Here is a 52,018-nt window from a genome sequence, read left to right as displayed (position 1 = left end):
TTCGAGCGGATCGGCTGGCCGGGCGAGTTCCCGTACACCCGGGGGCTCTACCCGACCGGCTACCGCGGGCGGACCTGGACCATCCGGCAGTTCGCCGGCTTCGGCAACGCCCAGCAGACCAACGAGCGCTACAAGATGATCCTCGGCGCCGGCGGCGGCGGGCTCTCCGTCGCCTTCGACATGCCGACCCTGATGGGCCGCGACTCCGACGACCCGCAGTCGCTCGGCGAGGTCGGCCACTGCGGCGTGGCCATCGACTCGGCCGCCGACATGGAGGTCCTCTTCGGCGGCATCGACCTGGCCGGCGTGACCACCTCGATGACCATCTCCGGCCCGGCCGTGCCGGTCTTCTGCATGTACCTGGTCGCCGCCGAGCGGCAGGGCGCCGACCTGTCCAGGCTGGACGGCACGCTCCAGACGGACATCTTCAAGGAGTACATCGCGCAGAAGGAGTGGCTCTTCGACCCGGAGCCGCACCTGCGCCTGATCGGCGACCTGATGGAGTACTGCGCCCGGGAGATCCCGAAGTACAAGCCGCTGTCGGTCTCCGGCTACCACATCCGGGAGGCCGGCGCGACCGCCGCCCAGGAGTTGGCGTACACCCTGGCCGACGGGTTCGGCTACGTCGAGCTGGGGCTCTCCCGCGGGCTGGACGTCAACGTCTTCGCCCCGGGGCTGAGCTTCTTCTTCGACTCCCACGTGGACTTCTTCGAGGAGATCGCCAAGTTCCGGGCGGCCCGCCGGATCTGGGCCCGCTGGCTGCGCGACGTCTACGGCGCCACCAGCGAGAAGGCCCTCTGGCTGAAGTTCCACACCCAGACCGCCGGGGTGTCGCTCACCGCCCAGCAGCCGGTCAACAACGTGGTACGGACCGCGGTGGAGGCCCTCGCGGCGGTGCTCGGCGGCACCAACTCGCTGCACACCAACGCCCTCGACGAGACCCTGGCCCTGCCCACCGACGAGTCGGCCGAGATCGCCCTGCGTACCCAGCAGGTGCTGATGGAGGAGACCGGGGTGACCAACGTGGCCGACCCGCTCGGCGGGTCGTGGTACGTCGAGGCGCTCACCGACCGGATCGAGGCCGAGGCGGAGGAGATCTTCGCCCGGATCAAGCAGCTCGGCGGCGACGGCCCGCACAAGATCGGCCCGATGACCTCGGGCATTCTGCGCGGCATCGAGGACGGCTGGTTCACCGGGCACATCGCCGAGTCGGCCTTCGCCTACCAGCAGGCGCTGGAGAAGGGCGAGAAGAAGATCGTCGGCGTCAACTGCCACACCGGCACGGTCGCCAAGGACCTGGAGATCCTGCGCATCTCGCACGAGGTGGAGCTGGAGCAGCGCCGGGTGCTCGCGGAACGCAAGGCCGCCCGCGACGACACCGCGGTCAAGGCCGCCGTGCAGCGCATGGTCGAGGTCAGCCGGACCGGGGAGAACATGATCCCCGCCATGCTGGACGCGGTCCGCGCCGAGGCGAGCCTCGGCGAGATCTGCGACGCGCTGCGCGCCGAGTGGGGCGTCTATCGCGAGCCCGCCCGCTTCTGAGTGGCCACGCCGGTGCCGGGACTTCCGGCACCGGCGCCCACCTGGCGTGACAGTTGCAACTGTCGCCGTCGCGGTTGATCTGAGTTCAGGCGGACACGTGCGAGACTAGATAACCATGAGCGACCCACGGATCACCTCGTCGATCTTCACCCGCGGCGCGGTCGACCTCAGCGCCCTGCGCAGCGCCGCCCCCAACGCCGCCCCGGCCAAATCCGGTCCCCCCGCCGGCGCGCCCGGCGGCGCGGTCGGTGGGGTCAGCGTCATCGACGTGACCGAGGCGACCTTCCAGTCCGAGGTCCTCGAACGCTCGCTGACCACCCCGGTGATCGTGGACTTCTGGGCCGAGTGGTGCGAGCCGTGCAAGCAGCTGTCCCCAGTGCTGGAACGGCTGGCCGTCGAGGGCGCCGGCGCGTGGCTGCTCGCCAAGGTGGACGTCGACGCCAACCCGCGGATCGCCCAGATGTTCCGGGTGCAGGGCATCCCGATGGTCTACGCGATCGTCGGCGGTCAGCCGATCGACGCCTTCTCCGGGGTGGTGCCGGAGGCCCAGCTGCGCCAGTGGATCCAGGCCGTGCTGAAGGCCGGCGGGGTCAGCGTCGAGGCGCCCGAGGACCCGCGCCTCGCCGAGGCCGACGACGCCCTGATGACCGGCGACCTCGACGCGGCCGAGCGGGCGTACCGGAAGATCCTCGCCGAGTCCCCGGCGGACGCGGCGGCGGAGGCGGGGCTGGCCCAGGTCGGGCTGGCCCGCCGGGTGGCCGGCACCGACCCGCAGGCGGCGCTCATCGCCGCGCAGGCGAACCCCGACGACGTCGACGCCCAGCTGCTGGCCGCGGACATCGAGGTGCTCAGCGGCCTGGCCGAGCAGGCCTACCAGCGCCTGGTCGGCCTGGTCCGCCGCACCGCCGGTGACGACCGGGAGAAGTTACGCCAGCACCTGGTCGGCCTCTTCACCATCGCCGGCCCGGAGGACCCCGCGGTCGCCTCGGCCCGCCGGGCCCTGGCCAGCGCCCTGTTCTGAGCACGTAGCACGCCAGCGCGGGCCGGCGTATCGGCCGGCCCGCCCGACCATCGAGGACGGGAGCCCATGATGCGCCGGATCGCCGTCCTCGACGCGCCGACCAACCTCGGGCTGCGCCCGCCCACGGTCACCTCGGTCCCGGGCTGCGCCAAGGCCCCGGGCGCGCTGCGCGACCACGCCCTGCTCGCCCGGCTGCGGGCCCGCGACGCCGGCTGCCTCACCCCGCCCCGGTACGACCCGGGCGACTGGCGCCCCGGCGACGGGGTCTGCCACGCCCCGGAGATCGCCGCCTACTCGGCGGCGCTGGCCGACCGGATCGGCGCGATCATCGACCGGGGGGAGTTCCCGCTGGTCCTCGGCGGGGACTGCTCCGTGCTGCTCGGCTCGGCGCTGGCCATGCACCGGCTCGGCGAGGCGGTCGGCGGCCGGATCGGGCTGGTCTTCGTCGACGGCCACTCCGACTTCCGGCACCCCGGCAACGCCTCGTACGTGGGCGCGGCGGCAGGGGAGGACCTGGCTCTGGTCACCGGCCGGGGGCAGGCCGACCTGGCCGGCATCGAGGGGCGGCGCCCCTACTTCCGGGACATCGACGTGGTGGTGCTCGGCATCCGGGCGCAGGACGAGTACCGGCTCGACCTGCAGGCCGCCGGCATCACCACCCGGCCGGTGCCGGCGCTGCGGGCCGAGGGCGCCGCCCGTACCGCCCAGTGGGCGCACGAGCAGTTGGCGGACTGCGCCGGCTACTGGGTGCACATCGACGTGGACGTGCTCGACCCGGCGGTGATGCCGGCCGTGGACGCGCCCGACCCGGGCGGGATCGCCTTCGCCGAGCTGGAGATCCTGCTCGCCGGGCTGGTCGACACCCCGCACTGCCTCGGGGTCGAGCTGACCGTCTTCGACCCCGACTATGACCCCGACGGGTCGTACGCCGCCGAGATCGTCAACACCGTGGTGGCCGGGCTCGCGCCGGTCTCCGCGCCCACCGCGACGCCGCCGCGGCTGCTGCCGCCCGGCCCGGTTGCGCCGGCGCCCCGGCCGGGCAACGCCCGTCCCGCCGAGCGCGCCGTCCTGCCGGCCCCGGTGGTCACCCCGGCCCCCGCGGTCGCCGTGGAGCCGCTCGGCCCGCCGCCTGGCGAGCCCGCCGACGGTGACTCCACTGTCCCCCTGGCCGCCGGCGACGGGGCGACGTCCCCCGGGACCGCCGGGCCGGGCCTGTTGCGACGGGCGGGGGCGGAGGAGGGCGACGGTCCCGAGCCGGTCGGTCCGGGGGCGGGCCTGCTGCGGCGGGTGTCGGCGCGGGACGAGACGCCCGAGCCGGTCGGGCTGCCCGCGTCGGCGGGGCCGGGCCTGCTCCGCCGGGTGCCCGTCGCCGAGGACGGCCCGACCGCGTCGACCGGGGACGCCCCGTCGCGACCGGGCGTCGACATCGCCTGACCTCCGCCAGCGCCCGCCCGCGATGCGGGGGCGTGGTCGCGCGTCGTCTCGCGGGCGGCGTTCCGGCGCAGGCACCGCTCCCTGCCGCACCTCTCGATGATCGTGCTCAAGCCTGGATGTAGTGGCATCGGATCGTTGGCGAGGCCACTACATCCAGGATCGGGCGTGATCGTGAGGGGGCCCGGGAACCGCAAGCGAGCGACGCGGGCGGGTCAGCGGGTGGCGAGGGCGCGGAGGAAACGGTCACTGATCGGGACCGCGCTGGACGTGCTGGATCCGCCCTGCTCCACGAAGACCGCGAAGGCGATGTCGCCCTGCCAGCCGACGAACCAGGCGTGCGTGTGCGCCGGGTTGTTGTCGTACTCGGCGGTGCCGGTCTTGCCGTACACCGGCCCGCCGGGGGCCTTGGCCAGAGCACTCGCGGTGCCGTCGGTGACCACCGCGCGCATCATCGTCTTCAGCGCCGCCACCGACTCGGGCTTCAGGGCCGGGCCGGCCGGGGCGGGCTGCTGCGGGGCGGGGTCGAGCAGCAGCTTCGGCTGCTCCCAGTGACCCCGGGCGACGGCGGCGGTGGCGGCGGCCATGGCCAGCGGGCTGACCACGGTGGTGCCCTGGCCGATCGCCGCGGCGGCCTGCTCGGTGAGGCCCCCGTTCGCGGAGACCTTGCCGGTGAAGACGTCCACGCCCAGGTCCCACTTCGCCTCCAGGCCGAGGCTGCGGCCGGTGACGGCGAGCCCGTCCGGGCCGAGCTTCGGGGCCAGCGAGGCGAACGCCGTGTTGCAGGACTTCGCGAAGTCGGTGCTGAACGGGACCGAGCCCAGCTCGAAGTTGTCGGAGTTCTTGAACGACCGGCCGTCCACCGCGAGGGTCTTCGGGCAGTCGACCCGGGCGTCCGGTGTCACCGCGCCGTTGTCCATCAGGGCGAGCGCGCTGACCATCTTGAACGTGGAGCCGGGCGGCGCCTGGGCGGTGAAGGCGAGGTTCTCGCCGGCCGGGCCGGGGCCGTTGGCGGCGGCCAGCACCGCGCCGTCGCTGATCCGTACGGCCACCAGGGCGGAGCGCCGGGTCTCTCCGCGCAGCGCCGCGTCGGCGGCGTTCTGGGTGGCCACGTCGAGGGTCGTCTTCAGCGGCTGGCCCGCCTTGGGCTCGCTGCGGAAGAGTTCGGCGCCGGTGGGGGCGGTGGTGCCCTCGGACCCGGGGCGCTCGGTGATCACGGTCAGCCCGGGGACGCCCCGGAGCCGCTCGTCGTACCCGCCCTGCAGGCCGCCGTGGCCGACCAGGTCACCCGCGACGTAGCGGTCGGGGTGGGCCTTCAGGTCGTCGGCCTGGGCCGCGTCGACGGAGCCGAGCAGGGCCCGGGCGAACTCCCGGGTCGGCGCCAGGTCGAGCTGGTCGGTGGGAAACTTCGTGCCGGGCAGGTCGTAGATCCGGGGCTTGATCTGCCGGTACGCCTCCTCCCGCAGGGTCACCACCTCGACGAGCGCCCCCGGGTCGGCCTCCTTGAGGCGCTTGGGCAGGTCGGCGAGGTCGACCGGCGGGGTGAGCGGGGGCCGGATCGCCTTGAACGCGGCGTCGAGCTGGCGGACGAGCGCCGGGACGTCCTTGACCTCGGCGGGGTGCACGCTGACCCGAACCACCGGTCGGGGCGCGACGATGGCGTTGCCGGCGCCGTCGAGCACCCCGGCCCGGGGCGCGCGCTCGCGGCGCAGCGCGAGCCGGTCGCCCTTCTCCAGCTTCTCGTGCACCACGGCCGGCTCCCAGATCACCTGCCACTGGTCGTCGCCGCCCTGCCGGAGGCGTACCGGGGTCTGGTAGCTCCAGCGGGTCTGGCCCGGCAGCGTCCAGGTGACCTGCACCCGCGCGGCGGCGGTGTCGGCTGTGATCTTCGGCTCACCGACCGGCTTCAGCTCCGGCCGGGTGTCGGCCAGTTCGCCGGAGAGCGCCTTGATCTCCTTGGCCACCTCGGCGGCCGGGACGCGCGCCCCGGTGGGGTCGATGAAGCCCACGGCCTGCAGGTCGCCGGAGCGCCAGCCCTTCAGGAAGGCGGTGAGGCTCTGCTCGGGCCCGTCCGCCCCCGAGCACCCGACCAACGCACCCCCGGCGAGCACGGTGGCGGCCAGTGCCGCGAGGAGGGGGCGGCGACGGGAGAAGCGCCGGCGAACGGGGTACGACGTGGGCATGCAGCAGTCCCTCCGGTACGAAACTGCCCTGCACGCTAGTACGGCGGGCCCTTCGCCACCGCCCCGCCGCCGTGCTGGGGTGGGCGAGATCGCGCTGGGGCAGTGTGATGAACATCGCCAGTCCGGGTACTCCGCGACCAGCCGACCACGTACCCGCAACGGGTGAAAGGACAGAGTCCCGATCCGGACGTCCGGCCAGTGGTCCGCCGACGAACGGGCAGAGCGGCAGGGCCTAGGCTGGGCGGGAGAGTGACCCACAACGCGGTGGGTCGAGGGGAGTGGCACCGATGGACCGGCGTCCGGCGATCAAACCGGGACCCGACCTCCGGCAGGTTGACACCAGCCGGGACGATGACAGCTTCGATTCGGCGACCGACGGGGACGGTTTCGGCCGTCTCGACACAGGAGTGACCGGAATGACCGGTTCGAGCGTCGACACGCTCTACGAGTTGGGCCTGCCCACGCAGGCGCTGACCGAGGAGCCCGACGACGCCGAGCTGGACGAGCCGGTACCCAACGCGGAGCGCCTGGTGGCCCAGGCGGTCGCGCTGGCCGGCGACGACCACGACGCGGCGACCCTGGTCGGCCGCTTCTGGCGGTTCGCGCCGGACGAGGAGCTGATCGGCTTCACCGCCGAGGAGATGCTCGACGCCGCCCGGGCGCACCGGGACCTGGCCCAGCAGCGGGTACCGGGCGAGCTGAAGCTGCGCATCCACGAGCCGGATGCCGACCAGCACCACACCGTGATCGAGATCGTCACGGACGATATGCCCTTTTTGGTGGATTCGGTCACCGCGCTGCTGAACTCGCACCACATCGACGTGCACCTGCTGGTGCACCCGCTGGTCGTGGTCCGCCGCGAGCCGTTGGGCCGGCTCACCGAGGTCTCCGCCGACGTGGAGCCGGACGACGCGATCGCCGGCGACCTGGTGGAAAGCTGGATGCACATCGAGATCGACCCGGTGCGCGACCCGGCCGAGCGGGAGAAGCTCCGCAAGGAGCTGCAGCGGGTGCTCACCGACGTCCGGGAGGCGGTCGAGGACTGGCCCAAGATGCGCCAGCGCGCCCTGGCGCTGGCCGACGAGCTGGCCGCCGCGCGTACCTCGGACAACCGGCCGCCGGTGCCGGAGAAGGACATCACCGACTCGGTGGAGCTGCTGCGCTGGCTGGCGCACGACCACTTCACCTTCCTGGGCTATCGGGAGTACCGCCTCGTCGACACCGACGGCGCGGACGGGGGCCAGGCCCTCGAAGCCGTCCTCGGCACCGGGCTGGGCATCCTGCGCTCCGACTCGCCGGAGGCCCGGGCGCTGTCCTCGATGACCCCCGAGGCGCACGAGAAGGTGCTGGAGAAGCGCCTCCTGATCATCACCAAGGCCAACTCGCGAGCCACCGTGCACCGCTCGGCCTACCTCGACTACATCGGCTTCAAGATCTTCAATGACGCCGGCGAGGTGGTCGGCGAGCGCCGGTTCCTGGGCCTGTTCTCCACCGCCGCCTACCGGACCAGCGTGCAGGAGCTGCCGGTGGTCCGCCGCAAGGTCGCCGAGGTGCTGGACCGCTCCGGGCTGAGCCTGCGCAGCCACTCCGGCAAGGACCTGCTCCAGATCCTGGAGACCTACCCGCGCGACGAGCTGTTCCAGATCAAGACCGACGACCTCTACCACGCGGTGATCGGCGTGCTGCGCATGGCGGGCCGCCGGCAGCTGCGGGTGTTCCTGCGCCGGGACGGGTACGGGCGGTTCATCTCCTGCCTGATCTACCTGCCCCGGGACCGGTTCACCACCCAGAACCGGCTGCGCATGCAGGACATCCTGCTGCGCGAGTTGAACGGCGTCGGGGTCGACTACACCACCCGAGTCACCGAGTCGATGCTGGCCCGGGTGCACTTCATCGTCCGGACCGACCCGGGCAACCCGCCCGGAGAGATCGACGCCGACCTGCTCGCCGAGGAGTTGGCCGACGCCACCCGGCTCTGGGACGACGACTACCGGCTGGTGCTCGAGCGCAAGCTCGGCGACGAGCAGGCCAAGCACCTGTTCAGCCGGTACGCCGACGCGTTCCCGGAGGGCTACAAGGATGGGCACACGCCGTACGAGGCGATGAAGGACCTGGCCAAGCTGGAGCTCCTGGAGGAGCCCGGCCAGCTCGAGATGCACCTGTTCCGCAAGCAGTTCCCGCCGCGGGTGAACGGCGGCGACCGGGGTGTGGACGTCGACGAGACGATGGACGTCCGGTTCAAGGTCTACCGGTACGGCGAGCCGATGATGCTCTCCGCCGTGCTGCCGGTGCTGCACTCGCTCGGCGTCCGGGTGGTCGACGAGCACCCGTACGAGGTGGAACGGGTCGACGGCCGCATCTGGCTGTACGACTTCGGCCTGAAACTGCCCGAGGCGCACCAGGAACTGGCCGAGGTGCGCCCGCACGTGGAGAACGCCTTCGCCGCCGCGTGGCGGGGCGAGGCCGAGGTGGACGGGTTCAACGAGCTGGTGCTCCGGGCCGGGCTCACCTGGCGGCAGGTGGTGGTGCTCCGGGCGTACGCGAAGTACCTGCGGCAGGCCGGCACGGTCTTCTCGCAGGAGTACATGGAGCAGACGTTCATCGCATACCCGAGGATCGCGTCGCTGCTGGTGGAGCTCTTCGAGACCCGGTTCGCCCCGGGCGCGACCACCATGGACGAGCGGCGGCAGCGCAGCGGCGAGCTGGTCACCGCGATCGGCGAGGCGCTGGACGACGTGGTCAGCCTCGACCAGGACCGGATCCTGCGGTCGTACCTGACGTTGATCCAGGCCACCCTGCGGACCAGCTTCTACCAGAAGCCGGTCGGCGGGCGGCCCAAGTCGTACGTCGCGTTCAAGCTGGACCCGCAGGCGATCCCGGACCTGCCGGCGCCGCGGCCGAAGTTCGAGATCTTCGTCTACTCGCCCCGGTTCGAGGCGGTGCACCTGCGGTACGGGCCGGTGGCCCGGGGCGGCCTGCGCTGGTCCGACCGGCGGGAGGACTTCCGCACCGAGGTGCTCGGCCTGGTCAAGGCGCAGATGGTGAAGAACGCCGTGATCGTGCCGGTGGGCGCCAAGGGCGGCTTCGTGCTGAAGCAGAAGCCGGGCGACCGGGACGAGGCGGTGGCCTGCTACAAGGAGTTCGTCTCCGCGATGCTGGACGTCACCGACAACATCGCCAGCGGCCAGATCGTGCCGCCGGAGGACGTGGTCCGGCACGACGGCGATGACCCCTACCTGGTGGTGGCGGCGGACAAGGGCACGGCGACGTTCTCCGACATCGCCAACGAGATCTCCGCCGCGCACAACTTCTGGCTGGGTGACGCCTTCGCCTCCGGCGGTTCGGCGGGCTACGACCACAAGAAGATGGGCATCACCGCCCGGGGCGCCTGGGAGTCGGTGAAGCGGCACTTCCGGGAGCTGGGGCACGACACCCAGACCCAGGACTTCACCGTGGTTGGCGTCGGCGACATGTCCGGCGACGTGTTCGGCAACGGGATGCTGCTCTCCGAGCACATCCGGCTGGTGGCCGCCTTCGACCACCGGCACATCTTCCTGGACCCGGACCCCGACGCGGCCACCTCGTACGCCGAGCGGAAGCGGCTGTTCGAGCTGTCCCGGTCGTCCTGGGAGGACTACAACCGGGAGCTGATCTCGGAAGGCGGCGGGGTGTACCCGCGTACCGCCAAGTCGGTGCCGATATCGCCGCAGGTCCGTGCGGTGCTCGGCCTCGACGAGGACGCGACGCAGCTCAGCCCGCAGGAGCTGATGAAGGCCATCCTGACCGCGCCGGTCGACCTGTTCTGGAACGGCGGCATCGGCACCTACGTGAAGGGGTCGACGCAGACCAACGCCGAGGTCGGGGACAAGTCCAACGACGCCATCCGGGTGGACGGCAAGAGCCTGCGCTGCCGGGTGGCCGGCGAGGGCGGCAACCTGGGCTGGACCCAGCTCGGCCGGATCGAGTACGCGCAGAACGGTGGGCGGATCTACACCGACTTCATCGACAACGCGGCCGGGGTGGACTGCTCCGACCACGAGGTGAACATCAAGATCCTGCTCAACACGGCGGTCGCGGACGGCGAACTGGACCGGCCCGAGCGCGACGAGCTGCTGGCCCAGATGACCGACGAGGTCGCCGAGCTGGTGCTGCGGGACAACTACGAGCAGGCCCGGGCGATCAACAACGCCCAGGCGCAGTCCGCCTCGCTGCTCCCGGTGCACCGTCGGATGATCAACGAGCTGGAGCGCTCCGGGGCGCTGGACCGCGCGCTGGAGGCACTGCCGCCGGACGAGGAACTTGCGGTCCGGAACGAGACCGGGCTGACCGCGCCGGAGTTCGCGGTGCTGCTGGCGTACGTGAAGATCGTGCTGGAGCGGGAGATCGTCGGCGAGGGTCTGGCCGACGAGGAGTGGACGACCGACATCCTGGTCAACTACTTCCCCACCCCGTTGCGCGAGCGGTTCGCCGGCCGGATGGGCCAGCACCGGCTGCGCCGGGACATCGTCACCACCGTGCTGGTCAACGAGGCGATCAACCGGGGCGGCATCTCGTTCGTCTTCCGGACGGTCGAGGAGACGGCCGCGTCGGCGGCGGACGTGCTGCGGGCGTACGTGGTGGTGCGCGAGGTGTTCGGGCTCCGCGACCTGTGGAACGCGATCGAAGCGCTGGACAACAAGGTCTCGCCCGAGTTGCAGACGAGCGTCTTCCTGGACACCCGCCGGCTGCTCGACCGCGCGGTGCGCTGGCTGGTCACCAACCGGCGCTCGCCGATCGACGTGCCCGGGGAGATCGCCCGGCTGCGGGACGGGGTGGCCCGCCTCCTGCCCGACCTGGAGAACCTGTTCTACGGCAGCGAGCGGGAGGCGATCGCCGCCCACATCGACTCGCTGACCGAGAAGGGGCTGCCCCGGGACCTGGCCGCGCAGGCGACCCGGCTGATGTACAGCTTCGGCCTGCTCGACGTGGTGGAGACCGCCCAGTCGACCGGCCGGGACGTGAGCGAGGTGGCCTCGGTCTACTTCGTCCTCTCCGACCGGTTCCGGGTGGACGCCCTGCTGTCGAAGATCTCCCTGCTGCCGCGGGAGGACCGCTGGCAGACGCTGGCCCGGATGGCGCTGCGCTACGACCTGTACGCCGCGCTGGCCGCGCTCACCGCGGAGGTCCTCGGCTCCACCCCGGACAGCGTGCCGCCGGTCGACCGGGTGCAGGAGTGGGAACAGGCGAACGCCACCTCGATCCACCGGGCGCACCGGGCGATGGGGGAGTTCGACGAGTCCCGGGCCGACCTCTCCGCCCTGTCGGTGCTGCTGCGCCAGATCCGTACCCTGGTGCGGACCTCGGCGGCGGCCTGACCCGTATGGACGCCGGCGCGGCCCGGTGGTCGGTCACCCCGACCACCGGGCCGCGCCCGGTTGCACCGCCTCACGAGATCATGGTGGCGAAGGCGATGACATTGTTGAGGTAGCTGCCGGAGCTCTGGTCGAACTGCCCGCCGCAGGTGACCACCCGGAGGCTGGGCTTGTCGCTGGGGCCGTAGACCACCTCGGTGGGGAAGGCGGTCTTCGGGTACGACTTCACCTCGTTGACCGCGAACGTGGCGGTCGAGCCGTCCTGCCGGGCGACGCTGATGGTGTCACCGGCCTTGAGCGCGCCGAGGTTGAAGAAGACCGCCGGTCCGAGCTTGGCCGAGTCGACGTGGCCGACGATGACCGCGTTGCCGACCTCGCCGGGGCTGGCCCCGAGGGAGTACCAGCCCGCCTTCATGGCCTGCTCCAGCGGCGGCACCTGGACGCTGCCGTCCGCGTTCAGGCCGAGGCTCATGATCTCGGCGTTCACCCCGATCCGCGGGATCGAGATGGTCGTCGGAGCCGATCGGGGCAGCCCGGTGGGGGCGAGGCCCGGGACCGGCGTCGCCGCGTCGTCGACGGGCGCCTGGTCGGCGGTCTGCGTACCGCTGCCGGTGGGGCCCGGGATGGCGCGCGACGGGGCCGTGTCGGCGGTGCCGGCCTGGGCGAGCGGCTGGGGTGGGCGGGGCGGCGGCACGGTCCGAACCGACGCCCCGATCAGGCCGGCGCCCACCATGCCCAACAGGACGACGACGGCCGTGCCGGCGGCGCGCCACGGTCTCCCGTGACGGCCGCCGGCTCGTGTCGCCGTCCGGTCAGACGAGGTCATTGGCCCGACGCCGACGCAGCAGGACCATGCCGCCCAGGGCAGCGGCGCCGATCACGCCGACCCCGCTGGCGGCCATGTTGCGGTCCAGGCTGGTGGTGGTCATGCCACCGTCACCACCGTCGACGTGGCCACGCGGGAAGCAGTGGTCCTTGTCCTCGTTCTTGAAGTCGTGGTCCTTGCGGTCGTGGTCCTTGTTGTCCCGGTCCTCGTCCTTGAAGTCCCGGTCCTTGCGGTCGTGGTCCTTGTTGTCCTTGTCGTTCCGGTCCTCGTCCTTGGCCTCGTGGTCCTTGCGGTCGTGGTCCTTGTTGTCCTGCTTGTTCCGGTCCTCGTCCTTGGCTTCCTGGTCCTTGCGGTCCTGGTCCTTGCGGTCCTGGTCCTTGCGGTCCTTGTCCGACTGGTCGTCGACCATGCCGCCGCCCTGGCCGTAGGCCCCCGGCTGCCAGCTGTCGCCGCCCTGCCAGTCCTTGCCCTTCTCGTCCTTGCCCTTTTCGTCCTTGCCGTGCTCGTCCTTGCCCTTCTCATCCTTGAAGTCGTGGTCCTTCCGGTTCTCGTCCTTGCGGTCGAAGTCCTTCCGGTCCTCGTCCTTGAAGTCGTGGTCCTTGCGGTCGTGGTCCTTGTTGTCCCGGTCCTCGTCCTTGAAGTCCCGGTCCTTGCGGTCGTGGTCCTTGTTGTCCTGGTCCTTGCGGTCCTCGTCCTTGAAGTCGTGGTCCTTACGGTCCCAGTCCTTGCGGTCCCAGTTCTTGTTCTCCCAGTCCCCGTGCCCCCCCGGGCAGGTCTCAAGAAGACTGACCTGCGGCTTGGCGCTGGCGTTGTCCACGTACGCGCCGGGTCCGGCCGCGTTCGCCATCGCGGGCGAGAACAGCAGCAGGGACGCACCGCCAAGAGCGGCGCCCGCAACGACCTTCCCGAGCATCTTCTTTCCCATGACCTGCGTCACTCCATCCCTGTTTGTCCTGAGCCCGACGACGGTCGAGCTACGCCCGACGTTAGACCTTTTCGCGACTTATCCGGGGAAAGATTCGTGTTTAAGAGTTTGTCGGCTCTTGGGCCGATACGGGTGCTAGGCGGCACATACCGCATCGCCGAGCCCTTCGGAGGCTTCGAGGTGCTGCGACCCCCCGTGGGTCATACGTGCCGGACATCCCGGCGCGGTGCCGGCCTGCCGCGCTCCACCGACCTGGACCGGTCTGCCGGTAACCGCCCGCGCCGGTGCCGCCTGCCCTGTTCACCCCCGTTCGCCGGCCGGGGGCTTCACTCCAGCTCGCGGAAATGGGGGTGTCCGACACGCGCCGGCACCGCCACATCCCCGACATGGAGTCGATCACCTGCGCGACGAGGCGCTCTGCGGGCACCAGTTCGCGCCGGTCACCGCGGCCACGTCGACGTAGGTGTCCACGTCGTAATGCCCGGGCCGGTGGGCCGGGCGGGAGCCGGACGGACGTGCCCCGCGCCCTGCAACCAGGCCGGCGCGGGCCTCCGTCAACGGCCGAAGGCCGCGCCCGGGGGAGGGCATCGGCGCCTACGGCTGGATCAAGCCCCCCGGGGCGAGTCGAACGGTTTCAGCCGAACGACGAGGGTAAGGGCTTCGACCGGATCAGCGACCCGGGCCCCTGGTCGACACCCGGTCGACCAGGGGCCCGGCCTGTCGGTGGCGGACGTCACCGCGATCATCGCCGGACCGACCCCGGGTACCGCCCGGGTCAGGGGACCGTCTTCTCGATCGCCGCCCGGCCCAACTCGGCCAGGTCGCGGCGGGCCCGCTCGATGTTCTCCGGGGTGAGGTCCTGGCCCCGGGCCAGCACCAGGTCCTCCGGGTCCCACGGCTGCTCTCCACCGGTACGGATGTTGCGCGCGGCCCCCTCGGTGCCGGTGCCGGTCGCTCCGGTCCCGGTGCCGGTCGGCCCGGTGCCGGCCGCGTACGGGTCACCGAGGATGTCCGGCGACCCGGTGTCGGGCACCGCGCCGTCCGGCTCGGTGAAGGTCGGGTTGTCCCGGTCGGCGCCGCCGCCGCTGCGCAGCTGCGGCACCGTGCTGTCGTCGTCCACCGCCGCGGCCACCTCGGGGCTTTCCTCCAGCGGCCGCTCGCCGCGGTCACGATCCGTCATGCTGCTGCCCTCCTGTCCCGTTCCGTGATCCCCCTGGCGTACCCCGCCGGGGCCGGGGCATGCCGCCCGGGCCCGGTCAGCGCTCCTCGTCCCGCTGCGCCGCCTCCGCCCCGGCCGGCCGCAGCCACTGCCGGCCACCATCAGCAGCCCGACATTTCATGCCGGGAGTGATCCGCCACGCAGGGCGGAGCCCGGCCGGGGCGACCGGGGGCTCCGTGGGGTGGCGGCTCAGCGGCCCAGGACGCGGTCCAGGAAGTCCCGGTAGTCGCGGACGGCCACCCGGAGCTGCTCGGTGTCGGTCGAGCCGGACTCCTGCCAGCTGCCGAGCCGGGACTTCTGCGCGCGCAGCGCGGCTGACAGCGCCTCGATCGCCTCCTCCACCAGCGACTGCGCCGCGTCGACCGCGGCCCGCGGGTCGTCCACGAAGCGCAGCTGGACGTCCCGCCAGCGGTCCCGGAAGCCCTGGGCGATCTCCGGGGCGAAGAGCGTGGCGGCGTCCGACGGCACCGCCCCGCGGGTCGGCCGGGTCGCGCCGGCCAGGGCCGCACCGGCCGCGCCGGGGCTGGCGTCCGGGTCGACCATGGCCGGCCCGGCGCTGCCGTAACCGGCCGCGCCGGCCGCCAGCGCGTCGTCCCGCGGCGCCGCGGAGCGCTCGGTCGCCGCGGGTTCGGGGCTGTGCAGCAGGTCGCCGGCCGTCGGGTCGGCCCGCTCGTCGTCGTAGGCGTCGGTCCGTCCCGGCGCCCCGTCGCCCGGCTGGGCGGTGTCTTCGCCACGAGCGTCCCGCTCGTCCTCCGGCCGCCCGCTGGCCATCGCGGAGGCGGCGACCGCGTCGGCCACCGTGGTCGCGCCGAACACCGTGGGCAGCGGTGCCGGGTCGTGGTACTCCGGCCGCCCGTCGACGTCGGCGGCCTCCGCGTCCCGGATCTCCCGGTCGTACGCCCGGGTCCGGTCCGGCTCCGCGTCCCGCCGGTCGTCGGCGCGCTCGCCCACCACCGCCGGGTCGTCGAAGGTGCCCCGGTCGTCCAGCGCGTCCTCGGGTACGTCGACCCGGCCGGCCCGGTCGTGCCGTGGCCCGTCCCGGTCGGCCGGCGCGTTCGACGGCGGGACCGGCACCGGCGTGGACCGGACGCTCTCCGCGTGCTCCTGCCTGACCTGCTGCTCTTCCTGGCGCATGGCGGCGGCCTCCTCAGCGGCTCGGGACGTCGTGCTCGTGGTCGGGGCGGCGTTGCTCGGGCGGCTGTTGCCCGACGGGCTCCTCGCCGAGCAGGTCGGCGAAGAGGGTCCGGTAGTGCACGAGCGCCTGACGGAGTTCCTCGGTGCTCGCCTCGCCGCGCTCGTTGCGCAGCCGGATCTCGTGGGCGTCCCGGTAGTCGGTCAGGGTGCGGGCGTGCTCGACGGAGAGCTGGGCGATCTGCTCGCTGAAGTCCCCGGTCGGGTAGCCACGGTCGGCGATGAGCCGGGTGACCAGTTCGTCGGCGTCGCCGACGGTCTCGCCCGGGGAGTCGACGAAACGGACCTGGAGTTCCTCCCAGGCGGCGGCGTATCTGGCCCGGGCGTCGGGTTCGAGCGGGATGAGCTCCAGTTCGGCGTGGCGGCGCTCCCGCTGGCGCAACTCCCGCTCGGCGGCGCCCCGGCTGTCCTGCTCGGCGACGACCCGGTCGTACTCCGGGCCGAACCGCTGCCGGAGAGCGCGCCGGCGGCCGGCGCGCACGGCGAGCGCGGCCAGCGCCGCGAGCACCACCACCACGATGACTGTGACGACTACCTGCGTGGGCGACATGGCTCCTCCTTCGCCCGCTGGTATTCCCTCCGGACACTGATCGACAATCCCGGTCCGGGGGACTTTTCCTGGGCGATTCCGCGACCGAAACCTCAGGGAACACGGCGCCGGTCCGGGGGCGGAACTTGAGTCGCTCCAGACAACGCGGGCGGGGTGGGGTGACACCGACGAGGAGGAGGACCGCCCGCACGAGGGCGAAACGCGTCCAGACATCCGGCAGGGTCGTCGCGCCAATGGTGTCCACAACGGAACATCTCGGACGGTAGCGACGAGCGAGACGGCCGGTAGTGCATCGGCCCGGGATTACGTATCCTGCCCAAGGCGCCCGGGCCGGGCCCGGCGTCACGGTCGGAGACCTTCCGGCCGGTGCCGGCGCCACCCCTGCGACACCTTCCGGGCGAGGTCTGATGAACACCCGTGACTGGCCGATCCGCGCCAAGCTGACCGCGCTGGTCATCGGTCCGGTGAGCGCGCTGCTGGCGCTCTGGATCTTCGCCGTCACGCTGACCTTCGGGCCCGCCCTCGACCTGCTCGCGGCGCGCACGCTCCTCTACGACCTCGGCCGGCCGGGCGAGGCCGTGGTGGCCGAACTGCAACACGAACGGCGGCTCTCGGTCGTCCAGCTCGCTGGCGACACCACCCTGCCGGCCCTGACCGAGCAGCGGGAGCGCACCGACCGGGCGGTCGCCGAGCTGCGCCGCCGGGTCGACGGGGAGAAGCTGCGTGACGCCGCCGACGAGCTGCTCGACGCCCGGCTGGACCAGCTGGTCTCCGCGCTCGACGCCCTGCCCGCCGGCCGGGGCTTCATCGACGGCCGGAAGGTGGACCGGGCCGGAGCGATCGGCCTCTACAGCGGGATGATCGGTTCGGCCTTCCAGGCGTTCTCCGCGATGGCCACCCTTCCCGACAGCCAGCTCAACCGGCAGGCGCTGGCGCTCACCGCGCTGGGCCGGTCGCGGGAGCTGCTCGGTCAGGCGGACGCGCTGCTCGCCGGCGCGCTCACCGCCGGCGGATACGCCGAGGGCGAGCACGAACAACTGGTCCGCACCATCGACAACCAGCGCTTCCTCGCGGAGACGGCGGTCGCCGACCTGCCGCCGGGAGAGCGTACGGCGTACCAGCGGCTCACCGAGGGGGAGGCGTTCGTCCAGCTGCACGGCCTCCAGGACACCCTGATCCGCGCCCGCGACCTGCCGGCCCAGCTCGACGTGCGCACCTGGGAGTCCAGCCAGGCCGCGGTCTCGCAGGGCCTGCGGGACTTCGAGCTGCGCGGCGCCGACGGGCTGGCCGAACGGTCCGTGCCGCTGGCGGTGGGCATCCTGAGCCGGCTCGCCGCCGCCGGGGTGCTCGGCCTGCTCGCCGTGGTGATCTGCGTACTGGTGGCGCTGCGGGTCGGCCGGTCGCTGGCCGGGCGGCTGACCGGGGTGCGGACCGCCGCGCTGGACATGGCCGAGCACCGGCTGCCGGACGTCGTGGCGCGGCTGCGCCGCGGCGAGGAGGTGGACGTCGCCCGGGAGGCGCCCGAGCTGGACCACGGCGGCGACGAGATCGGCCAGGTGGGGCGGGCCTTCAACGAGGTACGCCGGACCGCCGTGCAGGCCGCCGTCGACGAGGTCACCCTGCGCCGGGGGCTCAACGAGGTGTTCCTCAACATCGCCCGGCGCAGCCAGGGGCTGGTGCACCGGCAGTTGGCGCTGCTGGACCGGCTGGAGCGGCAGACCGAGGACCCGGACGAGCTGGCCGGGCTGTTCCAGGTCGACCACCTCGCCACCCGGCTCCGGCGGCACGCCGAGGACCTGGTCATCCTCGCCGGCGCGGCCCCCGGCCGGGGCTGGCGGAACCCGGTCGCCGCGGTCGACGTGGTGCGCGGCGCCATCTCCGAGGTGGAGCAGTACGACCGGGTCGACATCGGCGAGGTGCAGCCGACCGGGTTGCTCGGCCGGGCCGTCGGCGACGTCATCCACCTGCTCGCCGAGCTGATCGAGAACGCCGCCGCCTTCTCCCCGCCGGGCACCCGGGTCGACGTCACCGGGCGGACCGTGCCGGCCGGGTACGCCATCGAGATCACCGACCACGGGCTCGGCATGTCGGCGCAGGCGCTGGCCGACGCCAACCGCAAGCTGTCCCGCTCTCCGGAGTTCGACCCCGCCGACAGCGCCCGGCTGGGCCACTTCGTGGTCGCCCGGCTGGCCGCCCGGCACGGTGTCCGGGTCGAGCTGCGGCCGGCCACCCCGGCGGGCGTCACCGCGCTGGTGCTCGTCCCGGCCGACCTGGTCACCGAGGAGCCGCCGGTGGGCGCCGGCCCGGGCGCCGGGGCGGCGGATGCCGGCGACCGGCGGATGGCCAAGGTGACCCGGCTGACCGCGCTGCCCCGGCCGCGTACCGCCCGGTCCGGCCGGGAACGCCCCGACTCGGCGGTGGTCCCGCTCTCCGCCGGCCGTACCTCGTCGGTCGAGGCGCCCGCGGACGGCGACGGCCTGCCCCGCCGGGTCCGCCGGCGCGGTCCGGCGACCCGTCCCCGACCCGTCGTCGCGGACACCCCGGCACACCGCCCGCCCGAGGAGGCCCGGCGCGCCATGTCCGCCCTCCAGGCCGGCACCGCCCGGGGCCGCCGGGACGGGGCGGCCCGCGCCGCCGCCGGCCCCACCACGTCCGCCGCCGACCCGACCGCAACAACCGCCCAGCCCACCGGTCCGGCCGCCCGCGCCGGTGTCGAGCCCGCCGGTCCGGCGGCCCGCGCCACCGTCGAGCCCGCCGGTCCGGCCGTGGGCGTCGCTCGGGGGGTCGCCCGCCCGGCCGGCCAACCCCACGACCCCGCCGCCCGGTTCCGGGGCGGCCCGCCCGCCGACGCGGCCCGGGAACGGGCCGCCGAGCCCTCCCCTCCGGAGCCGGCGCCGGCTCCGGAACCTCCGCCCGCGACTGAGAGGGACGCCTAGTGGTGTATACGACGCGGCAGAACGCCGATCTCGACTGGCTGCTCGACGACTTGGTGGAGCGGGTGCCGGCCGCCCGCCAGGCGGTGGTGCTGTCGGCGGACGGGCTCCTGCTCGGCGCCTCGGCCGAGCTGAGCCGCACCGACGCGGAGCACCTCTGCGCCCTCGCCTCCGGCTTCTCCAGCCTGGCCAAGGGGGCGACCCGGCACCTGGCCGGCGGCGCGGTCCGGCAGACCGTGGTGGAGATGGAGTCCGCGTACCTGTTCGTCACGGCGGCCGGGCAGGGGGCCTGCCTGGCGGTGGTGAGCGACGCCGACGCCGACATCGGCCTGGTGGCGTACGAGATGGCGATGCTGGTCATCCGGGTCGGCGAGAACCTGAGCGTCCCGGCGCGCACGGTGGGTGCCGCCGATGCGGACTGAGTCACCGGGGCCGCAGCACGAGTGGCTGGACGGAGCCGCCGGCCCGGTCGTCCGTCCGTACACCCTGACCGGCGGCCGGGTGCGGCCGCCCGGCGACGGCTTCGACCTGGTGGCCTTCGTGCTGGCCGCGCCGGCGGCCGATCCGGTCGGCCTGCCGGGTCTCCAGCCGGAGCACCGGCGTCTGGTCGAGCTGGCCCGGCGTCCGGTGGCCGTGGCCGACCTCGCCGCCGACCTGGACCTCGCCGTCGGCGTGGTCCGCGTGCTGCTCGGCGACCTCCTCGACCGTGGGCTCGTCGCGGTGCACCAGCCGCCGACCGCCGCCCACCTGCCCGACGACAACATCCTCAAGGCGGTGGTCAGTGGACTCCGTGCGCTCTGAACCGGGGGCGGCCGCGCCGCGGGTCCCGTTGGCCCTCAAGATCCTCATCGCCGGTGGCTTCGGCGCCGGGAAGACCACGCTGGTGGGTGCGCTGAGCGAGGTCCGGCCGCTGCAGACCGAGGAGGTCCTGACCGGGGCCGGCGTCGGCACCGACGACGTCTCCGGGGTGGAGGAGAAGTCCACCACCACGGTGGCCATGGACTTCGGCCGGATCACCATCAACGACGACCTTCAGGTCTATCTCTTCGGCACCCCGGGCCAGGACCGCTTCTGGTTCCTCTGGGACGAGCTGGCCTTCGGGGCCCTCGGCGCGGTGGTGCTCGCCGACACCCGACGGCTGGCCGACTGCTTCCCCTCGATCGACTACTTCGAGCAGCGCGGCATCCCGTTCGTGGTGGGGGTGAACTGCTTCGACGGGGCCCGGCGGTTCAGCCTGGAGGCGGTTCGCGACGCGCTGGACCTGGACCCGGACGTGCCGCTGGTGCTCTGCGACGTCCGGGACCGGCAGTCCGGGAAGCTGGTGCTGATCTCGCTGGTCGAGCACGTCGCCCGGCAGCGGGGCGAGCCGGTGCCGGTGGGCTGACCGGTCCTCGACGGGTCGCGGACGTACGGCCGACCGCCGAAACTGGTCCCGGGAAAGACGGCCAACGGGCCGGCCGGCCCGGAGGGCCTCTGGTTGGATCGACGGAGGAATCGGCGGAAGGTGGGACCGGTGACCGCGCAGCACGCGATCGTCCACGTCGGTGGCTACACGGCGGAGATGGGCGGGCGGGCCGAGGGCATCGTCGCGGCCCGGCGGGATCCGGTGTCGGGGGAGCTGACCCCGCTCGGCACGGTGGCGGTGACCTCCTCGCCGTCGTTCCTCGTCCGGCACCCGGCGCGGCCCGTGCTGTACGCGGTGAACGAGCTGTCCGAGGGCCAGGTGAGCGCGTTCCGGGTCGCCCCGGACGGCGACCTCGCCCCGCTCGGCGTCCGCCCGACCGGCGGGGCCGAGCCGTGCCACGTGGCGGTCGCCCCGGACGGGCGGCACCTCTTCGTGGCGAACTACGGCGGCGGCAGCGTGGCGGTGTTCCCGCTCGACCCGGACGGCGTACCGGGGGAGCGCTCCGACCTGGTCCGGCACGAGGGGCACGGCGCCGACCCGCAGCGGCAGGAGGCGGCGCACTGCCACATGGTCTCGCCCGATCCGGACGGAGGACCGCTGCTCGCGGTCGACCTGGGCACCGACTCGGTTTACCGGTACGACCTCGACGCCGCCTCCGGTCGGCTGGTGCCGCGCGCCCCGCGGCTGCGTACGCCGGCCGGCGCGGGCCCCCGGCACCTGGCCCGGCACCCGGACGGCCGGCGCTGCTGGCTGGTCGGCGAGCTGGACGGGACGGTCACCGCGTACGACGTGACGGCCGACGGGATGCACCAGCGGGTCCGGGTGGACGCGAGCGGGCGGGCCGGGCACGTGCAGCCCTCCGAGGTCGCGGTCGGACCGGACGGCCGGTTCCTCTACGTGGCCAACCGCGGGGTGGGGACGGTGGCGGTCTTCGCGCTGGCCGGCGACGCGCCGGAGCTGGTGGCCGAGGTCGACACCGGCGGCGAGTGGCCGCGGCACTTCGCGCTGACCGGCCAGCACCTCTACGTGGCCGACGAGCGCGCCGACATGCTCAGGGTCTTCCGGGTGGACCCGGTCACCGGGGTGCCGGAGCCGGTCGGGGAGCCGGTGCCGGTGGCCAGCCCGACGTGCGTCCGGCCGTGACGGAGCGTGGCCATGCTCACTGTCCGCAGTGGACCGTATCACCTCTGATGACTGACCAGTCACACAAGGTAAAGTTTTGGTGATCAACTGTTTCTGCTGCGTAACTTTCGTCCGAACGGTTGTGGCACTAACCCCACGAGATACGCAAGATGGTCACCGTGTCTGGCCGCCATCGCATGCGTTCGAACCTCCGTGGGACAGGTGCCGCCGCTGCGGTCATCGCCCTGGTCGCCGTCGTAGCCGGGGGGACGTGGTTCGGCTACCGGCAGCTGGCGGGGCCGTCCTGCTCGGGGCGGATCGAGCTGTCCGTCGCGGCCGCCCCGGAGATCGCGCCCGCCGTCAAGGGGGCGGCTGACCAGTGGGTCAAGGACGGGGCGGCGGTCGGCGACACGTGCATCGCGGTGAACGTGACCGCCGCCGAGTCGGTCGACGTGGCCGCCGCGGTGGCCAGCAAGCACGGCGCCACCCTGGCCGGCGTGGGGCAGGCGAGCGGCACCGCGGTGACGCCGGACGTCTGGGTGCCGGACTCGTCCACCTGGCTGCTGCGGCTCAAGTCCGGCGGGGCCACCGCCTTCGCCCCGGCCAACGGCGCGTCGATCGCCCGCAGTCCCGTGGTGGTCGCGATGCCCGAACCGGTGGCCACCCGGATCGGCTGGCCGGACAAGAAGTTCACCTGGGCCGACCTGCTGGCGCAGGTCAACAGCAGCAAGCCGCTGCGCGCCGGCATCGTCGAGCCGACCCAGGACGCGGCCGGTCTGTCCGGCCTGCTCTCGCTGACCGCCGCCGCCAGTTCCGCTGGCAGCGCCGGCTCCCCGCAGGCGCGGGAGGCGATGACCGGGGCGTTGCGGGCGCTGGCCACCAACAGTTCCCGGCTGCGGCAGGATCTCCTCGCGCGCTTCCCGCGCTCGTCCGAACCGACGGCTGTCGCCAACGGCCTCGGCGCGGCCGCGCTGTCCGAAGAGGACGTGATGGCGTACAACGCCACCAAGCCGCCGATCCCGCTGGCCGCCCTCTACCTGGACCCGCCGCCGACCCCCTTGGACTATCCGTTCGCGGTGCTGCCCGGTATCGAGCCGGCGAAGGCGTCCGCCGCCAAGGCGCTCTTCGAGGTCCTGACCACCCGCGGCTTCAAGAGCCGGCTGGCCGCCCAGTCGCTGCGCGCGCCCGACGGCAACTGGGGCGAGGGCTTCAAGGCGCTGCCCGGTGCCCCGAGCCCGGCGGGCGGGAGCACCGCCGCGCCGGCCGGTCAGGGCGCCGCGGGCGGGCTCGACCCGACCGCCATCCAGAAGGCCACCACCACCTGGTCGGCGGTCACGCTCTCCGGCCGCATGCTCTGCGTCATCGACGTGTCGGGCTCGATGAAGGAGAAGGTGGAGACCGCGGGCGGCGCCACCCGGGAGCAGGTCACCGTCGCCGCGGCGACCCAGGGCCTGAACCTCTTCGACGACTCCTGGTCGATCGGGCTGTGGATCTTCTCCACCAACCTGAACGGGGCGCAGGACTACCGGGAGGTGGTCCCGATCAAGCCGCTGTCGAGCAACCGCACCGCGATCCAGCGGGGCCTGGCCACGGTCAAGCCGTCGAGCGGCAACACCGGCCTCTACGACACCCTGCTGGCGGCCTACAAGACCGTCCAGCAGGACTGGGAGCCCGGGAAGGTCAACTCGATCGTGCTGTTCACCGACGGCAAGAACGAGGACGACAACGGCATCTCCCAGAAGGACCTGCTGGCCCAGCTCCGCAAGCTCCGCGACGCGGAGCAGCCGGTGCAGGTGATCATCATCGGCATCGGGAACAAGGTCAGCAAGGCCGAGCTCAAGTCGATCACCGACGTGACCGGTGGTGGCGCCTTCGTCACCGCCGACCCGACCAAGATCGGCGAGATCTTCCTGCAGGCGATCGCGCTGCGCCCGCCGGCGCCGCGCTGACCCGCCGCTGCCGCCGTACCGGGGATCCGGCTCGGCGGAATCCTTCCGGAGGGCTCGTCCCGCCGGAAGGAAACTGACGGTAATCCGTCCGAAGCAATCGGTATCCATAATTGTCGAGGCAAGATGTCCTGGTGCTCCGAGCCGCCGGCCCTCCACCGAGGTCACGCGGTAGAGGATCGTCGTGATCGAAGTGGGGAGGGCCGGTGACCTCGGCGACGCTGCTGACCCCTGCTCGGACGTCGTCGGGGGGCGACCGTCCCGGCCCGACGACGCGGGCCGCGGAACGGGCCTACATCCGGGTCCTGGCGGTGCTCGACACCGGCGTGCTGGCGGCGGCCATCCTCATCGGCTACGTCGCCCGCTTCGGCGACGAGCCGCCGAGCGGCTCGAAGATCCCGTACGTGGTGGTCGCGCCCGCCCTGCTGCTGGTCTGGCTGATCTCGCTGAAGGCGATGCGCTGCTACGACGACCGGGTGCTCGGCTACGGCGCCGACGAGTACCGGCGGGTCAGCGCGGCGAGCCTGCGGCTGGCCGGCGGCATCGCGATCGCGGGGTACATCGCCGACGTCGGCGTGTCCCGGGGCTTCCTGGCCATCTCCTTCGCGGTCGGCACGATCGGCCTGGAGGTGGCCCGGTTCGCCGCGCGTAAGCGGCTGCACCGCGCCCGTGACCGGGGCGCCGGCTGGTCCCGCAAGGTGCTGGTGGTCGGCGACACCGCGCACGTCCTGGAGCTGGTGCACACCCTGCGCCGCGAGCCGTACGCCGGCTACCAGGTGGTCGGCGCCTGCATCCCGGACGCGCTGCTCGCCCCGGTGCCGCAGCGGCTGGGCGACGTGCCGGTGGTCGGCTCGTTCCGGGGCATCCCCGAGGCGGCCACCGCCATCGGCGCGGACACCGTGGCGGTCACCGCCTCCGGCTCGCTCACCGCGACCCGGCTGCGCCGCCTCGGCTGGCAGCTCGAGGGGACCGGGGTCGACCTGGTCGTGGCCCCCGCGCTGACCGACGTCGCCGGCCCGCGCATCCACACCCGGCCGGTCGCCGGCCTGCCGCTGATCCACGTCGAGGCGCCCGAGTTCCGGGGCGCCCGGAAGCTGGTCAAGGGGCTGGTCGACCGTTCGGTGTCGCTGCTGGCGCTGCTCCTGCTGCTGCCGCTGCTGGTGGTGATCGCGCTCGCCATCAAGCTGGACAGCCGGGGGCCGGTGCTGTTCCGCCAGGTCCGGGTCGGCCAGGGCGGCAAGGAGTTCGGCGTCTTCAAGTTCCGCACCATGGTGGTCAACGCCGACGCCCTGCTGGCCGAGCTGGCCGCGCGCAACGAGACCGACGGTCTGATGTTCAAGATGCGTGACGATCCGCGGGTGACCCGGATCGGCAAGCTGCTGCGCAAGTGGTCCCTGGACGAGCTACCCCAGCTGGCGAACGTGCTGCTCGGCCAGATGAGCCTGGTCGGGCCGCGCCCGCCGCTGCCGTCCGAGGTGGCCCGCTACGACGGTGACGTGGCCCGCCGCCTGCTGGTCAAGCCCGGCATGACCGGCCTCTGGCAGGTCAGCGGCCGATCCGACCTGAGCTGGGAGGACGGCATCCGGCTCGACCTCTACTACGTGGAGAACTGGTCGCTCGCCGCCGACCTGACCATCCTCTGGAAGACCTTCGGCGCGGTGATCAACAGCCGCGGCGCGTACTGACCCCCCGTCCCGGCGCGACCCGCCGGGTCGGGGGCACCCGCGTCAGGGCTGGGGGCCCAGCCAGTCGAGGCAGACCACCACCGCGTCGTCGACCAGGTCGCCGGCGACGAACGCCCGCAGGTCGCCGATCAGCGAACGGACCGCGTCCAGCGGTTCCATCGGCCCGGTACGCCGCAGGAAGCGGTCCAACGCGGTCTCGCCGTAGCGGACCTGCCGGGCCGTGGCGTCGACGACCCCGTCGCTGACCACGAAGAGCCGGTCCCCGCGCCGGAGCTGGAACTGCTGCTCCCGGTAGTCCGTGGCCTCGAACATGCCGAGCGGGAACTGCTTCTCCAGGACCTGCTCGGTCACCTCCCCCTCGCGGAGCAGCAGCAGGCGCGGCGAGCCGGCGTCCACCACGGTCATCGTGCCGGCGGCCAGGTCCAGCTCCAGCAGGAGTGCGGAGAGGTGCTGCGCGCCCCGGTGCAGCGCGTAGATCGCCTGGTCGGCCAGGGCGGCCTGGTCGGCCAGGGCCAGCTCGGCGCGGCGGGCGTTGCGCAGCGCGTGGGTGGCCAGCGAGGTGAGCATGGACGCGGCCACCCCCTCGCCCGAGCCGTTGATCACCGAGAGCCAGACCCGGTGCCCGTCGTCCGACCAGTCGAAGCTGTCGCCGCGCACCGCGTACGCGGGCTCCAGTTGGCCGGCCAGGCTGAACGATGGCCGGATGCGGCTGCGACCGGGCAGCAGTTCCCACTGCATCTCGGCCGCCAGGGTCAGCCGCCGGTCGCGCCGGGCGGTGACGTAGACGTCCGTGCTGGAGGTCACGGCGGCCAGCTCGTGGCCGAGCGCGGTGGCCATCGCGTCCAACTCCCGGAGGGCGGTCGGCCCGGCTGGCAGCGGCGACACCCGGAGCACCCCGCGCCGCTCGCCCCGCATCCCGACCGGGAACCAGCCCGTGTCCTCCGACACCACCGGCTCCTGGTGGTCGAAGCAACGCCAGGCCGGGTGACCCGGGCCGGTGATCGGCTCGCCCTCGTGGAGCGGCAGCAGCACCGCGAGCCGGTAGTCGACCTGGTAGAGCTCGGTGCGGACGATCCCGTACGCCCGCTCCAGCTCGGTGGCGAGCCGGTCGATCAGCAGGTCGGCCGGAGCCGCGCCGAGCACCCGGCGCACCCGATCCTCCGGTCGGCTCATCTTTGCTCCTTTGCACAGGTCGTACGCCTGGTGGGGCGGGTAGTCTCGGGCGCACCATGGCCGAAGAACGCGGTCCTTACGGACCTGAAGCGAGTATGGCCGCCGCCCTGGACGAGGCGGCGGGCACCCTGCTGGCTGTCTGGGAGGCGGCCCGGGAGCGGACCACGAGCCGGCTCTCCAGCGCCCAGCTACGCGCGGTCATGGTCGTCGAGCAGTACGACGGGATCAACCTCCGCCGCCTCGCCACGCTGACCGACATGCTGCTCTCCTCGGCCAGCCGGCTCTGCGACCGGCTGGTGGCGGCCGGGATGCTGGAACGGGAGCCGGGCCGGTTCGACCGGCGGGAGATCTCCCTGCACCTGACCCCGGAGGCGACCCGGCTGCTCGCCGAGCTGCGGGCCGACCGGCGGCAGCGGCTGGACCGGATCCTGGCCGGGATGAGCGACGAGGGGCGCGCGGCGCTGCTGCGGGGGATGCAGGAGTTCGACGCGGTGGCCCGGCGCGGTGAGGCCGCCGCGGAGGGGTGGCCGTTGCAGCAGCCCTCGGGCGAGCGGGTCGGCGACCCGCTGGCCGGCCCGGAAGAGCCACGGCCGCCGGTGGCGCGTACCGCCTGAGCGGCCCGCCGGCCTGGCCCGGTCCGGCCGCCGGCCGGCCCGGCGGATACCCGGGCAGGAAGGTCGGGATCAGCCGGAACGGGCCAGCCAGCCGACCGGCCGGTCGATGATCCGACGGACCACCGAGGCGGCCCCGCCGACCGCCGCGGACTGCGCGCCGAGCGCGGCCGGGCGCACCGTGACCGGCGACCACGCCGCGGTGAGCACCCGCCGGGAGATCTCCGCGACCACCGGCGGGGCGAGCCAGGGGGCGAGCGGGGCGTATCCGCCGCCGAGCACCACGGTGTCCAGGTCCAGCAGGTTCACCACGCCCGCCACGGCCACGCCGAGGGCCGTCCCGGCGTCGGCCAGGGCGGTCAGGGTGGCCGGGTCGCTGGCTCGGGCGAGGTCCGCCAGCCGGGCCGCGGCGGTGTCGGCGGGCAGTTCCCGGCCGGAGAGCCCGGCGGCGGCCAGGACGGCCTCCTGGCCCGCGTACCGCTCCAGGCAGCCGCGCCCGCCGCAGCGGCACGGCCGCCCCTCCGGGTGCACCGGGATGTGGCCCAGCTCGCCGCTCCAGCCGCGCGCGCCTCGGTACAGCACCCCGTCGAGCACGATCCCGGCGCCGATGCCGATCTCGCCGGAGATGTGCAGGAAGCTGGCCGAGCAGGGCGGGCCGGCGTGCAGCTCGCCGAGGGCGGCGAGATTGGCCTCGTTGTCGACGACCAGCGGCGGGATCCCGTCGACCGGCTCGACGAGCGGGCGCCCGGCGAGTATCCCGGGCACGTCCACGTCCCGCCAGCCGAGGTTGGGCGCCAGCCGGACCAGGCCGCCGTCGCCGACCAGGCCCGGCACGGCGAGCGCCGCACCGGCCAGGGTCAGCCCGTCGCGTACGGCCGCGGCGCGGGCCTCGGCGGCGAGCGCGGCCAGCCGGTCCAGGGCGTCGGCGGGGGAGACCGGGCGCAGGTCGGCGCGGTGTACCACGTGGTGACGTACCGCGCCGGTCAGGTCGACCACGCAGGCGGCCAGGTAGTCGACGTTGACCTCCAGCCCGAGCCCGGCCGGGCCGTCGGCGGCCAGCACCAGGCCGCGGGCCGGCCGCCCGGCCCCGGTACGCGGCGCCGGCTCCGCCTCGGCGACCAGCCGACCGGCGATCAGGTCGTCGACGACGGCGGAGACGGTGGCCCGGGTCAGCCCGGTCCCGGCGGCGATCTCGGCCCGGGAGGGGGGCCGCTCGGCGGCGGCGATCCGCCGGAGCACCACCGCCAGGTTGAGCTCGCGGAGGCTGCCCTGCCGGACCGCCCCGGCGGTGCTGGCGCTGGTCACCCCTTGACACTGCCACACCACGCCCATTTAATTCAACCACTGAACAAATTGCGGACGACACCACCGGAGGTCTGCCATGGCACCCCGTCCCACCCCCGCCGACAAGTTCTCCTTCGGTCTCTGGACGGTCGGCTGGCAGGCCCGCGACCCGTTCGGCGACGCCACCCGTCCGGCGCTGGACGCGGTCGAGGCGGTGCACAAGCTCGCCGAGCTCGGCGCGTACGGGATCACCTTCCACGACGACGACCTGGTCCCCTTCGGCGCGGACGCGGCCACCCGCGACGCCCACCTCACCCGGTTCCGCAAGGCCCTCGACGAGACCGGCCTGGTCGTGCCCATGGTCACCACCAACCTCTTCACCCACCCGGTCTTCAAGGACGGCGGCTTCACCAGCAACGACCGCGACGTCCGGCGCTACGCGCTGCGCAAGGTGCTGCGCAACGTCGACCTCGCCGCCGAACTGGGCGCCCGCACCTTCGTCATGTGGGGCGGCCGGGAGGGCGCCGAATACGACCTGGCCAAGGACGTCCGCGCCGCGCTGGACCGCTACCGGGAGGCCGTCGACCTGCTCTGCCAGTACGTGATCGACCAGGGCTACGACCTGCGCTTCGCCCTTGAACCCAAGCCGAACGAGCCGCGCGGCGACATCCTGCTCCCCACCGTCGGGCACGCGCTGGCCTTCATCTCCACCCTGGCCCATCCCGAGCGGGTCGGGCTGAACCCGGAGGTCGGGCACGAGCAGATGGCCGGGCTCAACTTCGCCCACGGCATCGCCCAGGCGCTCTGGCAGGGCAAGCTGTTCCACATCGACCTCAACGGCCAGCGGGGCATCAAGTACGACCAGGACCTGGTCTTCGGCCACGGCGACCTGGTCAACGCGTTCGCCCTGGTCGACCTGCTGGAGCACGGCGGCCCGAACGGCGGCCCCGCGTACGACGGGCCACGGCACTTCGACTACAAGCCCTCGCGGACCGAGGACATGACCGGGGTGTGGGCGTCGGCGGAGGCGAACATGCGCACGTACCTCCTGCTCAAGGAGCGGGCGGCGGCGTTCCGGGCCGACCCGGAGGTGGCCGAGGCGCTGGCCGCCAGCAAGGTCGGCGACCTGGCCGCGCCGACGCTGGCCCCGGGGGAGAGCTACGCCGACCTGCTCGCCGACCGGTCCGCGTTCGAGGAGTTCGACCCGGAGGCCGCCGGGGCGCAGGGCTACGGCTTCGTCCGGCTCAACCAGCTCGCCGTCGAGCACCTGCTCGGCGCGCGCTGAGGCGGGCCACCATGCCGCTCGTCGCGGGGATCGACTCGTCCACCCAGTCCTGCAAGATCGTCGTCCGGGACGCGGAGACCGGCACGCTGGTCCGGCAGGGCCGGGCGCCCCACCCGGACGGCACCGAGGTCGACCCGCGGGCCTGGTGGGACGCCCTGCTGGCGGCCGTCGACGCGGCCGGCGGGCTGGCCGACGTTGCCGCCGTGTCGGTCGCCGGCCAGCAGCACGGCATGGTCTGCCTGGACGAGGCGGGCCGGGTGGTCCGGCCCGCCCTGCTCTGGAACGACACCCGATCCGCCGGGGCCGCGCAAGACCTGATCGCCGAGGCGGGCGGCGGCGAGGCCGGCCGGCGGTTCTGGGCCGAGGCGACGGGCAGCGTGCCGGTGGCCAGCTTCACCGCCACCAAGCTGCGCTGGCTGGCCCGGCACGAGCCGGCGCAGGCCGACCGGGTGGCCGCGGTCTGCCTGCCGCACGACTGGCTGACCTGGCGGCTGGCCGGCGCGCCGGGGCTGGACGCGCTGCGCACCGACCGAGGCGACGCCAGCGGCACCGGCTACTGGTCGCCCCGGGCCGGCGAGTACCGCCTCGACCTGCTGGAACGCGCCTTCGGGCGGCAGCTCCGGGTGCCCGCCGTGCTCGGCCCGGCGGACCCGGCCGGACCACTGGATCCGGCGGCGCTCGCCGGGCGGGGCGGCACCGGTGGCGTCCTGCTCGGCCCCGGCACCGGCGACAACGCCGCCGCGGCGCTCGGGGTCGGGGCCGGCCCGGGTGACGTGATCGTCTCGATCGGCACCTCCGGCACGGTCTTCGCGGTGGCCGACGCGCCCGCCGCCGATCCGAGCGGGGCGGTGGCCGGCTTCGCCGACGCCACCGGCCGGTTCCTGCCGCTGGTCTGCACGCTCAACGCGGCCCGGGTGCTCGACGCCGCCGCGACCCTGCTCGGGGTCGGCCTCGACGAGCTGAGCAAGCTGGCCCTGGCCGCCCCGCCCGGCGCGGACGGGCTGGTCCTCGTCCCCTACCTGGAGGGGGAGCGGACCCCGGACCGGCCCGCCGCCACCGGCTCGTTGCACGGCCTCACCCTGGGCAGCTCGACCCCGGCCCACCTGGCCCGGGCGGCCGTGGAGGGGATGCTCTGCGCGCTCGCCGACGGGCTCGACGCGCTGACCGCGCAGGGCGCCACCGCCCGCCGGATCATCCTGGTCGGCGGCGGGGCCCGGTCAGCGGCCGTGCGGCGGATCGCCCCGCAGGTCTTCGGCCGGCCCGTGGTCGTGCCGCCGCCCGGCGAGTACGTCGCCGACGGCGCCGCCCGCCAGGCCGCCTGGGTCGCCCTCGGCGGCGCGGCGCCACCGGCGTGGACCGTCGGCGACACCGAGGAGTACGCGGCCGATGGCGGCTCCAGGTCGCGGCGCGGCGTCAGACGCGCCGAGCTGGAGTCGTCGGAGCCCGTGCCCGCCATCCGGGCGCGCTACGCGCAGGTCCGGGACCTGGTCGCGGACCGCCTCGAAACCGCCCCGGCGTAAAGGGCTGTACGGCTGGGGCGGGCGCTGGCGATGATCCAGGGATGCGTACCGCCCCGGCTGACAGCCAGCTGCCCTCGGTCCTCCAGTACGACGACGCCGACACCCCCTGCGACGTGGTCGACGCGCTGTCGCTGGCGGACTTCGTCACCGGCCGGCACCCCTGGGCGCGGACGGTCCGGCTGTCCCGGCTCCGCCCCGACGCCACGCTGACCCCCGCCGACGCGCGGGTCCTGCGTACCGCCGTCGAGCACCGGCGGCGCTACCGGCTGCTCGACGGCGAGGGCTGGACCGCCCGGGTGGTCACCTGGAACGGGCGGGACGCCGAGGTGACCGTGACCGCCGTGGACGACGAGATCGGGCAGGCGGCCCTGGACCGGATCACCGAGGGGGCCGCCGAGCCCGAGGACCCGGACACCGGCCGGATCGGGTTCTGGCACCACGACCCGCGCCGCGGCGCCCGGCGCGACCTCCGGTCGATCGTCGCTCCGGAGTGGACGACGATCCGGCACAACTACGCGGCGACCGCCCGTACCGCCCTGGACGCGCTGATGGCCGCCACCCCGGAGTCCGTCTCGGGTCGGCTGGTGCTGCTGCACGGCGCGCCCGGCACGGGCAAGACGACCGCCCTGCGGGCGCTGGCCCGGCAGTGGCGCGAGTGGTGCCAGGTCGACGCGGTCCTGGACCCGGAGGTGCTGTTCGGCGACGCGGCCTACCTCTCGGACATCGCCGTGGGCGACGAGGACGAGGAGGGCGGCGCCGGGCGCCGCTGGCGGCTGCTCATCCTGGAGGACTGCGACGAGCTGATCCGGGGCGAGGCCAAGCAGGCCGCCGGGCAGGCGCTGTCCCGGCTGCTCAACCTGACCGACGGGCTGCTCGGGCAGGGCCGGGACGTGCTGGTGGCGATCACCACGAACGAGGATCTGTCCCGGCTGCACCCGGCGGTCGTCCGGCCGGGTCGCTGCCTGGCCCGGATCGAGGTCGGCCCGCTGTCGTACGCCGAGGCGACCGAGTGGCTCGGCAGCTCGGCGGGGATCCCGCCGCAGGGCGCCACCCTGGCGGAGCTGTACGCGCTGCGCGCCGGCGCGGTCCCGGCCGGCGCGGTGCCGGTCGAGATCGGCGGCTACCTCTGACGGCGCCTCGTCAGCGGGGCCCTGTCCCGCCATCCCCACGCGATGCCCCCGTGATAGCCGGCGAGTAGTCCGGCGATAGGCCGGTGCGTGACCCTCCAGGAACCTTGAAGACTGGGAGGGGCGTCGATGTCTGCCGGGAATCCGTTAGCCTCCGTGACCCGCCGTCCACGCCGTACGGTGCTGGTGGCGGTGCTGGCCGTCGTGGGCGGCCTACTGACCGCGCCCGGGGCCGCCGCGGCGCCGGCCGCTCCGTCGGCCCTCGGCGAGGAAGCGGCCCGGGCCGCCGCCGTCGCCACCCGCCAGCGGGTCGAGGCGACCGCCCTGCGGACCGAGAACACCCAGGTCTTCGCGAATCCGAACGGCACCTTCACCATGCGGCAGTCCGTCGTACCGGAGCGGGTGCGGCGCGGCGCGGAGTGGGTGCCGGTGGACACCACGCTGCACGCCAAGGCGGACGGCACGGTGGCGCCGGCCGCGACGACGCTGGACATGGCGTTCTCCGGCGGCGGCAGCGGGCCGCTGGTGCGGCTGCGCCGCGACGGGACGGAACTGGCGTTGGCGTGGCCGGGGCAGCTGCCAGCACCCGTCCTCGCCGGCAACACCGCCACCTACCGGGAGGTGCTGCCCGGGGTCGACCTGCTGCTGCGGGCCGAGGTCGAGAGCCTGTCGCAGCTGCTGGTCGTCAAGTCCGCCCAGGCGGCGGCGAACCCGGCCCTGCACCGGCTGCGGTTCCCGGTGACCCGGTCCGGCCTGTCGGTGCGGACCGGTGCGGGCGGCGGCCTGGCGGCCGTCGACGCGGCGGGGCGGGAGGTGTTCCGGGCCCCGGCGGCGTACATGTGGGACTCGTCGGGGGAGGTGACCGCCGCGGCGGCGCCGGGACAGGCCCGCCCCCGCGCCGCCGACGTGCCCGGCGGCCGGATTCGGTCGATGGGCGTCGCGCTCACCGCCGACGCGCTGGCCCTGGCGCCGGACCGCGACCTGCTGACCGCCCCGGACACCCGCTACCCGGTCTACCTGGACCCGTCCTGGTCGGGCAGCCGGCTCAACTGGACCCAGGTGTGGAGCAACTATCCGAACACCTCCTTCTACAACGGCGCCAACCTCGGCAGCTCGGAGAACGTGGCCCGGGTCGGCTATGACGCCACGGACGGCAAGCTGACCCGGTCGCTCTTCCAGATCGACACCTCCGGCGTACGGGGCAAGCACGTGCTGAAGGCGACGCTGCAGACGTACGAGACGTGGTCGCGCTCGTGCACGACCCGTGAGGTGCAGGCGTGGGAGGTCGGCGGGTTCGGGTCGACGACCACCTGGAACAAGCAGCCGAGCTGGATCACCAAGCTCGACGCGAAGAGCGTGGCCAAGGGGTACTCGTCGAGCTGCCCGGCCGGCGGGGTGGAGTTCAACGTCACCGCGCATGTGCAGAAAGCGGCCAAGAACAGCTGGAGCAGCATCCACGAGGGCCTGCGGGCGTCGTCGACGGCGGAGTCCAACAGGGACACCCTGTCGTGGAAGAAGTTCCGGAACAACCCGACCTTCACCATCGAGTACAACACGGTGCCCGCCGCGCCGACCAACCTGACCACCGACAACTCGACGCTCTGCACCACCGGCTCGGGCCGCCTGGTGCTGGGCACCGCGACCCCGACCCTGCGGGCCACGGTCAGCGACGCGGACAACGCGGTCAAGGCGCGCTTCGAGTGGTGGACCGCGAGCGGCACGGCACCGGTCGGCAGTTGGACGTCGGCGACGGTGGCCGGCAAGACCCCGACCGTGGTGGCCGTGACGGTACCGGGCGGCGCGTTCAGCAACGGCTCGATCGCCAAATGGCGGGTACGGGCCGAGGACGGCACCGACACCAGCACGTGGAGCAGCTTCTGCGAGTTCCAGGTGGACAGCACCCGCCCGCCGATCCCGTCCGTCACCTCGACCGGCTTCCCGGACAACGGCGAGTCGAATGCCGTCATGGGGGCCGGGCTCACGGTCACCCTCGGCCCCAACGGCGGCACCGACGTGTCGTACTACGAGTACACGGTCAACGGTGACGTCACCGCGCTGACCAAGAAGGCGACGCCGTCCGCATCCACCACGCCGGTCAACGTCACCGTCGTACCCGACCGGTTCGTCAACTGGATGCACGCGCGGGCCGTGGACAAGGCGGGCAACCGGTCCGAGGTCGCCACCGTGGTCTTCTACGCCACCGAGCCGTCCGGGCCGGTCGCCGACTGGCCGCTGGACTACACCGGTGACGGCACCGTCGCCGAGGACGTCTCGGGCGGCCTCCACCACGCCACCGTCGCTGGCGGCGCGGCCTGGACCGAGGGGGTCACCGGCGGCGCGCTGAACCTGGACGGGGCCACCGGCTACGCCAGCACCACCGACCTGGTCCCGGACACCACCAGGTCGTTCTCGGTCAGCGCCTGGGTCCGGTTGGACCGGACCACCAAGAACGGCGCGGCGATGTCCCAGCCCGGCAATCGGGGCGCGGCGTTCCTGCTGTACTACTCCGCGACCTACCAGCACTGGGAATTCAAGCGGATGAGCGGGGACGCCGACTCACCCGTCACCACCCAGGCGGTCTCGACCACGAAGCCGGTCGCGGGCGAGTGGTACCACCTGATCGGCGTGTACGACGCCCCCGCCCAGCAGTTGCGGCTCTATGTCAACGGGGTGCTGGAGGGCACGGCCAGCTACACCACGCCGTGGAACAGCAGCGGGCCGGTGCAGTTGGGCCGGTCGAAGTGGAACGGCAACTTCACCGACTACTGGCCCGGGGACCTCGACGCCGAGCGGTTCTACGACCGGGTGCTGCTGCCGGGTGAGATCCAGCAGGTGCCGCGCCTGGCCGGGCGGTGGAAGCTGGACGAGACCTCCGGCACGACCGCCGCGGACTCGGTCGGCGGGCACCCGGCCACCTGGTCGACGACCGGCGTGACCCGGATCGCCGGGGTCAGCGGGAACGCCGTCCAGCTCGCCGACGGGGTGCTGAGCACCACCGCCCCGGCGATCCGGACCGACGGCAGCTACACCGTGACCGCCTGGGTCCGGCCGGACGCGCTGACCAAGAACGGGATCGCGCTCAGCCAGGACGGCGGCAACATCGGGGGCGTCAACCTCGGCTGGTCCTGGGACGCCGCGGCCGGGGTCTACCGCTGGTCGATGCGTACGCCGGTGGGTGATTCGGCCTCCGCCGAGATCTGCGAGGCGGTGGACCAGTTCGACACGCCGACCGTCGGCACCTGGACGTTCCTCGCCGGGGTGTACGACGCGCAGGCGCACGCGCTGCGGCTCTACGTCGACGGCCAGTTCGTCGCCGAGTCGTACTTCGCCGGCACCTGGCAGGCCGGCGGCGCGGTGCGGATCGGCCGGGGCTCGGCCGGCGTGACGTTCCAGCAGTACCTCACCGGTGCGGTGGACGACGCCCGCGCGTACGCGGGACCGCTGAGCGACCAGGCGATCTGGGATCTGTACACCGCGCAGGCCGGGTGACCGGCCGGCCGCACGACACGGGAGGGAATCGGTGATGAGAACGATCGTGACGAGTCGTGCGCGCCGGCGACGGATGCGCCCGATCAGCCGACGGCTGGCGGTGGTGCTGGCCGGCACGGTGGCGTCCGCCCTGGCGGCCGGAGCACTGACCGTGCCGGCGAAACCGGCCGCGGCGGCCCCGCTCAGGTGGAAGCCCGACGTGGCGCGGGAACGGTCGGTGCCCGGCCGGGACTTCGTACCCCCGTCGGCGCGGTCGTCCACCGTGGCGCGGCGGTTCGCGCCCGCGGCGTCCTGGCCGGCTCCTGGCGTCGCCGAGGTGGCGCTGCCGGCGAACCTGGCCGGGCTGTCCGCCGCGGACCGCAAGGACGCGCTGGCCGGCGGCCTGTCGGCGGCGGCCCGGACGCGTCCGGTCCCCGCGGGCAGCCTGCCGGTGCGGGTCGGCGCGGCCGGCGCCGCCCGGCCGGACGGCCTGCGGGTGGAGGTGCTCGGCCAGGACGCCGCGCGCCGGGCTGACCTGCGCGGCCTGCTGCTCACGGTGGCCGCCACCGGGACCGGCGCGGCGGCGGCCGGCACGCCCGGCGCCTCCGTCGAGGTGGACTACTCCGGGTTCCGCGACGCGTACGGCGGCGACTGGGGCTCCCGGCTGCGCCTGGTGCGCCTCCCGGCGTGCGTGTTGACCACCCCGGAGCGCCCGGACTGCCGCGCCGGTACGCCACTGCCGTCCCGTAACGACGTCCGTTCCGGGCGGCTGACCGCCGACACCCCGGTGGGCGCCACGCCCACCGTGCTGGCGGCCACCGCCACCGCGTCCGGCAGCGCCGGGGACTACAAGGCGAGCGCCCTGTCGGCGTCGTCGTCCTGGGAGGCGGGCGGCTCGGCCGGCGACTTCAGCTGGTCGTACCCGATGGAGGAGGTGCCCGCCTTCGGTGGGCCGGAGCCCGACCTCACGCTGGCGTACTCGTCGGGCAGCGTGGACGGGCGCACGGTGTCGACGAACAACCAGTCGTCCTGGGTCGGTGAGGGCTGGGACTTCAGCGAGGGCTTCATCGAGCGGCGGTACGGCTCGTGCTCCGACGACGTCTCGTTCAGCCCGAAGCCGTACGACCTGTGCTGGGAGACCGACAACGCCTTCCTCTCGCTCGGTGGGCGCACCGTGGAGCTGGTGAAGGACGACACCACCGGCGCGTGGCATCCGCGCAACGACGACGGCTCCCGGGTGGAGCGGCTGACCGGCGCCGCGAACGGGGACGACAACGGGGAGTACTGGAAGATCACCTCCCGGGACGGCACTCAGTACTTCTACGGGTTGCACCGGCTGCCGGGCTGGACCACCAACGCCGCGGTGACCGAGTCGGTCTGGACGGCGCCGGTGTTCGGCGACGACAGCGGTGAGCCGTGCCACGCGAGCACTTTCGCATCGTCGTACTGCAACCAGGCGTGGCGGTGGAACCTGGACTACGTCGTGGACTCGAACGGCAACGCGATGTCGTACTGGTACACGAAGGAATCGAACTACTACGGCCGCAATCTGACCGCCACGGCCGGCACGACGTACGTCCGCGGCGGCTACCTGAGCCGGATCGACTACGGGCAGCGGTCGGACACGGTCTACTCGGCGACGGCCCCGATGCAGGTGGTCTTCACCGTGGAGGAGCGGTGCGCCGACGGGGCGACCTGCGGCACCGGGACGATCACCAAGGACACCGCGAAGAACTGGCCGGACGTGCCGTACGACCAGAACTGCGACGCCGGCGCGAGCTGCACCGACCGGTTCGCCCCGACCTTCTGGACCCGCAAGCGGCTGGCGAGCGTGACCACCCGGGTGTCCGGGACCGGGAACGTGAACAGCTGGAAGCTGGGCTACCAGTACCGGGCCCCGGGCGACGGCACGTCGCCGTCGCTCTGGCTGGCCTCCATCACCCGCACCGGCCAGGTCGGCGGCAGCCTGGCGCTGCCGGCGGTGACCTTCGAGGGCGTGCAGCTGGAGAACCGGGTCGACGCGCTGGAGGGCATCCCGCCGCTGTACAAGTGGCGGGTGACCGACGTGTACGACGAGTCCGGCGGGCACCTGCGGGTCAACTACTCGGGCCGGGAGTGCACCCGGGCCGCCGCTCCGACCCCGGACACCAACACCAAGCGCTGCTTCCCGCAGTACTGGGTGCCGGAGGGCGCGCTGCAGCCGCAGCTCGACTGGTTCCACAAGTACGTCGCGGTCCAGGTCCTCGAGGACGACCAGTCCGGCGTGGCCGGGATCGAGCAGACCGACTACGAGTACCTCGGCGGCGGCGCCTGGCACCACGACGACAACGAACTGACCCCGGCGAAGTACCGCACCTGGGGCGAGTGGCGCGGCTTCGCGCGGGTCCGGGTGACCCACGGCGCCCCCGGCGGGGTGCGCTCGCTGCGCGAGACGCTCTACCTGCGCGGGATGGACGGGGACAAGCTGTCCAGCGGCACCCGCAGCGTCTCGGTCGGCGACTCGGAGGGCGGGTCGGTCGCCGACCATCCGAGCCTGGCCGGCCTGGCCCGGGAGAGCATGACCTACGACGGGGTCGGCGGGACCGTGCTGAACGGCGAGATCAACGATCCCTGGATCTCGGCGGCCACCGCCACGCACGGCGCGACCAAGGCGTACCTCACCGGCATCGCGCGCAAGCGCAGCCGGCTCGCGCTGTCGACCGGCGGCTGGCGGCGCACCGAGGTGCAGACCAGCTACGACTCGTACGGGCTGCCGACCGAGGTGAACGACCTCGGCGACACCGCGACGAGCGCCGACGACGAGTGCAACCGCACCACGTACGCCCGGGACACCGCGAAGTGGATGATCGACTACGAGGTGCGGGTCGAGCGGGTCCGGGTGGCCTGCACGGTGACGCCGTCCCGCCCGGCGGATGTCCTCTCCGACACGCGCACCTTCTACGACGGCTCGACCACCTTCGGGACCGCGCCGACCAAGGGCGACGAGACCCTGACCCAGGAGGTGGCGTCGTACTCGAACGGCACGCCGGTCTACGTGCAGGCCTCCCGGGCGACGTACGACAGCTACGGGCGCACCCTGGACACGTTCGACGAGCTGGACCGCAAGACCAGCACGGTCTTCACCCCGGCCACCGGCCCGGTCACCGCGACCACGGTCACCAACCCGCTCGGGCACGCCACCGCCACCACGTTCGAGCCGGCGTGGGGCGTGGAGACCGCGATCGTGGACCCGAACGGCCGGCGGACCGACCTGACCTACGACCCGCTCGGCCGGTCCGCCGCGGTCTGGCTCCCCGACCGGTCCAAGGCGGGCGACGCCACGCCCAACATGAAGTTCTCCTACCTCATCCGGGCCACCGCGCCGAACGTGGTCACCACCGAGACGATCCGCGACGACGACACCTATGACAAGGAGTACGCGTTCTACGACGGCCAGTTGCGGGAACGTCAGACGCAGCAGCCCGCCGCGGGCGGCGGCCGGATCGTCACGGACACCTACTACGACTCCCGCGGCCTGGAGGTGAAGAGCAACGCGGCCTACTGGAACGACGGCACCGCCGGCACCACCCTGCTGACCGTCGACGACAACGCCGTGCCGGCCCAGACCCGGACCGTCTACGACGGCAACGAGCGGGAGACGGCGGAGATCTTCCTCTCCTTCGGCGCGGAGAAGTGGCGCACCACCACCAGCTACGGCGGCGACCGCGTCTCGGTCACCCCGCCGGCGGGCGGCACGGCCACCACGACGATCACCGATCCGGAGGGCCGGACAACTGAGCTGCGCCAGCACTCCGGCGGTACGCCGGGCGGCGGTTACGACGCCACCCGCTACACGTACACCAGGGCCGGTGAGCTGGCCAGCATCACCGACCCGGTGGGCAACGTCTGGCGGTACACCTACGACCTGCGGGGCCGGAAGGTGCAGGAGGAGGACCCGGACAAGGGCACCACGACCTACACCTACGACAACGCCGACCAGGTGCTGACCACCACCGATGCGCGCGGCGCCACCCTGGCCTACACGTACGACGGGCTCGGTCGCAAGACCGCCATGTACGCCGGGTCGACCGCCGGTCCCAAGCTGGCGGACTGGACCTACGACACCCTGACCAACGGGACCGTGGTGAAGGGGCAGGCCGCCTCGTCCACCCGGTACGTCAACGGCAATGCCTACACCACGTCGGTCAACGGCTACGACTCCCGCTACCGCTCGCTGGGCAGCACGGTCACCATCCCGGCGGTGGAGGGCAAGCTGGCCGGCAGCTACCGGGTGAACACCGGGTACACGCCGACCGGCGACCCGCTGTCCGTCTCGTACCCCGCGGCCGGTGGCCTCGCACCGGAGACCCTGCGGTACAGCTACGACGCGGACGGCCGGCTCCAGACGGCGCAGACGGGTCTGTCCACGCTGCTCGTCTCGGCCACCTACAGCCCCTACGACGAGCCGTTGCAGTACACCATGCAGGCGGTGCCGGGCAAGCAGATCGCGCAGACGTTCTTCTACGACGACGCGACCCGCAAGCTCAGCCGGACGGTGGTCGATCGTAACGTGTCGCCGCTGCACCTGGCCGACGTCACCTATACCTACGACGGCGCCGGCAACGTCACCCGGATCGCCGACACCCCCTCCGGCGGCGTGGCCGACACCCAGTGCTTCCGGTACGACGACCTGCGCCGGCTCACCACCGCCTGGACGGCGACCGACAACTGCGCGGCCGCGCCCGGGGTGGACGTTCTCGGCGGGCCCGCACCGTACTGGCAGTCCTGGACCTACGACAAGACCGGCAACCGGCTCAGCGAGACCAACTACGACACCACCACCGGCGCCGGGACCACCAGCACCTCCACCTATCCGGCTGCCGGGTCGGCCCGGCCGCACGCGCTCTCGACCGTGACGACCGGCGGCCGGACGAACAGCTACACCTACGACGCGACCGGCAACACCACCGGGCGTACGGTCGGTGGCTCCGTCCAGACCCTGGTCTGGGACACCGAGGGCGACCTGACTTCGGTCACCGAGGGCGGCAAGGTCACGGAGTTCCTGTACGACGCCGACGGGGACCGGTTGATCCGCCGCGAGCCGGATGCCGTCACCCTCTACCTCGACAACACGGAACTGCGGCTCGCCAGGTCCACGGACGCGGTGACGGCGACCCGGTACTACGACGTCGGTTCGACCACCGCGGTGCGTACCACCACGGGCGGGCTCTCGTTCGAGGCGGAGGACCAGCACGGGACGGCGCAACTGGCCGTCGACGCCGACGACCTGGCCCTGACCCAACGCCGCTACCTGCCCTTCGGCGAGCTGCGCGGCACGGCTCCGGCGAGCTGGCCGGACCAGAAGGGGTACGTGGGGGGCACGGTCGACGCCACCACCGGGCTGACCCATCTCGGTGCCCGCGAGTACGACCCGGACACCGGCCGGTTCATCTCGGTGGACCCGGTCATCGGCACCGACACCCCCCAGCAGATGAACGGGTACGCGTACGCCGACAACACCCCGGTCACGATGAGCGACCCGGACGGGCAGTGGCGGGTGCTGCCCGGCGGCCACTACTGCGACGGCTGCGGCGGCTACAACAACCCGCCGCCCAAGAAGAAGCCGGCGAAGAAGGCCAAGAAGAAGGCGAAGAAGCCCTCCCCCGCGGCGCACCACTACTGCGACGGCTGCGACTACTCCAGGCCGGTTTCGTCATCGTCGTCGTCGCACCACTACTGCGACGGCTGTGACTACATGCGGAAGGCGGCGGAGGCCCGGCGCCTGGCCCGGGAGTACGCCGCCAAGCGCGCCCGGGAGGAGGCTGCCCGCAAGGCGCGCGAGGCGCTGGCGAAGAAGGCCCGCGAGGCCGCGGCCAAGGAGAAGCAGAAGCATCAGCGGTGCAAGCTGACCAGCTTCTGGAGCAGCGCCTGCCGCAAGGCGGCGGGACACGCCGTCACCGGCGCGGCGAAGGCGGTGGGCAACCACTTCAAGAACAACTGGCGGACCTACGCGATGATCGGGGTCGGGATCGGCGCCGCACTCGGGGCGCTGGCCTGCGGGGCTACCGCGATCGCCTGTGTCATGTTGGTCGGTGCGGCGTCCGGGATGGGCTCGTACGCGGCCGGCACGGCGGGCACCAAGGACTTCCGCGTCGGCACGATGCTGCAGCGAGGCGCCGTGGGAGCCTTGCTCGGTGGGTACGGTGCCCGCCTCACCGCGGGTTCCCGCGCCTTCAAGATGGCCCGGGTGGCGAAGGGCATCAAGGGCAGCCCGGGGCCGCTGGAGCACATCGCCGGGGCCCACCGGTACATCTTCAGGGCCAAGCGGACGTGGTGGCCGTGAGCGGAGTTGGGGCGGAAGGTCTCATGGGCGTACGGCAACGGTTCCGGCTGCTGTTCGGCTCCCGGCGTGGCTGGCTCTTTCTCCTCGGCGTGATCGCGTTCCTCGCCCTGGGAACCGCGCTGCTTCCCGCGAGCTGGTGGCCGGTGCTGCCGCTGGTGGTCCTGCTGGCGGCCATCTGGTTCTCCGCCGGATGGGAGGAGGACCGGTAAGGATGTGTCGAGCGGGGTGACCCGCGCTCACCAGGTCCGCCACCGGAGGTCGTCGCTCCGGTGGCGGACCGCCGTTACCGCTCCGTGACCAAGCACCGACCACGCCAGACGCATTGATCGATATCGTACGGGTAGCGCCTCGCTGGACGGACGGGGCGGCTCCCGCTGACGCGGCTCTTCTGGCGACCGGACGGGCAGGTGCGTGATGTGGACGGTGCCGAACGATCGGGTTCGGGAAGCCCGGCCAGGGCGCGGATCCGGGGCGCGGTGACTTCCGGGGCGGACCCGGTGGACCGCGAGACCGCCGGGGGGCAGCACGGCATCCACACCCCTGACTTCGCCTTCAACGTGCTCGGTTCGCTGGAGGTGCGGGGGCGATCGGGGCTGATCCCACTGCCGGGTGCCCGCCAGCGCGTCGTCCTGGCCGCGCTGCTGCTGCGGCGCAACCGGGTGGTCTCGGTCGACGAGCTGATCGACGGACTGTGGCCGGAGTCGCCTCCGGCGACCGCCCGGGAACAGGTGCTGACGGTCGTGTCGTCGCTACGCCGGCTGCTCGGCGACACCGGCCGGCCGGGCGGGGACCGCCTGCTGGTCACCCGCAGTCCCGGCTATCTGCTGCGGATCGAGGACGAACAGCTCGATCTGGCGCGGGTCGAACAGTTGCTGCGCGACGCGGACCAGGACGGGCTGCCGCTGAAGGTCAGGGCGGCGGCGTTGCGCGCCGCGTTGGCGCTGTGGCGCGGGCCGGAGCTGACCGACGTGCCGTCGCCGTTCGCCGCCTCCGAGGCGCACCGGCTGGCCGAGCTGCGGCTGGCCACCACGGAGAAGCTGGTCGACGCGGAGTTCGCGCTGAACCGGCACGCCGAGCTGGTCCCGGAGCTGACCCGGCTGGTGGCCGAACACCCGCTGCGCGAGCGGCTGCGCGGGCAACTGATGACCGCGCTGGACGCGGTCGGGCGCACGGCCGAGGCGCTGGAGGTCTACCGCGCCGGACGCCGGCGCATGGCCGACGAGCTGGGCATCGAGCCCGGCGTCGACCTGCAGCGGCTGGAGCGGGCCATCCTTGCCGGCACCGATCATCGATCCGATGACGACCAGCGCCCGGCGGCCCGGCTGGCGGCCCGTGACGCGGCGGCCGAGCCCGAGCCGCGCCCGGCTGCTGAGGTCGCGTACCCGCCGGTCGCGCTTCCAGCCCAGCTTCCCGCGGACGTCGGTGACTTCACCGGCCGGGTCGCCGAGGTGGACGAGCTGTGCCGCCGGTTGACCCAGGCCGGACCGGCGGTGGACGCGGCCGTTCCGGTCGTGATCATCTCCGGGATACCGGGGGTCGGCAAGAGTGCGCTGGCCACCCACGTGGGCCACCGCCTGCGGGCCCGCTTTCCCGACGGCCAGCTGTACGTCGGGCTGCGCGGCACCCACGACCGGCCCCAGCAGCCGGCGGAGGTGCTGGGCCGGGTCCTCGTCGCGTTGGGCACGCACCGCGCCGCCATCCCCGACGACGTCGAGGAACGGATCCTGCTCTACCGCTCCATCACGGCGGAGCGGCGGGTGCTGGTGGTGCTCGACGACGCGGCGAGCGCGGCACAGGTGCGCCCGCTGGTGCCCGGCGGATCCGGCTGCGCGGTGCTCGTCACCAGCCGCTCCCACCTGACGGACGTGGAGGGCGGGTACCACCTGGACCTCGACGTGCTGCCCGACGAGGACGGGCTGGCGCTGCTGCGGGCGATGGTGGGTGCGGAACGGGTGGCGGCCGAGCCGTCGGTCGCGGCCCGCCTCCTCGAACTGTGCGGATGGTTGCCCCTGGCGGTACGCATCGTCGGCGCCCGGCTGGCCAGCCGGCCGCACTGGTCCCTGCACCGGCTCGCCGACCGGCTGGCCGACCAGCATCGCCTGGACGAGCTGCACCACGGTGACCTGGAGGTACGCGCCAGCCTGCAACTCAGCTTCCGCGGCCTGGAGCCGGACGCCGACCGCGCCGGGCAGCTGCTGGCGTTGCTGGCCGTACCGAGCTTCCCCAGCTGGGCCGCCGGGGCGGTGCTGCAGCGGCCCGTCGCGGTCGCCGAGGCGTTGCTCGACCAGCTGGTGCAGCACCGCATCGTCGAGTACGCCGGCCAGGACGCCGCCGGCCAGGACCGGTACCGGTTCCACGACCTGGTCGGGTTGCTGCTGCGGGAACGGGCGGCGGCCCGGATCGGCGAGGCGGCCCGGCGTACGGCCGTGATGGCGGGCCTGAACGCGTGGCTCGGCTACGCGCTGTCCGCGATGCGGGGCCTGCCCGACAAGCAGTTCCCGGGGCTGGAGCCGGCGATCAGCGGCACCATGCTGCTCGATCCGGGCGTGCCGTCCGCCGCGGCGACCGACCCGGTCCGTTGGTACGAGGCGGAGAGCGAATCGCTGCTGGCCGGGGTACGCCAGGCGTACCACCTGGGGCTGGACGAGCTGTGCGGGGCGCTGGCGCACGTGCTCGGGCCGTTCCTCGAGATGCGCGGAGCGGTCGACGTCTGGCGGTCGATCAACTCGCTCGCCGAGGCGGCGGCCGAACGGGCCGGTGACCGGCGCATGACGGCGCTGGCGATGTTGTACCGCAGCCGGGCCGACGAGTACCTCGCCGTCCCCGACGCCGCCCGCTGCGCCGAACGGGCGGCGGAACTGTTCGAGGCGCTCGACGACGACTGCGGCCAGGCACACGCCCTCAACCGGTTGACCTACCTGCGGGGTTTCCTGGGGCACCTGCCGCAGGCTCGGCAGGCGGCGGAGCGGGCTCTGGTGCTGGCCGAGCGGGTCGGCAGCCTGTGGTGCGCCGCCCGCGCCCGGCAGCACCTCGGGGCGATCGAACGCGAGCACGGCCGGCTGCGGGAGGCGGAGGAGCAGTTGCGGCGGGCGCTTGATCTCTACACGGCCTGCGACAGCCGGAGCAGCCAGGCCGACGCCATGAACGGCCTCGCCCGCGTCTATCACGACGCCGGCCGGTTCGCGGACGCGATCGAACTGCTCACCACCACTCTGTCGATCTTCCGCGAGTTGCGTGACCCGTACGGTGAGGTGATCACGCTGTACCGATTCGCCGGGATCTACCTGGCGGCCGGGCGCGACGCGGAGGCCGTGGTGGCGGCCGAGCAGGCACTGGCCATCGCCGAGGCGATCCGGTATCCGACGGCCGCGGCCGAGGCGCTGAGTGTGCTGGCTGCCGCGCGTCGCCGGGCGGGTCGGCTGGCGGCGGCGGCGGACCTGCTGGCCGCCGCGATCAGCGTCGGCCGCAACGAGGGCGAACGGTGGTTGGGCAGGACCCTGCTGATGCTCGGTGACATCCGGGACGAACAGGGTGACCACGACGGCGCGCTGGCCGCCTGGCGGGAAGCCGCCGACCTGCTCCACGGAGTCGCCCACCCCAGCGCCCGGGACGCCGACTCGCGGCTGGCGGCCGGGCTTCCGCTGCCGCCGCCGGCTCGGCGCGCGACGGCGCCCGGGGGACAACGCGACCAGATGGCGTAGCGTGGCTCGCTGTGCGTGCGATCCGCGGCGGGGGAGCGGCCCACCGGTTCTACAGCGTGGTCGTGTTCGTGGTGCTCGCCTCGCTGGACAACGTGGCGATCGGCCTGGTCCCGCCGCTGTACGTGCCGATCTCCGGCGCGCTGGGGGTGCCGCAGCGGCTGCTCGGCCTGGTGACCGCGGTGAGCTTCCTGGTCAGCGCGGTCGCCGCGGTCGGCTGGGCGTACGTGGGCGACCGGACCAACCGCAAGCCACTGCTGATGGTCGGCACGCTGACCTGGGCGGCCGGCACCGGCGGCAGCGCGCTCGCCCAGCACTACCCGACCTTCCTGGTCGCCCAACTCGTCGCCGCGGTCGGGTTGGGCGCGGTCGGCTCTGTCGGCTTCTCGGTGGTCACCGACCTGATCTCGCCCCGCCGTCGGGGCCTGGTGATGAGCTTCTGGGGGCTGTCGCAGGGCGTCGGCACCCTCGCCGGAACCCTCGTCGGCGGGATCCTCGGCGCCATCGACTGGCGGCGGCCGTTCCTGCTGCTCACCGTGGTCGGCGTGGCCGCCACCGTGGCCTACCTGTTCACGTACGACATCCGGCGCGGGCAGAGCGAGCCGGAACTGGCCGCGGCCCTCGACGCCGGCGCCGAGTACGACTACCGGATCAGCCGGGCCGACCTGCCGCGGATTCTGGGCCGGCGGACCAACCGCTGGCTGATTCTCCAGGGGTTGACCGCGCAGGCGGCGTTCGGCTCGCTGGTCTGGCTACCGGTGCTGTTCGCCCAGCGCGCCGAGGCGCAGGGCTACTCGCCGGCCACCGCGGTCGTGGTGGGCAGCGTCTTCGCCACCCTGTTCCAGCTCGGCGGGGTGCTGTCCATCGTGGGCGGGTTGGCCGGCGACGCGCTCCAGCGGCGTACGCCCAGCGGCCGGGCCCTGGTCGCGGCGGTGGGCATCCTCGCGGCCGTGCCGTTCTACCTGGTCCTGTTCCTGGTGCCGATCCGGATCGACGTGCCGAACGGCGGCAGCTCCGGCACGGTGATCGCCGCGGTGCTGGCCAGCGTGGTCACCGAGCCCACGGTGGGGCTGAGCCTGCTGACCGCGGTGCTCGCGCTCGCGCTCACCTCCGCGAACTCGCCGAACTGGTTCGCGCTGATCGCCGACGTCAACCCGCCGGAGCACCGGGGCACCGTCTACAGCCTGGGCAACCTGGTCAACGGGGTGGGCCGGGCGGCCGGCAACGGACTGGTCGGGGTGGCCTTCCACGCGCTGCGGGCGGCCTTCCCGCCGCCGCTGAACTACGCCGTCGGGCTGGCCGCGTTCCAGCTCTTCTTCATCCCGACCGGCCTGATGTACTGGCTCGCCGCCCGTACCTCGCCGCGCGACATCGGGCAGGTCCACGACCTCCTGCACACCCGCGCCGACCGCCTGTGAGGAAGGGCCCCCGGTCAACGCCTCGCGTTGTACGAGGGGCCCCTCCTGATGGGTCAGGCGCGGTACCAGACCGTGACGTCGGTGGGGATGGCGTCGCCCTCCAGCGGGGCGCTGGCCGCCAGGACCTCGGCGCCGGCCGGGAGGGGCACCGGTGCCGTGCCGAAGTTGGTCAGCACGGTGAGCCCGGCGTTGGTGAAGGTGAGCACCTCGTCGCCGGAGGAGAGCCAACGCAGCGCGCCGGCGCCCAGCCCGTGCTCGCGGCGCAGCCGCAGCGCCGTCCGGTACAGCTCGTACGTCGAGCCGGGCACCCCGCGCTGCCGGTCGAGGGCGTACTCGGCCCAGATCGGGGGCTGCGGGAGCCAGCTCGCGTCGGTCGGCCCGAAGCCGTACGACGGGGCGTCGGCCTCCCACGGGATCGGCACCCGGCAGCCGTCCCGGCCCCGCTCGGTGTGCTGGCTGCGCTCCCAGGTCGGGTCCTGCCGCACCTCGTCCGGCAGCGTGGTGTGCTCCGGCAGCCCCAGCTCCTCGCCCTGGTAGAGGTACGCCGAGCCGGGCAGGGCCAGCATCAGCAGGGTGGCCGCCCGGGCCCGGCGCAGGCCGAGCGCGGCGTCGGGCTGCGGGTCGCCGATGCCGATCCCGTTCGGCCGGGGGGCGCCGATCGGCAGGCCCAGCCGGGAGGCGTGCCGGACCACGTCGTGGTTGGACAGCACCCAGGTGGTGGGCGCGCCGACCGCGTCGGTGGCCTCCAGTGAGCGGGTGATGACCGCGTACTGGGCCGGGGCGGTCCAGGCGGCGAGCAGGTACTCGAAGTTGAACGCCTGGTGCATCTCGTCGGGCCGGACGTAGCGGGCCAGCCGCTCCGCCGGCTCCACCCAGGCCTCGGCGACCAGGATGCGCTCCCCGCCGTACGTGTCGAGCAGCCACCGCCACTCCCGGTAGATCTCGTGCACGCCGTCCTGGTCCCACATCGGCGGGCGGGGCTTGTCCACCTCGGGGCCGGAGAGGATCGCCGGCTGCTCCTCCCAGTCGGCCAGGTCGGCCTGCTTGATCAGGCCGTGCGCCACGTCCACCCGGAAGCCGTCCACCCCCCGGTCCAGCCAGAACCGGAGGATGTCCAGGAACTCGGCCCGGACCTCGGGATTCTCCCAGTTCAGGTCCGGCTGGCCGGGGTCGAACAGGTGCAGGTACCACTGCCCGTCGGGCAGTCGGGTCCAGGCCGGGCCGCCGAAGACGCTCTGCCAGTCGTTCGGCGGCTCGGCACCCTGCGCGCCGCGGCCGTCCCGGAAGACGTACCGCTGCCGCTCCGGGCTGCCCGGCCCGGCGGCGACGGCCGCCTGGAACCAGCGGTGCGCGGACGACGTGTGGTTGGGCACCAGGTCGACGATCACCCGCAGCCCGCGCGCCTTCGCCTCGGCGATCATCTTGTCGGCGTCCGCCAGGGTGCCGAAGAGCGGGTCGACGTCCCGGTAGTCGGCCACGTCGTACCCGGCGTCGGCCTGCGGGGACGGGTAGAACGGGGACAGCCAGACCGCGTCGACCCCCAGCTCGGCCAGGTGGCCGAGGCGGGCGGTGATGCCGGGGAGGTCGCCGATGCCGTCGCCGTTCGCGTCGGCGAATGAGCGCGGATAGATCTGGTAGATGACGGCCTCGGTCCACCAACCGGTGGCCGGACCGCCGGCCGTTTCCTGCTGTGTCGCGTCGGTGTTCAGAGCCTTCTCCCCTTTGTCGAGCGGTGGCCGTCCGACGGCCGGACGGTCGTTCCCGGCCGCCACCCTGACGGCCGAATCCGTTCAGTGTGCCCGTGGTGGCGCGGTCGATTCCCGCACCACCAGCCGAGTGGGCAGGATCACGGACGGCGTGGGCGGGTCGCCGTCGGCGTCCCCGATCCGCTGTCGCGGCACCACTCCCGGGTACGGCTCGGCGGTGCGCACGCCGAGCGGGTCGAGCAGGATCCGGGCGGCGAGCAGCCCCTGCTCCGCCGCCGGTTGGGCGACGGTGCTCAACCCGAGCACCCCGGCCAGGTCGTGGTCGTCGACGCCGATCACGCTGACGTCGTGCGGCACCCGCAGCCCGGCGTCCCGCAGCGCGGTCATCGCGCCCATCGCCATCTCGTCGCAGGCGGCGAAGATCGCGGTGGGCGGCTCGCCCCGGGCCAGCAGTTCGGCGGTGGCCCGGATGCCGCCGTCGATGGTGAACTGCGACTCGACGTCCAGGCTCGGGTCGGGCCGGATGCCGGCCCCACGCAACGCGTCCTGGTAGCCGCGCCGGCGGTCCAGGTGCGTGGTGAAGGCCAACTCGTCGTCCGGGTCGCCGGAGATGTGCGCGATCCGCGTGTGGCCGAGGTCGAGCAGGTGCCGGGTGGCGGTCCGCGCCGCGGCCACGTCGTCGATGCGTACCCGGGGCCAGCCGGGCACGCCGCTGCCGGAGCTGATGGTCACCCCCGGCAGGGCCAGCCTGGTCAGCGCGGACACGTCCGCCGGCCGCAGCGGGGTGGCGACCAGGATGATCGCGTCCATCCGCTTGTCCAGGTTGGCGGTCCGCAGCACCCGCTGCCGGGTCTGCTCCCGGCCACCGAGGTTGTAGAGGAGCAGGTCGTACCCGTGCTCGTGGAGGAAGTCCTCGACGGCCTCCACGACGGTCCCGAAGAACCAGCGAGTGATCCGGGGAACCACGACGCCGACCGTGCCGGTCTTCCCGCCGGCCAGCCGGGAGGCGCTCGGCGAGACCGCGTACTGGAGTTGCTCGGCGGCGGCGAGGACCCGGCGCCGGGTGGCGGCCGAGACCGTCGGGAGGCCGCGCAGCGCTCGGGAGACGGTGGCCGTGGAGACCCCGGCCAGGCGGGCGACGTCGTCAATCTTCGTCATCGGTGTTCCCCCCGCTCCGCCCCGCGTCCGCCGCCGCCGGGGCCGGCGGCGGCGGAGCAGCGGGTCAGCCCTTGACGCTGCCGGCGAGCAGGCCGCGCACGAAGTAGCGCTGGAGGGACAGGAACACGATCAGCGGTACGACGATCGACACGAACGCGCCGGCCGTGAGCCGCTGCCACTCGTTGCCCCGGGTGCCGGCCATCTCGGCGAGCCGGACGGTCAGCGGGGCGGTCTCGCTGCGGCCGCCCGCGAAGATCAGCGCGACCAGCAGGTCGTTCCAGACCCAGAGGAACTGGAAGATGCCGAACGCGGCCAGCGCGGGCGTGATCAGCGGGAGCACGATGGTGCGGAAGATCTTCGGGTGGGTGGCCCCGTCGACCCGGGCCGCCTCCATCAGGTCCCCGGGCAGTTGCGCGATGAAGTTGTGCAGCAGGAACACCGCGAACGGCAACGCGAAGCAGGTGTGGGCGAACCACACCTGGGCGAACTTCTGCTCGTCGACAAGATCCCAGGCCGGCAGCACCTGGACACCGCCGACGGTGACGCCGGTGGAGAAGAACTTCAGCAGCGGCACCAGGGCCATCTGCAGCGGCACGATCTGCAACGCGAAGATCGCGATGTAGAGCCAGTCCCGCCCCTTGAAGTTGATCCAGGCCAGCGCGTACGCGGCCAGCGCCGCGAACGCCGTCGGGAAGAGCACCGACGGGATGGTGATCGCCAGTGAGTTGATGAAGTAGCTGGCGAGCTGGCCGGACGAGGAGGAGGTGCCGAACAGCACCTCCCGGTAGTTCTCCAGGGTGAACTGCGGATCGCTGAAGAACGTCCACCAGCCGGTGGTCTTGATCTGGTCCTCCGGCCGGATGGAGGAGATGAACAGGCCGAAGGTCGGCACCGTCCAGAGCAGCGCGATGACGATCGAGACCAGGGTGGCGGTACGGCTGTTCAGCCGCTTGCGGACCCGGGCGGCCCGGGTGATTCCCCCGGTGGCCTGGACGCCGGCTCCGACGGTGGGCGTGGCGGTGGTCATCTCAGCCCTCCCGCTGCTGACGCAGGTTGCGGATCTGGTAGATCACGAGCGGGACGACCAGGACGAAGAGGAAGACCGCCAGGGCCGACCCCTGCCCGTTCTCGCCGTACCGGAACGCCTGGTTGTACATCTCGTTCGCGATCACGCTGGTTTCGTAGTTGCCGTTGGTGGCGGTCCGGACGATGTCGAAGACCTTGAGCGTGGCGATGGAGAGCGTCACCACCACCACGATCAGCGCCGGCCGGATGCTCGGCAGGGTGATCTGCCAGAACATCTGCCACGGGGTGACCCCGTCGAGCCGGGCGGCCTCGACGATGTCGGCCGGGATGGCCTTGATCGCCGCGGAGAGCACCACCATGGCGAAGCCGGCCTGGATCCAGATCATGATCACGATCAGCAGCAGGGTGTTCAGTGGCGAGTCGAGCAGCCACTGCCTCGGCTCGGCGCCGAGGCTGACCATGATCTGGTTGAGCAGGCCGATCTGTTCCTGCCCGTCGCCCCGGTACGCGTAGACGAACTTCCAGATGATGCTGGCGCCGACGAACGAGATCGCCATCGGCAGGAAGATCAGAGATTTGGCGACCGCCTCGAGCCGGGCCCGATCCACCAGCACCGCGTAGATCAGGCCGAACGTGGTGGCGACCAGCGGCACCAGGAGCACCCAGATCAGGGTGTTGATCAGCACCCGGACGATCGAGCCCTCGGAGAACATCCAGCCGTAGTTCTGCAGTCCCACCCAGTTGCTGCTGTCGCGGTCCATGAACGAGAGCAGCGTCGTGCGGATCGCCGGCACCACCAGTCCGACGACGAGGAACAGCAGCGTCGGCAGCAGGAAGAAGAGCGCGAACAACCCCTCCCGCGGCTTCCGCCGGCGGGGCAGCGGTGCGCCGC

General features: G+C 73.2%; 31 protein-coding genes and 1 pseudogene. 20 read left to right on the top strand and 12 right to left on the bottom strand.

What is annotated here, in order from left to right; genetic code table 11:
* From FXF52_RS25975 to FXF52_RS25965, 3 genes and pseudogenes are all read left to right on the top strand, one after another.
* A partial coding sequence (locus tag FXF52_RS25975) for a methylmalonyl-CoA mutase (RefSeq protein ID WP_148800954.1) occupies positions 1 to 1,542 on the top strand: 1,542 nt, incomplete at its 5' end.
* 115 nt (positions 1,543 to 1,657) lie between these two features.
* Complete coding sequence (locus tag FXF52_RS25970; RefSeq protein WP_148800953.1) at positions 1,658 to 2,563, top strand: tetratricopeptide repeat protein; 906 nt, start codon at positions 1,658 to 1,660, stop codon at positions 2,561 to 2,563.
* 66 nt (positions 2,564 to 2,629) lie between these two features.
* A pseudogene (locus FXF52_RS25965) lies at positions 2,630 to 3,793 on the top strand (arginase family protein); the annotation flags it as partial.
* 416 nt (positions 3,794 to 4,209) lie between these two features.
* On the opposite strand, the gene FXF52_RS25960 reads toward FXF52_RS25965, so the two are convergent.
* Positions 4,210 to 6,177: a penicillin-binding transpeptidase domain-containing protein gene (locus FXF52_RS25960; protein WP_148800952.1), complete on the bottom strand. Its 1,968-nt coding sequence runs from the start codon at positions 6,175 to 6,177 to the stop codon at positions 4,210 to 4,212.
* 287 nt (positions 6,178 to 6,464) lie between these two features.
* Here FXF52_RS25960 and FXF52_RS25955 point away from each other — a divergent pair, with 287 nt between their 5' ends.
* On the top strand, positions 6,465 to 11,531 hold the full coding sequence (locus tag FXF52_RS25955) for an NAD-glutamate dehydrogenase (RefSeq protein ID WP_148800951.1): 5,067 nt from the start codon (positions 6,465 to 6,467) through the stop codon (positions 11,529 to 11,531).
* Between the two features lie 70 nt (positions 11,532 to 11,601).
* On the opposite strand, the gene FXF52_RS25950 is transcribed toward FXF52_RS25955, so the two are convergent.
* From FXF52_RS25950 to FXF52_RS25925, 5 genes are all read right to left on the bottom strand, one after another.
* On the bottom strand, positions 11,602 to 12,354 hold the full coding sequence (locus FXF52_RS25950; RefSeq protein WP_148800950.1) for a class F sortase: 753 nt from the start codon (positions 12,352 to 12,354) through the stop codon (positions 11,602 to 11,604).
* On the bottom strand, positions 12,341 to 13,279 hold the full coding sequence (locus FXF52_RS41820; RefSeq protein ID WP_187413691.1) for a hypothetical protein: 939 nt from the start codon (positions 13,277 to 13,279) through the stop codon (positions 12,341 to 12,343). Before FXF52_RS41820 ends, FXF52_RS25950 begins: the two co-directional genes overlap by 14 nt.
* Positions 13,280 to 14,054: 775 nt before the next feature.
* Positions 14,055 to 14,459, bottom strand: coding sequence for a hypothetical protein (locus tag FXF52_RS25935; protein WP_148800949.1), 405 nt, complete (start codon positions 14,457 to 14,459; stop codon positions 14,055 to 14,057).
* Between the two features lie 228 nt (positions 14,460 to 14,687).
* Positions 14,688 to 15,632: a hypothetical protein gene (locus tag FXF52_RS25930; RefSeq protein WP_148800948.1), complete on the bottom strand. Its 945-nt coding sequence runs from the start codon at positions 15,630 to 15,632 to the stop codon at positions 14,688 to 14,690.
* Between the two features lie 13 nt (positions 15,633 to 15,645).
* Entirely contained in the window at positions 15,646 to 16,239 is a 594-nt protein-coding gene (locus FXF52_RS25925) for a hypothetical protein (RefSeq protein ID WP_148800947.1), read from the bottom strand.
* Between the two features lie 407 nt (positions 16,240 to 16,646).
* On the opposite strand from FXF52_RS25925, the gene FXF52_RS25920 reads away from it, so the two are divergent.
* The 7 genes from FXF52_RS25920 (at position 16,647) to FXF52_RS25890 (ending at position 25,330) form a co-directional block, all read left to right on the top strand.
* A complete protein-coding gene (locus tag FXF52_RS25920; RefSeq protein ID WP_148800946.1) occupies positions 16,647 to 19,175 on the top strand; it encodes a nitrate- and nitrite sensing domain-containing protein in 2,529 nt (842 codons plus the stop codon).
* On the top strand, positions 19,175 to 19,594 hold the full coding sequence (locus tag FXF52_RS25915) for a roadblock/LC7 domain-containing protein (RefSeq protein WP_148800945.1): 420 nt from the start codon (positions 19,175 to 19,177) through the stop codon (positions 19,592 to 19,594). Before FXF52_RS25920 ends, FXF52_RS25915 begins: the two co-directional genes overlap by 1 nt.
* Entirely contained in the window at positions 19,584 to 19,973 is a 390-nt protein-coding gene (locus FXF52_RS25910; protein ID WP_148800944.1) for a DUF742 domain-containing protein, read from the top strand. Before FXF52_RS25915 ends, FXF52_RS25910 begins: the two co-directional genes overlap by 11 nt.
* A complete protein-coding gene (locus FXF52_RS25905; protein ID WP_148800943.1) occupies positions 19,954 to 20,556 on the top strand; it encodes an ATP/GTP-binding protein in 603 nt (200 codons plus the stop codon). Before FXF52_RS25910 ends, FXF52_RS25905 begins: the two co-directional genes overlap by 20 nt.
* A 129-nt stretch (positions 20,557 to 20,685) precedes the next feature.
* Positions 20,686 to 21,720: a lactonase family protein gene (locus FXF52_RS25900; protein ID WP_187413690.1), complete on the top strand. Its 1,035-nt coding sequence runs from the start codon at positions 20,686 to 20,688 to the stop codon at positions 21,718 to 21,720.
* Between the two features lie 176 nt (positions 21,721 to 21,896).
* Positions 21,897 to 23,648 (top strand): substrate-binding domain-containing protein, encoded by a 1,752-nt coding sequence (locus FXF52_RS25895; protein ID WP_148800941.1) that lies wholly within the window; start codon positions 21,897 to 21,899, stop codon positions 23,646 to 23,648.
* A 203-nt stretch (positions 23,649 to 23,851) separates the two neighbouring features.
* Positions 23,852 to 25,330: a sugar transferase gene (locus tag FXF52_RS25890; RefSeq protein WP_148800940.1), complete on the top strand. Its 1,479-nt coding sequence runs from the start codon at positions 23,852 to 23,854 to the stop codon at positions 25,328 to 25,330.
* A gap of 42 nt (positions 25,331 to 25,372) precedes the next feature.
* Here the strand turns inward: FXF52_RS25890 and FXF52_RS25885 are convergent, their stop codons facing one another.
* Positions 25,373 to 26,503 carry a PP2C family protein-serine/threonine phosphatase gene (locus FXF52_RS25885; protein ID WP_148800939.1) on the bottom strand — a complete coding sequence of 377 codons (1,131 nt, stop codon included), beginning with the start codon at positions 26,501 to 26,503 and terminating at the stop codon, positions 25,373 to 25,375.
* A 95-nt stretch (positions 26,504 to 26,598) separates the two neighbouring features.
* Here FXF52_RS25885 and FXF52_RS25880 point away from each other — a divergent pair, with 95 nt between their 5' ends.
* Positions 26,599 to 27,117 carry a MarR family winged helix-turn-helix transcriptional regulator gene (locus FXF52_RS25880; RefSeq protein WP_148800938.1) on the top strand — a complete coding sequence of 173 codons (519 nt, stop codon included), beginning with the start codon at positions 26,599 to 26,601 and terminating at the stop codon, positions 27,115 to 27,117.
* Positions 27,118 to 27,186: 69 nt separating this feature from the next.
* On the opposite strand, the gene FXF52_RS25875 is transcribed toward FXF52_RS25880, so the two are convergent.
* Positions 27,187 to 28,446 carry an ROK family transcriptional regulator gene (locus FXF52_RS25875; RefSeq protein ID WP_148800937.1) on the bottom strand — a complete coding sequence of 420 codons (1,260 nt, stop codon included), beginning with the start codon at positions 28,444 to 28,446 and terminating at the stop codon, positions 27,187 to 27,189.
* 49 nt (positions 28,447 to 28,495) lie between these two features.
* On the opposite strand from FXF52_RS25875, the gene xylA reads away from it, so the two are divergent.
* The 8 genes from xylA to FXF52_RS25835 all read left to right on the top strand — a co-directional run bounded on the left by xylA (position 28,496) and on the right by FXF52_RS25835 (position 47,236).
* On the top strand, positions 28,496 to 29,683 hold the full coding sequence (gene xylA / locus FXF52_RS25870) for a xylose isomerase (protein WP_148800936.1): 1,188 nt from the start codon (positions 28,496 to 28,498) through the stop codon (positions 29,681 to 29,683).
* 11 nt (positions 29,684 to 29,694) lie between these two features.
* On the top strand, positions 29,695 to 31,203 hold the full coding sequence (gene xylB, locus FXF52_RS25865) for a xylulokinase (RefSeq protein ID WP_148800935.1): 1,509 nt from the start codon (positions 29,695 to 29,697) through the stop codon (positions 31,201 to 31,203).
* Positions 31,204 to 31,244: 41 nt separating this feature from the next.
* Positions 31,245 to 32,333: a DUF5925 domain-containing protein gene (locus FXF52_RS25860; RefSeq protein ID WP_148800934.1), complete on the top strand. Its 1,089-nt coding sequence runs from the start codon at positions 31,245 to 31,247 to the stop codon at positions 32,331 to 32,333.
* Between the two features lie 153 nt (positions 32,334 to 32,486).
* The gene (locus FXF52_RS25855) at positions 32,487 to 35,819 is read left to right on the top strand and encodes a LamG domain-containing protein (protein ID WP_187413689.1); all 3,333 of its coding nucleotides are present in this window, start codon (positions 32,487 to 32,489) and stop codon (positions 35,817 to 35,819) included.
* 46 nt (positions 35,820 to 35,865) lie between these two features.
* Complete coding sequence (locus tag FXF52_RS25850) at positions 35,866 to 42,120, top strand: RHS repeat-associated core domain-containing protein (RefSeq protein WP_148800932.1); 6,255 nt, start codon at positions 35,866 to 35,868, stop codon at positions 42,118 to 42,120.
* Positions 42,121 to 42,143: 23 nt separating this feature from the next.
* The gene (locus FXF52_RS25845) at positions 42,144 to 42,329 is read left to right on the top strand and encodes a hypothetical protein (protein WP_148800931.1); all 186 of its coding nucleotides are present in this window, start codon (positions 42,144 to 42,146) and stop codon (positions 42,327 to 42,329) included.
* Between the two features lie 267 nt (positions 42,330 to 42,596).
* On the top strand, positions 42,597 to 45,821 hold the full coding sequence (locus FXF52_RS25840) for a BTAD domain-containing putative transcriptional regulator (protein ID WP_187413688.1): 3,225 nt from the start codon (positions 42,597 to 42,599) through the stop codon (positions 45,819 to 45,821).
* A gap of 11 nt (positions 45,822 to 45,832) precedes the next feature.
* Positions 45,833 to 47,236 carry an MFS transporter gene (locus tag FXF52_RS25835; protein WP_148800929.1) on the top strand — a complete coding sequence of 468 codons (1,404 nt, stop codon included), beginning with the start codon at positions 45,833 to 45,835 and terminating at the stop codon, positions 47,234 to 47,236.
* A 53-nt stretch (positions 47,237 to 47,289) separates the two neighbouring features.
* Here FXF52_RS25835 and FXF52_RS25830 read toward each other — a convergent pair whose 3' ends face one another.
* The 4 genes from FXF52_RS25830 to FXF52_RS25815 all read right to left on the bottom strand — a co-directional run.
* Entirely contained in the window at positions 47,290 to 48,945 is a 1,656-nt protein-coding gene (locus FXF52_RS25830) for a glycoside hydrolase family 13 protein (protein ID WP_148800955.1), read from the bottom strand.
* An 81-nt stretch (positions 48,946 to 49,026) separates the two neighbouring features.
* Complete coding sequence (locus FXF52_RS25825; protein ID WP_148800928.1) at positions 49,027 to 50,100, bottom strand: LacI family DNA-binding transcriptional regulator; 1,074 nt, start codon at positions 50,098 to 50,100, stop codon at positions 49,027 to 49,029.
* A gap of 64 nt (positions 50,101 to 50,164) precedes the next feature.
* A complete protein-coding gene (locus FXF52_RS25820) occupies positions 50,165 to 51,127 on the bottom strand; it encodes a carbohydrate ABC transporter permease (protein ID WP_148800927.1) in 963 nt (320 codons plus the stop codon).
* A gap of 1 nt (position 51,128) precedes the next feature.
* Positions 51,129 to 52,018: carbohydrate ABC transporter permease (locus FXF52_RS25815; protein ID WP_148800926.1), on the bottom strand; the 890-nt coding region annotated here is incomplete at its 5' end.

The sequence above is a fragment of the Micromonospora sp. MP36 genome, from assembly GCF_008119785.1.
In the GTDB taxonomy this organism is placed as follows: Bacteria; Actinomycetota; Actinomycetes; order Mycobacteriales; family Micromonosporaceae; genus Micromonospora.
Note: the sequence above shows the minus strand (reverse complement) of the source record. Positions and strands in the feature narration are given on the sequence as shown.

What these genes read in the sequence shown, in the direction of transcription:
- FXF52_RS25880 (WP_148800938.1), top strand. Translation starts at nt 26,599, where the DNA reads ATGGCCGCCGCCCTGGACGAGGCGGCGGGCACCCTGCTGGCTGTCTGG.
- FXF52_RS25820 (WP_148800927.1), bottom strand. Translation starts at nt 51,127, where the DNA reads ATGACCACCGCCACGCCCACCGTCGGAGCCGGCGTCCAGGCCACCGGG.
- FXF52_RS25860 (WP_148800934.1), top strand. Translation starts at nt 31,245, where the DNA reads ATGCGTACCGCCCCGGCTGACAGCCAGCTGCCCTCGGTCCTCCAGTAC.
- FXF52_RS25930 (WP_148800948.1), bottom strand. Translation starts at nt 15,632, where the DNA reads ATGCGCCAGGAAGAGCAGCAGGTCAGGCAGGAGCACGCGGAGAGCGTC.
- FXF52_RS25960 (WP_148800952.1), bottom strand. Translation starts at nt 6,177, where the DNA reads ATGCCCACGTCGTACCCCGTTCGCCGGCGCTTCTCCCGTCGCCGCCCC.
- FXF52_RS25970 (WP_148800953.1), top strand. Translation starts at nt 1,658, where the DNA reads ATGAGCGACCCACGGATCACCTCGTCGATCTTCACCCGCGGCGCGGTC.
- FXF52_RS25935 (WP_148800949.1), bottom strand. Translation starts at nt 14,459, where the DNA reads ATGACGGATCGTGACCGCGGCGAGCGGCCGCTGGAGGAAAGCCCCGAG.
- FXF52_RS41820 (WP_187413691.1), bottom strand. Translation starts at nt 13,279, where the DNA reads ATGGGAAAGAAGATGCTCGGGAAGGTCGTTGCGGGCGCCGCTCTTGGC.
- FXF52_RS25845 (WP_148800931.1), top strand. Translation starts at nt 42,144, where the DNA reads ATGGGCGTACGGCAACGGTTCCGGCTGCTGTTCGGCTCCCGGCGTGGC.
- FXF52_RS25955 (WP_148800951.1), top strand. Translation starts at nt 6,465, where the DNA reads ATGGACCGGCGTCCGGCGATCAAACCGGGACCCGACCTCCGGCAGGTT.
- xylB (WP_148800935.1), top strand. Translation starts at nt 29,695, where the DNA reads ATGCCGCTCGTCGCGGGGATCGACTCGTCCACCCAGTCCTGCAAGATC.
- FXF52_RS25910 (WP_148800944.1), top strand. Translation starts at nt 19,584, where the DNA reads ATGCGGACTGAGTCACCGGGGCCGCAGCACGAGTGGCTGGACGGAGCC.
- FXF52_RS25895 (WP_148800941.1), top strand. Translation starts at nt 21,897, where the DNA reads ATGCGTTCGAACCTCCGTGGGACAGGTGCCGCCGCTGCGGTCATCGCC.
- FXF52_RS25875 (WP_148800937.1), bottom strand. Translation starts at nt 28,446, where the DNA reads ATGGGCGTGGTGTGGCAGTGTCAAGGGGTGACCAGCGCCAGCACCGCC.
- FXF52_RS25925 (WP_148800947.1), bottom strand. Translation starts at nt 16,239, where the DNA reads ATGTCGCCCACGCAGGTAGTCGTCACAGTCATCGTGGTGGTGGTGCTC.
- FXF52_RS25825 (WP_148800928.1), bottom strand. Translation starts at nt 50,100, where the DNA reads ATGACGAAGATTGACGACGTCGCCCGCCTGGCCGGGGTCTCCACGGCC.
- FXF52_RS25885 (WP_148800939.1), bottom strand. Translation starts at nt 26,503, where the DNA reads ATGAGCCGACCGGAGGATCGGGTGCGCCGGGTGCTCGGCGCGGCTCCG.
- FXF52_RS25950 (WP_148800950.1), bottom strand. Translation starts at nt 12,354, where the DNA reads ATGACCTCGTCTGACCGGACGGCGACACGAGCCGGCGGCCGTCACGGG.
- FXF52_RS25920 (WP_148800946.1), top strand. Translation starts at nt 16,647, where the DNA reads ATGAACACCCGTGACTGGCCGATCCGCGCCAAGCTGACCGCGCTGGTC.
- xylA (WP_148800936.1), top strand. Translation starts at nt 28,496, where the DNA reads ATGGCACCCCGTCCCACCCCCGCCGACAAGTTCTCCTTCGGTCTCTGG.